The sequence below is a fragment of the Pandoraea iniqua genome (genome assembly GCF_902459685.1).
Lineage (GTDB): Bacteria > Pseudomonadota > Gammaproteobacteria > Burkholderiales > Burkholderiaceae > Pandoraea > Pandoraea iniqua.
Genome location: NZ_CABPSF010000001.1, coordinates 914,588 through 970,567, shown reverse-complemented (window position 1 = coordinate 970,567; position 55,980 = coordinate 914,588). Strand labels below are relative to the sequence as shown.

At 63.6% G+C, this 55,980-nt stretch carries 54 protein-coding genes (2 of these 54 only partly in view); 30 read left to right on the top strand and 24 right to left on the bottom strand.

Features of this window, described 5'->3' with window-relative positions; translation table 11 throughout:
* On the top strand, positions 1-210 hold the 3' portion of the coding sequence (locus PIN31009_RS27835) for a patatin-like phospholipase family protein (protein WP_174996943.1). The gene continues 822 nt to the left of window position 1, outside the view; the window shows 210 of its 1,032 coding nt (coding positions 823-1,032); the start codon falls outside the window, past its left edge; the stop codon is at positions 208-210.
* Positions 211-1,659, top strand: a complete 1,449-nt coding sequence (locus tag PIN31009_RS27830) for a GntP family permease (protein ID WP_174995974.1) — start codon at positions 211-213, stop codon at positions 1,657-1,659. It begins immediately after the preceding gene.
* A 114-nt stretch (positions 1,660-1,773) separates the two neighbouring features.
* Here the strand turns inward: PIN31009_RS27830 and PIN31009_RS04325 are convergent, their stop codons facing one another.
* The 3 genes from PIN31009_RS04325 to PIN31009_RS04315 all read right to left on the bottom strand — a co-directional run bounded on the left by PIN31009_RS04325 (position 1,774) and on the right by PIN31009_RS04315 (position 6,472).
* Complete coding sequence (locus tag PIN31009_RS04325; protein ID WP_150789416.1) at positions 1,774-2,757, bottom strand: M14 family metallopeptidase; 984 nt, start codon at positions 2,755-2,757, stop codon at positions 1,774-1,776.
* Between the two features lie 124 nt (positions 2,758-2,881).
* Positions 2,882-4,219 (bottom strand): MFS transporter, encoded by a 1,338-nt coding sequence (locus PIN31009_RS04320; RefSeq protein ID WP_150683153.1) that lies wholly within the window; start codon positions 4,217-4,219, stop codon positions 2,882-2,884.
* A 267-nt stretch (positions 4,220-4,486) separates the two neighbouring features.
* Positions 4,487-6,472, bottom strand: coding sequence for an alkyl/aryl-sulfatase (locus PIN31009_RS04315; protein ID WP_150789415.1), 1,986 nt, complete (start codon positions 6,470-6,472; stop codon positions 4,487-4,489).
* A gap of 460 nt (positions 6,473-6,932) precedes the next feature.
* On the opposite strand from PIN31009_RS04315, the gene PIN31009_RS04310 reads away from it, so the two are divergent.
* Positions 6,933-7,556, top strand: coding sequence for a response regulator transcription factor (locus PIN31009_RS04310; RefSeq protein ID WP_150789414.1), 624 nt, complete (start codon positions 6,933-6,935; stop codon positions 7,554-7,556).
* Positions 7,557-7,629: 73 nt separating this feature from the next.
* Here PIN31009_RS04310 and PIN31009_RS04305 read toward each other — a convergent pair whose 3' ends face one another.
* A complete protein-coding gene (locus PIN31009_RS04305) occupies positions 7,630-8,148 on the bottom strand; it encodes a hypothetical protein (RefSeq protein ID WP_150789413.1) in 519 nt (172 codons plus the stop codon).
* A gap of 4 nt (positions 8,149-8,152) precedes the next feature.
* Positions 8,153-8,902: a DUF2092 domain-containing protein gene (locus PIN31009_RS04300; protein WP_246185494.1), complete on the bottom strand. Its 750-nt coding sequence runs from the start codon at positions 8,900-8,902 to the stop codon at positions 8,153-8,155.
* A 257-nt stretch (positions 8,903-9,159) separates the two neighbouring features.
* On the opposite strand from PIN31009_RS04300, the gene PIN31009_RS04295 reads away from it, so the two are divergent.
* Positions 9,160-9,531 carry a response regulator gene (locus PIN31009_RS04295; RefSeq protein ID WP_150789411.1) on the top strand — a complete coding sequence of 124 codons (372 nt, stop codon included), beginning with the start codon at positions 9,160-9,162 and terminating at the stop codon, positions 9,529-9,531.
* A gap of 40 nt (positions 9,532-9,571) precedes the next feature.
* On the opposite strand, the gene PIN31009_RS04290 is transcribed toward PIN31009_RS04295, so the two are convergent.
* Both PIN31009_RS04290 and PIN31009_RS04285 read right to left on the bottom strand, forming a co-directional pair.
* Complete coding sequence (locus PIN31009_RS04290; RefSeq protein ID WP_150789410.1) at positions 9,572-10,984, bottom strand: DUF2252 domain-containing protein; 1,413 nt, start codon at positions 10,982-10,984, stop codon at positions 9,572-9,574.
* Entirely contained in the window at positions 10,969-12,468 is a 1,500-nt protein-coding gene (locus PIN31009_RS04285) for a sensor domain-containing diguanylate cyclase (RefSeq protein ID WP_150789409.1), read from the bottom strand. Before PIN31009_RS04285 ends, PIN31009_RS04290 begins: the two co-directional genes overlap by 16 nt.
* 156 nt (positions 12,469-12,624) lie before the next feature.
* Between PIN31009_RS04285 and PIN31009_RS04280 the strand changes: the two genes are divergently transcribed.
* Entirely contained in the window at positions 12,625-13,671 is a 1,047-nt protein-coding gene (locus PIN31009_RS04280) for a hypothetical protein (RefSeq protein ID WP_425495457.1), read from the top strand.
* 21 nt (positions 13,672-13,692) lie between these two features.
* Here the strand turns inward: PIN31009_RS04280 and PIN31009_RS04275 are convergent, their stop codons facing one another.
* The gene (locus PIN31009_RS04275) at positions 13,693-14,907 is read right to left on the bottom strand and encodes a hypothetical protein (protein WP_150789408.1); all 1,215 of its coding nucleotides are present in this window, start codon (positions 14,905-14,907) and stop codon (positions 13,693-13,695) included.
* Between the two features lie 376 nt (positions 14,908-15,283).
* On the opposite strand from PIN31009_RS04275, the gene PIN31009_RS04270 reads away from it, so the two are divergent.
* Together PIN31009_RS04270 and PIN31009_RS04265 are read left to right on the top strand one after the other, a co-directional pair.
* Positions 15,284-16,801 carry a mechanosensitive ion channel family protein gene (locus PIN31009_RS04270; RefSeq protein ID WP_174996941.1) on the top strand — a complete coding sequence of 506 codons (1,518 nt, stop codon included), beginning with the start codon at positions 15,284-15,286 and terminating at the stop codon, positions 16,799-16,801.
* Between the two features lie 199 nt (positions 16,802-17,000).
* Positions 17,001-17,588 carry a BPSL1445 family SYLF domain-containing lipoprotein gene (locus PIN31009_RS04265; RefSeq protein ID WP_150683125.1) on the top strand — a complete coding sequence of 196 codons (588 nt, stop codon included), beginning with the start codon at positions 17,001-17,003 and terminating at the stop codon, positions 17,586-17,588.
* 9 nt (positions 17,589-17,597) lie between these two features.
* Here the strand turns inward: PIN31009_RS04265 and PIN31009_RS04260 are convergent, their stop codons facing one another.
* The 3 genes from PIN31009_RS04260 to PIN31009_RS04250 are packed head-to-tail and all read right to left on the bottom strand — an operon-like array spanning position 17,598 to position 21,026.
* Positions 17,598-18,416 carry an HpcH/HpaI aldolase/citrate lyase family protein gene (locus PIN31009_RS04260; protein ID WP_150789406.1) on the bottom strand — a complete coding sequence of 273 codons (819 nt, stop codon included), beginning with the start codon at positions 18,414-18,416 and terminating at the stop codon, positions 17,598-17,600.
* A gap of 20 nt (positions 18,417-18,436) precedes the next feature.
* Entirely contained in the window at positions 18,437-19,615 is a 1,179-nt protein-coding gene (locus tag PIN31009_RS04255) for a CaiB/BaiF CoA transferase family protein (protein ID WP_150789405.1), read from the bottom strand.
* A 40-nt stretch (positions 19,616-19,655) separates the two neighbouring features.
* Positions 19,656-21,026 (bottom strand): 2-hydroxycarboxylate transporter family protein, encoded by a 1,371-nt coding sequence (locus PIN31009_RS04250; RefSeq protein ID WP_217426755.1) that lies wholly within the window; start codon positions 21,024-21,026, stop codon positions 19,656-19,658.
* 222 nt (positions 21,027-21,248) lie between these two features.
* On the opposite strand from PIN31009_RS04250, the gene PIN31009_RS04245 reads away from it, so the two are divergent.
* Both PIN31009_RS04245 and PIN31009_RS04240 read left to right on the top strand, forming a co-directional pair.
* Complete coding sequence (locus tag PIN31009_RS04245; protein WP_150683120.1) at positions 21,249-22,238, top strand: LysR substrate-binding domain-containing protein; 990 nt, start codon at positions 21,249-21,251, stop codon at positions 22,236-22,238.
* 75 nt (positions 22,239-22,313) lie between these two features.
* Positions 22,314-22,805 (top strand): Spy/CpxP family protein refolding chaperone, encoded by a 492-nt coding sequence (locus tag PIN31009_RS04240; protein WP_246185493.1) that lies wholly within the window; start codon positions 22,314-22,316, stop codon positions 22,803-22,805.
* Between the two features lie 190 nt (positions 22,806-22,995).
* Here the strand turns inward: PIN31009_RS04240 and PIN31009_RS04235 are convergent, their stop codons facing one another.
* Positions 22,996-23,268, bottom strand: a complete 273-nt coding sequence (locus tag PIN31009_RS04235) for a hypothetical protein (RefSeq protein ID WP_150683119.1) — start codon at positions 23,266-23,268, stop codon at positions 22,996-22,998.
* 220 nt (positions 23,269-23,488) lie between these two features.
* On the opposite strand from PIN31009_RS04235, the gene PIN31009_RS04230 reads away from it, so the two are divergent.
* Positions 23,489-25,864 carry a mechanosensitive ion channel domain-containing protein gene (locus tag PIN31009_RS04230; protein ID WP_150789404.1) on the top strand — a complete coding sequence of 792 codons (2,376 nt, stop codon included), beginning with the start codon at positions 23,489-23,491 and terminating at the stop codon, positions 25,862-25,864.
* Positions 25,865-26,123: 259 nt separating this feature from the next.
* Complete coding sequence (locus tag PIN31009_RS04225; RefSeq protein WP_150789403.1) at positions 26,124-26,705, top strand: hypothetical protein; 582 nt, start codon at positions 26,124-26,126, stop codon at positions 26,703-26,705.
* Between the two features lie 37 nt (positions 26,706-26,742).
* Here PIN31009_RS04225 and PIN31009_RS04220 read toward each other — a convergent pair whose 3' ends face one another.
* Complete coding sequence (locus tag PIN31009_RS04220; RefSeq protein WP_150789402.1) at positions 26,743-27,636, bottom strand: LysR family transcriptional regulator; 894 nt, start codon at positions 27,634-27,636, stop codon at positions 26,743-26,745.
* Between the two features lie 100 nt (positions 27,637-27,736).
* On the opposite strand from PIN31009_RS04220, the gene PIN31009_RS04215 reads away from it, so the two are divergent.
* Genes PIN31009_RS04215 through PIN31009_RS04205 form a run of 3 tightly spaced genes read left to right on the top strand, consistent with a single transcriptional unit; the run spans position 27,737 to position 30,747 of the window.
* Positions 27,737-29,041, top strand: a complete 1,305-nt coding sequence (locus PIN31009_RS04215; RefSeq protein WP_087689639.1) for a CitMHS family transporter — start codon at positions 27,737-27,739, stop codon at positions 29,039-29,041.
* 25 nt (positions 29,042-29,066) lie between these two features.
* Positions 29,067-30,425 (top strand): acyclic terpene utilization AtuA family protein, encoded by a 1,359-nt coding sequence (locus PIN31009_RS04210; protein ID WP_150789401.1) that lies wholly within the window; start codon positions 29,067-29,069, stop codon positions 30,423-30,425.
* Position 30,426: 1 nt separating this feature from the next.
* Entirely contained in the window at positions 30,427-30,747 is a 321-nt protein-coding gene (locus PIN31009_RS04205; protein ID WP_150789400.1) for an AtuA-related protein, read from the top strand.
* 5 nt (positions 30,748-30,752) lie between these two features.
* Here PIN31009_RS04205 and PIN31009_RS04200 read toward each other — a convergent pair whose 3' ends face one another.
* The 6 genes from PIN31009_RS04200 to PIN31009_RS04175 are packed head-to-tail and all read right to left on the bottom strand — an operon-like array spanning position 30,753 to position 35,132.
* Positions 30,753-31,160, bottom strand: a complete 408-nt coding sequence (locus PIN31009_RS04200; RefSeq protein ID WP_150789399.1) for a RidA family protein — start codon at positions 31,158-31,160, stop codon at positions 30,753-30,755.
* A gap of 6 nt (positions 31,161-31,166) precedes the next feature.
* Positions 31,167-31,925, bottom strand: a complete 759-nt coding sequence (locus PIN31009_RS04195) for an amino acid ABC transporter ATP-binding protein (RefSeq protein ID WP_150789398.1) — start codon at positions 31,923-31,925, stop codon at positions 31,167-31,169.
* On the bottom strand, positions 31,922-32,893 hold the full coding sequence (locus PIN31009_RS04190; protein WP_058377273.1) for an agmatinase: 972 nt from the start codon (positions 32,891-32,893) through the stop codon (positions 31,922-31,924). The genes PIN31009_RS04195 and PIN31009_RS04190 overlap by 4 nt, the downstream gene beginning before the upstream one ends.
* Before the next feature lie 43 nt (positions 32,894-32,936).
* Complete coding sequence (locus PIN31009_RS04185; protein ID WP_150683109.1) at positions 32,937-33,599, bottom strand: amino acid ABC transporter permease; 663 nt, start codon at positions 33,597-33,599, stop codon at positions 32,937-32,939.
* Positions 33,589-34,269 carry an amino acid ABC transporter permease gene (locus PIN31009_RS04180; RefSeq protein WP_087689655.1) on the bottom strand — a complete coding sequence of 227 codons (681 nt, stop codon included), beginning with the start codon at positions 34,267-34,269 and terminating at the stop codon, positions 33,589-33,591. The genes PIN31009_RS04185 and PIN31009_RS04180 overlap by 11 nt, the downstream gene beginning before the upstream one ends.
* An 11-nt stretch (positions 34,270-34,280) precedes the next feature.
* Positions 34,281-35,132, bottom strand: a complete 852-nt coding sequence (locus PIN31009_RS04175; RefSeq protein ID WP_058377270.1) for a transporter substrate-binding domain-containing protein — start codon at positions 35,130-35,132, stop codon at positions 34,281-34,283.
* Between the two features lie 166 nt (positions 35,133-35,298).
* On the opposite strand from PIN31009_RS04175, the gene PIN31009_RS04170 reads away from it, so the two are divergent.
* Positions 35,299-36,171, top strand: coding sequence for a LysR family transcriptional regulator (locus PIN31009_RS04170; RefSeq protein ID WP_150789397.1), 873 nt, complete (start codon positions 35,299-35,301; stop codon positions 36,169-36,171).
* 9 nt (positions 36,172-36,180) lie between these two features.
* On the opposite strand, the gene PIN31009_RS04165 is transcribed toward PIN31009_RS04170, so the two are convergent.
* Positions 36,181-37,089: a LysR substrate-binding domain-containing protein gene (locus tag PIN31009_RS04165; RefSeq protein WP_150789639.1), complete on the bottom strand. Its 909-nt coding sequence runs from the start codon at positions 37,087-37,089 to the stop codon at positions 36,181-36,183.
* A 220-nt stretch (positions 37,090-37,309) separates the two neighbouring features.
* On the opposite strand from PIN31009_RS04165, the gene PIN31009_RS04160 reads away from it, so the two are divergent.
* Together PIN31009_RS04160 and PIN31009_RS04155 are read left to right on the top strand one after the other, a co-directional pair.
* On the top strand, positions 37,310-37,864 hold the full coding sequence (locus PIN31009_RS04160; protein ID WP_150789396.1) for a GlcG/HbpS family heme-binding protein: 555 nt from the start codon (positions 37,310-37,312) through the stop codon (positions 37,862-37,864).
* Entirely contained in the window at positions 37,842-39,476 is a 1,635-nt protein-coding gene (locus tag PIN31009_RS04155; protein WP_150789395.1) for an MFS transporter, read from the top strand. The genes PIN31009_RS04160 and PIN31009_RS04155 overlap by 23 nt, the downstream gene beginning before the upstream one ends.
* A 5-nt stretch (positions 39,477-39,481) precedes the next feature.
* Here PIN31009_RS04155 and PIN31009_RS04150 read toward each other — a convergent pair whose 3' ends face one another.
* Entirely contained in the window at positions 39,482-40,330 is an 849-nt protein-coding gene (locus PIN31009_RS04150; RefSeq protein WP_150789394.1) for a LysR family transcriptional regulator, read from the bottom strand.
* Between the two features lie 119 nt (positions 40,331-40,449).
* Between PIN31009_RS04150 and PIN31009_RS04145 the strand changes: the two genes are divergently transcribed.
* Both PIN31009_RS04145 and PIN31009_RS04140 read left to right on the top strand, forming a co-directional pair.
* Complete coding sequence (locus PIN31009_RS04145; RefSeq protein ID WP_150789393.1) at positions 40,450-41,160, top strand: haloacid dehalogenase type II; 711 nt, start codon at positions 40,450-40,452, stop codon at positions 41,158-41,160.
* A 40-nt stretch (positions 41,161-41,200) separates the two neighbouring features.
* Positions 41,201-42,007 (top strand): aldolase, encoded by an 807-nt coding sequence (locus PIN31009_RS04140; RefSeq protein WP_150789392.1) that lies wholly within the window; start codon positions 41,201-41,203, stop codon positions 42,005-42,007.
* Between the two features lie 12 nt (positions 42,008-42,019).
* On the opposite strand, the gene PIN31009_RS04135 is transcribed toward PIN31009_RS04140, so the two are convergent.
* On the bottom strand, positions 42,020-42,463 hold the full coding sequence (locus PIN31009_RS04135) for a cupin domain-containing protein (protein WP_150789391.1): 444 nt from the start codon (positions 42,461-42,463) through the stop codon (positions 42,020-42,022).
* 124 nt (positions 42,464-42,587) lie between these two features.
* On the opposite strand from PIN31009_RS04135, the gene PIN31009_RS04130 reads away from it, so the two are divergent.
* The 11 genes from PIN31009_RS04130 (at position 42,588) to PIN31009_RS04080 (ending at position 55,181) form a co-directional block, all read left to right on the top strand.
* A complete protein-coding gene (locus tag PIN31009_RS04130) occupies positions 42,588-43,535 on the top strand; it encodes a LysR family transcriptional regulator (protein ID WP_174996939.1) in 948 nt (315 codons plus the stop codon).
* 197 nt (positions 43,536-43,732) lie between these two features.
* Positions 43,733-44,593: a VOC family protein gene (locus PIN31009_RS04125; protein ID WP_150789389.1), complete on the top strand. Its 861-nt coding sequence runs from the start codon at positions 43,733-43,735 to the stop codon at positions 44,591-44,593.
* Entirely contained in the window at positions 44,590-45,705 is a 1,116-nt protein-coding gene (locus PIN31009_RS04120) for a M14 family metallopeptidase (RefSeq protein WP_150789388.1), read from the top strand. The genes PIN31009_RS04125 and PIN31009_RS04120 overlap by 4 nt, the downstream gene beginning before the upstream one ends.
* A gap of 178 nt (positions 45,706-45,883) precedes the next feature.
* Entirely contained in the window at positions 45,884-46,900 is a 1,017-nt protein-coding gene (locus tag PIN31009_RS04115; protein WP_150789387.1) for a quinone oxidoreductase family protein, read from the top strand.
* Positions 46,897-47,334, top strand: coding sequence for a PaaI family thioesterase (locus tag PIN31009_RS04110; protein WP_150789386.1), 438 nt, complete (start codon positions 46,897-46,899; stop codon positions 47,332-47,334). Before PIN31009_RS04115 ends, PIN31009_RS04110 begins: the two co-directional genes overlap by 4 nt.
* A gap of 98 nt (positions 47,335-47,432) precedes the next feature.
* On the top strand, positions 47,433-49,094 hold the full coding sequence (locus tag PIN31009_RS04105; RefSeq protein ID WP_150789385.1) for an ABC transporter substrate-binding protein: 1,662 nt from the start codon (positions 47,433-47,435) through the stop codon (positions 49,092-49,094).
* 24 nt (positions 49,095-49,118) lie between these two features.
* Complete coding sequence (locus tag PIN31009_RS04100) at positions 49,119-50,111, top strand: ABC transporter permease (protein ID WP_150789384.1); 993 nt, start codon at positions 49,119-49,121, stop codon at positions 50,109-50,111.
* Positions 50,112-50,165: 54 nt separating this feature from the next.
* Entirely contained in the window at positions 50,166-51,077 is a 912-nt protein-coding gene (locus tag PIN31009_RS04095; RefSeq protein ID WP_150789383.1) for an ABC transporter permease, read from the top strand.
* 49 nt (positions 51,078-51,126) lie between these two features.
* Positions 51,127-52,689 carry a class I adenylate-forming enzyme family protein gene (locus PIN31009_RS04090; protein ID WP_150789382.1) on the top strand — a complete coding sequence of 521 codons (1,563 nt, stop codon included), beginning with the start codon at positions 51,127-51,129 and terminating at the stop codon, positions 52,687-52,689.
* Positions 52,686-53,471 (top strand): SDR family oxidoreductase, encoded by a 786-nt coding sequence (locus PIN31009_RS04085; RefSeq protein WP_150789381.1) that lies wholly within the window; start codon positions 52,686-52,688, stop codon positions 53,469-53,471. The genes PIN31009_RS04090 and PIN31009_RS04085 overlap by 4 nt, the downstream gene beginning before the upstream one ends.
* 51 nt (positions 53,472-53,522) lie before the next feature.
* A complete protein-coding gene (locus tag PIN31009_RS04080; protein WP_150789380.1) occupies positions 53,523-55,181 on the top strand; it encodes an ABC transporter ATP-binding protein in 1,659 nt (552 codons plus the stop codon).
* A gap of 13 nt (positions 55,182-55,194) precedes the next feature.
* On the opposite strand, the gene PIN31009_RS04075 is transcribed toward PIN31009_RS04080, so the two are convergent.
* The gene (locus PIN31009_RS04075; RefSeq protein ID WP_150683090.1) at positions 55,195-55,953 is read right to left on the bottom strand and encodes a GntR family transcriptional regulator; all 759 of its coding nucleotides are present in this window, start codon (positions 55,951-55,953) and stop codon (positions 55,195-55,197) included.
* A 5-nt stretch (positions 55,954-55,958) separates the two neighbouring features.
* Positions 55,959-55,980, bottom strand: partial view of a 2-hydroxyacid dehydrogenase gene (locus PIN31009_RS04070; protein ID WP_150789379.1) — the 3' end only. 926 nt of this gene lie beyond the right edge of the window; only the last 22 of its 948 coding nucleotides appear in the window; its start codon lies off the right edge, out of view; the stop codon is at positions 55,959-55,961.

The following is a 55,980-nucleotide window of genomic DNA, read 5'->3' as shown; positions in this document are numbered from 1 at the left end:
CGCCGCTGGGCGCAGATGCGCATGCACCGTATCTCGAGCGACATGATGACCTCGCTCGGCTACTCGTCGAAACTCTCCGCCGAGTGGGACTTTCTGGTGATGCTGCGCGACGAGGGACGCCGTTGTGCAGAGACCTTCCTCCAACAACACGGCACGGATCTGGGCGAACGCTCGTCGCTGGATCTGGACGCGCTCATGGAGTCGATCTGAATGGAGCTCGCCGGCATTCTCATTGGCCTGTTGCTGCTGGTCTGGCTGGCCTATCGCGGCTGGAGCGTGTTGCTGCTGGCGCCCGCTGCCGCCATGCTCGCCGCGGCGCTCTCGGGCGAACCGGTGCTCGCGCACTGGACCCAGACGTTCATGCAGAACGCGGCGCGCTTTGTCGCGCAGTTCTTCCCACTGTTCCTGCTGGGCGCGCTCTTCGGCAAGCTGATGGAAGACAGCGGCGCGGTACGCGCGATCGCCGCCTTTCTCACCGACAAGCTCGGCGCGCGGCGGGCCATGCTGGCGGTCGTGCTGGGTGGCGCACTGGTGACCTACGGCGGCGTGAGTCTCTTCGTGGCGTTCTTCGTGCTGGCGCCGATGGCACACGCGCTCTTTCGTGAGGCGAACATCCCCGTGCGTCTGATGCCGGCCGCCATTGCGCTGGGCACCTCCACGTTCACGATGTCGGCCATGCCGGGCACGCCCGCCATTCAGAATGCGATCCCGATGCCGTTCTTCGGTACCACCCCGTTTGCGGCGCCGGGGCTCGGGCTGATGGCGTCCGCGATCATGCTGGGCGCCGGTCTGTGGTGGCTGATGTGGCGCGAGGCACAAGCCCGGCGCGCGGGCCATGGCTATGCCGATAACGAAGTGTGGGACAAACGGGCCGACCCCACCGTCGTGCGCGAGCGCGCCAGCGTGGCCCGCGAGTTCGATCCGGCGGAAATCGAGCAGGGCCATCGCAACGAAGCGCTACCGGGCATTCTCACTGCCGCGCTGCCGCTCGTCGTGGTGATCGCCGGCAACTTCGTGATGAACGTGCTGGTGTTTCCGCGCCTCGATGCGAGCTATCTCGCGGAACCCCGCTGGGGCGGCATTACGCTACAGAGCGTAGCGGGTGTGTGGGGGGTTTGCGTCGCGCTGGCGAGTGCGATTCTCGTGCTGATCGCGTTGCAGTGGCGACGCCTTCCCGCGTTGCGTAAAACCATGGATGCGGGCGCCAACGCGTCGGTGCTGCCGATCATGTGTACGGCGAGCCTCGTCGGTTACGGTGGCGTGATTGCGGCACTGCCCGGCTTCGAACTCGTGCGCGACTGGGTACTGTCGATTGACGGCGGTCCACTCGTTTCGCTCGCACTCTCTGCCAATCTGCTGGCGGCCATCACTGGCTCGGCATCCGGTGGTTTGACGATTGCCCTCGATGCCCTCGGCCCCGCGTATGTGAGCCTTGCCGCACAGCACGGCATCGATCCGGCGCTGATGCACCGTGTGGCGGTCATGGCGTCGGGCACGCTCGACAGCCTGCCGCACAACGGCGCCGTGGTCACGCTGCTCGCCGTGTGCGGCAGTACGCACCGCGATAGCTATCTCGACATCGTCATGACCAGCATCGTGAGCGCGCTGATCGCATTGGTCGCCGTGATCGTCGTCGGTTCGCTCGTCGGGTCTTTCTGACGGGTTCTGCTTTCACCTCGTCTGCCACCCAATGACAAAGGGGCCGGCAAATTGCCGGCCCCTCTTCACATCCGATCGTCATTCAATCGGAAGTGCATTACACGGCATGCACGCTCAGCGATCCAGCAAGCGGCCGAGTCGCATCATCGTGACGTTCACGCCAAGGTGGCGCATCGACGGCTGCACGATCACGCAGTTGTCGTAAGGCGTGACGATGACCTCGTCGCCATCGCGGGCGATTTCGGTACCGGCCTTCTCGATCACTTCCAGCCCCGTGAACGGCTGCGAGAAACGGAATTCCATCGAACGTGCCACCACCGGCTGCGTGATCTCGACAAACTTCTGCTTGGCCGGCTTGGTCTGCGTCAGAAATTCGGCAACGTCGGCTTCTGCCACGACACCGGCGTGCAGCAGGAAACGCACCGCCGAATCCAGCGCCACATCGCGAGCGCTCTTGGCGAAGTGCTGGCCCGTCTCGATGAGCAGTGCGTTCTTCGGGCTGGCCGTGTCGCCAAAGCCGCCGTAGTCACGCATGCGCGTGCCGTTGGCGTGCCCCTTGTCGATGATCACGTGCTCCGGCGTTCCCAGTTCTGCTGCCAGCGCAATCGCCTTCTCCAGCGGGCCGGTCATCATCAGCGGTGCCGAGGCTTCGTGCATCGAGTGGATGTCGAGCAGCAGGTCGACCGTGTCGATAAACGGACGCATGGCGCGCGCACGCGTGAGTTCGCGGCTCTGACGCTCACCGTCGAGTGCCGACGGCGTCCAGACACGGTTCATGTCTTCATCGAGAAAACGCGTCGCGTCGGCGTTCTCTGCGCTGAACTGTTCATACGCATCGATGTTGCCGAAGCCCAGCGACAGGCGGCCCGTGACCGGACGCAATCCCGATGCGAGCAACGTATCGACGGCGATCGCGCCGCTCACTTCGTTGCCGTGCGTGAGCGCGAGAATCATCACGTGCTTGCCGGGCTTGCCGCTATCGAACGTATGCAGATAGTCGATACCGGTGTTGCCTTCGCGCCAGCGGGTGATGTCGGGGAACGAGACTTCGATGGGGTACGCCGGCAGGGCGGCGCGGATTGCTTCGAGCGTGGTCATGAAAAGACTCCACAGGGGATGCCGAAAAAAGCCGACGACGCTGCCACAGGGGAGGCGGCACGCGTCGTCGTTGCGGCGAAAATCAGTACAAGAAACTCAGTACGAAAAACTCAGTGCAGATCACTTAGGCTGCCTTCGACGCACGTGAGGCGCGATGCGGAATACCGGCAATCTTGCCAGCACGCACGCGGCGGCCCAGCGCGATCACGGCGCTGATACTGAGCACAGCGGTGGCCATCACATAGAAGCTCGGTGCGAGCTTGCTGTGGGTGGCGTCGATCAGCCACGTGACGATCAGCGGGGCGAAACCGCCGAACAACGTCACCGAGAAGTTGTACGACAAGGCCAGACCGGTGCCCCGCGTGCTCGTCGGGAAAATATCCGCCAGCAGTGCCGGCAACGGCGCGAGACTAACCGCGATGAGCAGGCCCACCAGCGCCTGCACCATGAGCAGCGTCTGGAACGTCGGGTACAGGTTGAGCAGCACGAACAGCGGGTAAGTCGTCACGCCCACGAGAATCAGCGCGATCAACATCACACGGATGCGGCCGAAGCGGTCCGACAAATGGCCGACCACCGGTGCGGCGAGCATTAGCATCAGGCCCGTCACCACCGCACCGACAAACGACGACGTCGCCGGAATGTGCAGTTGCTTGACCGCATACGTCGGCATGTAGAGCTTGTGGACGTAGTTGAACGCCGTCGCAGCGGCCACCACACCGGCGCCGAGCAGCATGTTGGCGCGGTCACGCCCGAACACTTCACGCAGCGGCGACTTCTCGCGTTGCTGTTGGCCCAGCTTCTTGAAGTCGGCCGTCTCGTCGATATTGCGGCGAATGTACAGACCGACCGGGCCGATGAGCAGACCCACGGCGAAGGCGACACGCCAGCCCCATGCGCTCAGTTGATCGGCGGTGAGCAGCATGCTGAGCAGTGCGGAAACACCGGCAGCAAGCACCGTGGCCAGACCTTGCGTCGACATTTGCCAGCTAGCGAAGAAGCCGCGACGCTTGGCGTCGGCGTGTTCGACCATGAAGGCGGTGGCGGCACCGAATTCACCGCCCGTCGAGAAGCCTTGCAGCATGCGGGCGACGATGATGATCAGCGGCGAAGCGATACCGATCTGCGCATACGTCGGCGCAAACGCGATCATGGCGGTGCCGAGCATCATCAGGCCGATCGACACGGTGAGCGAGGCTTTTCGGCCGGCGCGGTCGGCGTAGCTGCCGAGCACGATCGAGCCGAGCGGACGCGTGACGAACGAGATACCGAACGTGCCGACGGAGAGCAGCAGCGAGGTCGTCGCGTCGTGCGAGGGGAAGAACAACTGACCGATGACGATGGCGAAATAGCCATAGATCAGCAGGTCATAGAACTCGAGTGCGTTGCCGATACTCGCGGCGCAGATTTCACGCCACGGGTTGTGGGGCGCCGGGGTGGCGGCGCGGGAATTGCTGGTCATGCCCTGCTCCTCTGGATCCGCTGGCGTTGGGGGTAGTGTAGGTGCCGTGCGCGCGTCGCACGCGGACACCGAGCCAGTCTCAGGAAGCGGAGTGTAGGCGGCATAAAAACGGGCTTCGTGCCGTTTCGGCACGCAAACGTGCTGATTGGGTGGCGGGGCCTCCCCCACGAGGCGAATCAATGAACTTTGTCACGGAATTGAAAAAAAACCCGTACGCACATCGCATACGGGCTCAGGAGACTCAATAGCAGCCTTGCACCGGGTTGATCACGGCTCCGCAATCGTGAACCAGAAGTCGAACTTGTCGTACAGCCCGAGCATTTCCTTGAACTTCGCCCGGTCGCCGTCGAACTGCACCTGCCCGCTTTCCGCGAGATTCCCCAGTTTCAGCTTGCCCAGCGCAATGTCGTCCAGCGTCGTGCGATTCAGCGAGATGTTGGCATCGGCCTTCTGCAACACGGTGTCCTTGCTGTAGTTCATCACACCGTTCTTGACCGTCAACGCGTACTTTTCCTTCGTGTCCGGGAAGGTCACATTGAAGGCATACGCCTTGTCAGCCGCTTTGGGCCCATTCAAGTGAATGGCGAGGAAGTCCAGGAACATCTCAGTCGTCATGCCCCGAATAATGTCGGGTGAGGACGTATTCGGCGTGGCGACCTTATGCACACCGCCGCGAAGTTCCTGCGCGCCGCTCAGATAAAAGTTGCGCGCCGGCCCCGATTCCGCCTGATACCCCAACTGCTCCAGCGCAGCGGCTTCGAGATTGCGGGCGGCCTGATTCGTCGGTTGCGCGAAGACCACCTTGTTCGTCAGCTCGGCAGCCCAGCGATAGTCACCCTTGTCGAACGCCGACTTGGCGCCCTTGAGCATCTTGTCCGCACCAATCAGGTCTACGTACCGCTTCGCTTCATCAGCCGGCGCATACGGGTCGAAATTCGCGGGATTACCGTCCCACCATCCGAGGTAGAGCTGGTACGTAGCGCGCACGTTGTGCTTCAGGTTGCCGTAGTACCCGCGGCTATAGAACTCTTTTGCCAGCGAATCGGGCAACTGAAACTTGTCCGCAATCTCGTGCATCGTCATGCCCTGATTGGCCATGCGAAGCGTCTGGTCGTTGATGTAGCGATAGAGGTCGCGTTGTTTCTCAAGATGCTGCACTACGCGATCGTTACCCCATTGCGGCCAGTGGTGGCTGCTGAAAGACACGACCGCGTCGTTGCCCCAGAGGCGAATCGTCTCGTCAAGATAATGAGACCACTTCTGCGCGCTCCGGACCTTCGCACCACGCAACGTGAGAATGTTGTGCAGCGTGTGCGTCGCGTCCTCGGCCAAGTCGATCGCCTTGAACTGCGGGAAGTAGAACAGCATTTCCGCAGGCGCCTCCGTACCCGGCGCCATCTGGAAGACGATGTCGACGCCGTCGATGTTCAGCGTCTCGCCGGTTTTCTTGATGAGCTTGCTCGGCTCGAACAGCGTGATCGTGCCGGCTGCCGTCGTGAGACCGAGGCCACCGCCGACGTTGCCCTTCGGATCCTTCGGCAGCAGATTGCCGTACATATACGACGCACGGCGGCTCATGACGGTGCCGGCGAACACGTTTTCACTGACGGCCTCTTCCATGAAGCCCTCGGGCGCCACGAGCGGCACCTTGCCCGAGCGAACGTCCTTCTCGTCGACAACACCGCGCACACCACCGAAGTGATCGACGTGACTATGCGTGAATATCACGCCCGTGACCGGGAGCTTCTCCACCTTGCTGTTGACGAGATCCAGCGACGCCTTGGCCGTCTCGACAGACGTCAACGGATCGATCACGATCCAGCCGGTCTTGCCGCGCACGAACGTGATGTTGGCCAGATCGACGTTGCGCACCTGATAGATACCGTCGACCACCTTGAACAAACCTTGCGCCGACAGCAACTGCGATTGCCGCCACAAACTCGGGTTGACCGTGGGGGGCGCCTCCCCCGCCATGTTCTTCTTCAAGAAGTCGTACTGAGAGAGATCGATCACCGTGTTGCCTGCGGCGCCCTTGACGACAGGATTCGGAAGTTCCGCAATGAATCCTCGTTGAATGTCTTCGAAGTCCTGCTTGTTCGCGAACGGCAGGAAATTCAGCAACTTCTGATTCGCGTCGCGCGTGGCAGCCGTTGCATCGGCGGGCTGTGGCGGCGACGATTGCGCTTGCGCCACGGTCCCGGCAAGGGTCGCGGCCACAAGCGCTATCACGGCAACTACGGTCTGGCGTTTCATGAGGTCCTCCGCAAAGACATTGGGTGAGCGTTATGACATCCGGCCAAATAACCACGGAAGTCATTCTCAACATCTGCCTGCGCCAAGGACATAGGTGTATGGGGCAAAAATCGCATCCCTTTTGGGCAATGGAAAATTAAACGGCCTGCTAAATTTCCACTCAGCGGGAATCACAACACGTGAAATCGCGAATCGCCGAAGGAATCTCCCGCCACAGCAATCTTCACGGCAACACTTGGCCGAACTTTCTTTACGAATTTATTCAGAGGTGCTATCAATTGAACTATCTTGAAATTCGAGATATTGCTCATCTGTCTCGCCAACGTAATTTGAATCGTTATTTATTTTGCAAGACGCAGTAATTTAAATTATCCGCGTCGGAATAATTCCTACATGCCGACGAAAATCCTTTCAACTCCGGGGGAGATTCTTTTCAGCGCGCGAGCTAATGGGAGATGCTATGAATGCCAGTCGTGAATCGGTCGTGCATGTTGTCGATGACGACGCCTCCATGCGATCGGCACTGACGCGTCTGCTGTGCATATCGGGTTATGACACAAAGGAATATGCGTCTGCGGGAGAGTTCCTCGTCAGCGAACCCGACGGTCGCCCCGGCTGCGTTCTCCTCGATCTTGAGTTGGGTGGCCCGAGTGGTCTCGACTTGCAACGCGCGCTTCGGCGTCAGGCGCCGGACCTGCCTGTCGTGTTCATGAGCGGCTACGGAGACGTGTCGCGCTCCGTCGAAGCCATGAAGGCCGGCGCCGTCGATTTCCTTATCAAGCCGTTTGAGCGCGATGCACTGATGCATGCGGTGGAAACCGCCATCAGCCTCGTGCAACGTAAGCCGCCATCCTCTTGTGCCGACGACGTCCAATCAGCGCTGAGCGGACGTGAACAGGTCGTGCTGCAAGGCATCGCCAAGGGTCTGCGCAACAAACAAATTGCTGCGGAACTGGGCCTATGCGAGCGGACCGTCAAAACGTGCCGCGCGGAGATCATGCGTAAATTCCGCGCCACGTCATTGGCAGAGTTGCTCAGGCACACCGAGAGGCAAACCTCCGGCGTGACAGCGCAGATGTCGTGACCGGCTTCAGGCGCACGGCACCGAAATCGAAACAGCGAGCGCCTGATCCGCCAGTGCGCTCGCCTTCGTCTTTTCAATACGGTGCGGTGACCACGACAAACTGCGTGCCCTGAGGCTGATACCAGGTGCTGCCGCATTGCTGATAAATCATGCCGCGATAGTTGACGGGCACACAATTGGCCGGCACTGAACGCACCACCGATCCGATCACTGCGGCCGTCACGCCTACCGCCGCCGTTACCGCTGCGGCAGTCGCCACCGGATGATAGTCATCGTCCCATCCACCGTGATAGCCGCCGTGGCTGTCGACGTTGACGTTCACGTTTCGGTCGACATTGACGTTGTTCACGCTGGTGTTTCGCACGTTGCGCGTTCGCGCATCGGCCTGACGATTGCCGGCATTCGGCCGCTGTGCGGTGCGCTGCCCGGCTTGACGGTCACCGGCGCCCTGGGCGCGCGCGTGGGCGCCACCACCACCGCCGCCATGACCGCCACGGCCCGCCGCCATCGATGACGAAGTCGTGATCGTTGAAAGGGCCAACAGCGTCGCAGCGACGCACACAGACAGAGAGGAGAAACGATTTTTTTTCATCTTTTCACCCCTTGCTGGCAGGCAGCTTGAGCGCTTCGATCTTCTTCGCGCCGGGCGGCGGGCGGAATTGGAACGTCGACGGTGTGATGGAAGCGCTGGGTTTCCATGACAGAACAGACACCGACTGCGGGCGCGCATCGTCGTCCGTGCGGGTCACGACGATCTTGCGCGGCAACGGCTTGTCCCCGCTCGTGATCCAGATCTGCCAGTCGATACCCGCTTGCCGATAGGCGTAGTGATCGCAGAGATCGTTGCCGACATAGTCCTGTCCCGCGAACATGGCGGAGTCGAACTGCCGGTTCTGCGCTTCAGGCGTTCCCCATGTAAACAGATCGGCCAGCGGAAGCTCTACGCCGTAGCGAGCGCGCAGCTCCTTGATGAGATCGGCCAGCGTTCCCTTGAAGGGCACCGATGCGTAGTACTTCTGCTCTGGGGCATACAACGTTGCGGTCTTTCCGTCGTAGATGATCTCGCGCTCGCTGCGGGCACTTCTCATGATCGCGCGAAGATGCTCCGGCCGGTCGACTTCGAGCGTGGCTTGCGCGCCATGTTGAAGCTTCTGTCCATCGGCCAGCACGCGCTCGCCCGTCAGATCCGTCGACACGCGAAAGCGCTTGAGCGATTGCAGGTAGCTCCCCATGGTGTGCAACGCCTGCACCGCCTCCGGGTCAACGGCATTGGCCTGCGCCGAAGCCGCACTTGCGGGTGTGCCTTGTGCCCACACGGCCGGTGCCGCGCCTGTGGTGAGCAACATCAAGATTGCCAATGCCTGTCGTCTCATCGTCGCGCCTCAAGTCAAGGAGATATCAGTGGCTTCAGAGTGTCGAGCACGGTGGAATGCGGACGCGAAACTCGACCGCCAACGCCGTAAAACCAATGTAGCGGTCAAGGTCCGCCATGCATAGGTGATTGCCCCAAATTGCCCGACAGGGTATCGGCGTTGCCCCAAGTCCCGATGGCGGTTACGTTGCATTCCAAAGAAAAATGCGGTCATAGGGACACGACCGCCTCATGACCACACCAAGGAAACTCATCGCGATTCTGGAGGACGACACAGGCATGCGTCGCGCTGTCGAGCGCCTGTTGAAGCTTTACGGATTTCGCACGCGATCGTTCGCAGGGGCAGACGACGTGGGGTTGGTCCAGTGTGTCGGCAGCGCCTATTGTCTGGTCGCCGACGTGCAACTGCCGGGCACGTCCGGACCGGCGTTCTTTGCGACGCTGCCGCACCCGCGCCCGCCCGTCGTATTCGTCACCGCATACGACAACGACAAGACCCGTGCCGACATCGGACGTATCGGCGTCGCCGAGCTATTGACCAAACCATTTCTCGGCGGCGATTTGCTCGCGGCCATCGAGCGGGCGGCACGAACCTCGTCGTGACTCGCCCGCGCTGCCACTTCAGATCCGCTTCAGATCCACTTCAGATACGAAAATCGGCGGCCATGTCTTCGTCGCTGCGCGCGACGAGCTTCCCCGAGCGGATAGCGCGCATGAACGCGTCGTAGTCTTTTTGGTTTTGCACGGCATAGTCCAGCGCGTACGTGGTCATGGATTCCGCCAGGCGCTTGGCGTCGCCGATGTATGACGAAATCTCTACGGCGAGCCCGCCCGACTTCGCATGCGCACGGGCGAGCGCCCATCCGCAAATGCGGGCGTATCCCTGCAAGATCGTATCGTTCATCCGTTCGACCTCCGCCGAGACCTTCATGTCGCGCAGTTGCCGAAAGTAGAAGTTTCTTCCATTCGGGCCGGTCGTCCAGCCGAGAAAGGCGTCGCTCGCCGCCTGTAGCAATCGTTGTCCGGCCACCACCCGCAAGCCTTGGTGATGCACCTTTCCGACGGGGAAGTACCGGGAGATCACTGATTCGCGAGCTTCCTTGACCTGAAGGAACAGCGGCTTGCCGTGGGCGTCGACGAACAGCATCACCAGACAGAACGTGCCGACGCTGCCCACGCCCACGACCTTGAAAGCGATGTCCTGAAGCTGGAACTGATCGATGAGCGCTCGCCGGTCCACCGGCAGCGTGCCGACGTATTCGTTAAAAGCCTTCGCGAGTTTTCCCTTCCACGCTTGCGTGTCCGACCACGTTTGCGCATTGCCCAACAGCGAGTTCGGCCCCGACGGATGAAACAACGCCGGAGGCGCGTCCTGAATCACCCATCGCCCGTCCTGTCGGACCGCCATTTTGTCGAGCACCGCCTCGTGCGAGCGCCCGGCGGCCTTCTCGGCCGTTTTGCGTATCAGTCGTCTCCCCTCCCCTGTCACGGCGGCTTCGGCCATGCGATCGAACGTCACGATTTCGTGCCAAAGATCGAGGGCACTGTAGCCCGCGTACGCTTGCATGCGCTCGCCATATTCACGCACCGCCGATGTCACGACGTCACGGATCGTGCCCCGGTCGATGCCCATGTGGTCGCCCGCAATCGCAAAGCTGGCCGCAAGCCGCTTGAGATCCCACTCCCAAGGCCCCGGCGCGACCTCGTCGAAGTCGTTGAGGTCGAAAACGAGTTGCCTCTCCGGCGTGGCGAAACCACCGAAATTCATGAGGTGAGCGTCACCGCAAATGGGGAACGTGAACCCCGTGGTCGGCGTTTTTGCCAAATCGTGCGCTTGCAGCACTGCGCTGCCACGATAGAACGTGAAGGGCGACACTGACATGCGTCCGTACCGCAGCGGGACCAGCGCGTCGACACGGCCTGCGCTGTTCTGACGCAGCAGTGCCACAGGATCGCGGTCCACATTGCCGATTTCGGCCTGCTTCGAGCGAGGCGTCCGCTCACGCGCGAGCTTGCCTGCCGCTCTCCTTTGTTCCAGTGTCAAATCGCCGGGCATGGGTCACCTCCAGAGCTTACGTGGATGTATACGCGATCGCGCCCCTCGCGCTTCGCTGAGTAAAGCGCTTCGTCCGCCGCTTGCAGGAGCGAATCCGGAGTCCCCGTGGGCATCGCGCCCGTCCCTGCAATACCGATGCTGATGGTCACGCGTCCGTGCTCGCTGCCTTCGTGCGCAATCGCAGTGGCACGCACGGCAGTTCTTACACGCTCGGCGACATCGCGCGCGCCGCCGGCATCCGTCTTCGGCAAGATCACCATGAACTCTTCGCCACCGTACCGCCCGGCAAAGTCGCCGGGCCGCCGGATCGACTTCGAGATCGCATGTGCGACGGCCACGAGCGCGTCGTCGCCCGCCGGGTGGCCGTACCGGTCGTTGAACGTCTTGAAGTGATCCACATCGATGAACAGCAGCGACAGCGGTGCGCGCTCGCGTACCGCACGCCGCCATTCCCTGTCATACGCTTCATCGAGGGTGCGCCGATTGGCGAGTCCCGTGAGCGGGTCTGTGCTCGCCATTTGTTGCAGCGCGGCTTCGGCCTGCTTTCGGCGCCTGCCTTGACGCCTCAGCAAGATGCTGAGCACCGCGCAGGCGGCACCGAGGGCGGCCGTCAGACCGGCGACCCAGAACGCCCGCTTCCGCCATTCGGCATAGATCTCGCTCCGGGGTGCGCGAATGTCGATCTGCATCGGCACGCCCGGGAGGGGCTGTCGAATGTACAAGAAGTCGCCGTCAGCCCCCGACGATGGCTGGGCCTCACCGTCATCGCTCCCGCTCCCGGGCTTCCAGCCGCTAAGCACGACGCCGTCGTTGCGAAGGAGCGAGACGATCCCTCGCTCCCCGGGGGCGAGTCCGGCGAACAGACGTGCGAAGTATTCGGCGTCGACGGTCACGATACCGACGCCAGCAAATCCGCCATCGGCACGACGAACCCCGTGCGTCAGCAGCAGCCCCTTGCCACTGCCGCCCGGGCATAACGGGGTGGCCATGGATACGGTCAACTTACCGGCCGCTTCGCGCCGCTCAGCGTCGACGATCTGCTGCACGTCTGCGCGATCGAAACACGTCGCCGAGGGCAACGCTTCGAATACCGCCTCGCCAGCTTCATTGACGATGACCGCTTGCGCGTAAGTCGACGCCTGCACGCCAGTCGACGGATCCGCGATGGCGGGATGACCGAAACGTCCGAGGCAATTCACCAATTGCGCGTTGGGATCCGCGCGCCCTGCAACAGCGAGCGCCTCAAGCGCCTGCGTGCACGCCGAGATGTCGTCACCGATCACGCGTGCGGCGAGGCGTGCCACGCGCGCATTCGCTTCGCGGGCGTCGTCGCGCACGGCCACGCGCCCCTCATAGAGCAAGGTTGCACGTACGCCGACAACGATCACCACCGCGATCCCGACTGCCATGAGCGTCAGGCCGAGCGGTCCGAACCGTTGGCCGAACTTTCGTGGCGAAGCGGGTGACGTGTTGGGGGAAGTCATGTGCCTGCGAACTCTGTAATCGACGCGCCCTCATTCTTTTCGCTATCGGGGCTCGGGGCTATCGGGACTGAGGGCAAGCCGCCTGCCCGTCGGGGCAATGCCGTTGCCCTCGCCACCAATGGCCCAAGCGCTGCGCGAACGCGACAATGACGCACGATGGCGAATGCAACGCGATTTCCACGGCGCGAGTCGGCTATGTCAATGAAGGGACTGACGAGAACGAAAAGCAGCGGGTACGCGGTGCGGGCTTCCAACGGCCGCCGACACATCGCCTCACTGGCCACGCTCGCTTGCCTGACATTGACCACACCAGCGGTGCTCGCGCAATCGCCCCCACTTCGCGTCGGAACCGACGTAAAGAGTCATGCGAACAGCGTGCTTGCCATCATGAGTTACACGACGGTGCCGGACGTGACAACGAGTTCGCTCTCCATCAACAACGGCTCCACCGGGAACCCCGGGTTCTGGCAAACGCAGTTGGGCGGCGGCTTCACGCTCAGCCGCTCGTTTCCGCTATATCTGGAAGGCACGCTGGCTTACAGCCGATACGACCCCACGTTCGTGGCTTCGGACGGCACGGAACATCGCTCACTCCCCGTACGCTGGAACACCCTAAGCACGACCATCGGCGTCGGTTGGGATTTCCGGCTCTCCGACGAACTGGTGCTCCGCCCGATCTTCAACAGCAGTCTCGGGCGCGTGGTCAGCGATCTTCGTGTGGGTGAAACGTTGCTCAATCGCGCAACGGATCTGAATGCGCAGTTTCTCGACAACGGTGCGTTGAATGCCTACGGACTCGGCGGCTCGCTGATGCTCGATTTCGAGCACTATCGCGAGGCGTACGAAATCGACGTCGAATTGCGTCTGACCAACATCCACCTGCGCAGCTTCGGGAGTTCGGCGGTGGGCGTTCAGGGAAGCGCCAATGCGCAGCAGATCAGCTTGTGGTCGCGCTGGCGGGCGCCAACGGGTTTGCGCGCGCTCGACCGCCCGGTCCGCTACGTGCTGGAAGCCGCCTACTCGCAATACTTCGGCGATAGTGCCGGCGTGCTGGGGTTTAACAATCTGACGTCGCTCGGCGTGGGGCTGGAGCTCGACAGCAGCAAGTATCCGGTCGTCGTGACCCGCACGCGGCTGATGGCGCGCTACGTCTTTGGACATAACGTTCAGGGCGTCTCGTTCGGATTCGCCATGAGCTTCTAACCACGTTCCACGCCCGGCCTATCAGATCAATGCCTTGAATACCTTGCCCAACACCGCAGACAACGGCAACTGCATCGCCGCGACATAGAGCATCGGCAACGTGGCCGGGACCACGATCGCGACGATGGACAATTTGCTCAGCGGGATCGAGCGCATGTGGACCACGGCGTCGTAGATGGCATGGACGTCGGCCACGGGCCCCAACTCCGGAGCATCGAGTATTTCGGGCCGTCCGACATCGCGATGCAAAATCCAGCGCTGATGCACGAGCCGGTCGTGATGCGCCACCAGACTGCCGTATTCGAAGGCCGCCCGGCGCTTGAGCCGGCCGAGCGGGATACCCAGCGGCAGCAACGGAATCAGAAAGACGACCGAAATCAGCACGGCGCTGGATATCAGTAGCACCTTCATCTGCAAGGGATTGGCACCGTGATACACGACCTCGTGGGCAAACGACGAGGCGACGACAGCGGAAATGGCAAACGCCACCGGGCTGAACATGAATGCCATGTGCTCCACGAAACTGAGGCCGCCCACGCGATCCGGGTGTGACGGCACGAGTGCCAGCGGGAGCTTGCCGATCTTGAGCAGCAGCACGAACAGCAGACATACGCGCCATAGCCACGCGAGCAGCAACACCGTGAATAGCGGACGAATGACCAGCACGAACCACCAACCGCCGAAGGTGATGTCGCGCACGCTCTCACCTTGATTCATCCACGCCAGATCCTCCGCGCGACCGTACAACGCACCTATCGTCGAGCCAGCGATCGCCACCGCGAAAATGGCGACCCAAGGCAGCCAGCGATCGCGAAGCTGCGCCACGCGCGACAACTGCCGCCGAAATTCCGGGACGGTCTGCTCGGTGACGACGCCGCTGTCGATGAAGTATTTGAGCAGCGGCGGCATCATCTTCTGCGCCACACCTTCCGCAGCCACCATCAACGGAATAGCGACGAGGCACCGCACGTGAATGCCGAAATGCGCGGCGAGGGTGTCGTCGCCGGTGCCTTGCAGCGCACGGCCTGTGAGTACCGCCCACACGGCCAGCGGCAACCAGCTTACGGCGGCGAAGATCAGCGCCCTGCGCCATGCCCCCATACCGACGGCGGGAATGAGCCGCACACGCCGTTGCAGATGAAAACCCAGATCGCCCTGCACGAGCGACATATCCGCGTCCGGTGTTTGGCCGGGCTGCGAGGGTTTCGCGTCGGCAGGCCGAATGCCATTCCCCATGAATGCCTCCTTGCGGGATGTCGCGTGAGGGGGTGCAGGCCCGTAGTCTTGCGCCGGATGCGCGAGCGCGCCATCGGGGTTTAGGGCAAGTATTTTGCCCCCCGGGGCATGTGGGTTCGCGCGAGAATCGCCACAGGTCCGCTGTGACAATTCAGGAGCGTCCATGATGACCCGCACTGTCGCACCTGCGACCTTTTATGACATTTCGCGAGACGCGACGATACGGCCGTCTTGCCGGGAATTTGCGTCGCGCTTGACGTCTTTCCTGATGTCGCTGGCCATCTGTCTGGCGATAGTCGCGGCGCCGCCAGCGGCCCACGCACAAGCGTCACGGCCTGCCGCAGCAACGGACGCATCTGCCGCCGACCTCCGATACATGGATCGCCCCATCGCCACGTTTCGCGCGTCGCTCAGTGGCGCCACACCGCAGCAGCGGGCCGATCGCTCCTACGCCGTGCTCGACGGGTTGCCGGAGAGCGTTCTGAGTCTTCCCACGCAAGCGGTTCAGGCATCGATGGGACAAAACCACGGTGTCGTATTCCGTCGCGGCGACCGCATTCTTTTCGCGCTGCTGGCGGGCGATGTTGACGAAGCCGACGACCGCCCGTTCGAGGTCATCGCGCAGGAGACGCAGGGGCGGCTCGATACCGCGTTAGCCGCCAGACGGGCGCAATTGCACTGGCCGAACATCATTCGCGGCATCCTGCTTTCCCTGCTGGCAACGGTCGTTCTGGGCGTCGTGGTCTGGATCGCCGGCCGGCTGCAAACCCGGTTCCAGACGCGCATCCAATATGCCGTCGAGGCCCATCTGCTCCGGCGCACGTCGCAAACTTTCGACTGGACCGGATCGGCGTTCCAGTTGGCACGGCAGATCGTGCAACTGCTTTTTCTCTTCTTTGTGGCCGCGCTGGTCTATCTCTATCTCATCTATGTGCTGGAGCGCTTCCCCGTCTCCGAGCCCATGGGCGAGCGCTTGAGCAGCTTTCTCTGGGACTTGTTGAACACTTTCGCGCTGGGCATCGTCAATGCCATTCCGGGACTGATCGCCATTGCCGTGATATTTCTTCTCACACGGGCGCTGCACAATCTCATCAACAACGTCTTTTCAGCGATTCAGCAACGTCATCTCAATATCCCGGGCCTGCATCCCGACACTGCGGGTGCTTCCCGCCGCATCGTAGCGATTGTGGTCTGGGCGCTTGCGCTGACCTTTGCTTATCCTTATTTTCCGGGCGCGCAAAGTGATGTTTTCAAGGGCTTGAGTGTGCTGTTGGGTCTTATGATTTCGCTCGGCTCGGCAGGCATCGTCAATCAACTGATGAGTGGCATCGTCGTGACCTACAGCCGTGCATTTCAGGCGGGCGATATGGTGCAGATCGGCGACACGGCCGGGGTCGTGGTGAGCGTGGATACCCTGTCGGTCAAGCTGACCAACGTGCGCCGGGAAGAAGTCACCATTCCGAACGCCGTTGTCGTTGGTGCCATCGTGCACAACTTCTCGAGCCGCGACGGCAAAGCGCCGGCACTCGTCGTCACCTCGGTGACCATCGGCTACGACACGCCATGGCGGCAGGTGCAGGCAATGCTGAGTCTGGCAGCGGCACGAACGAAAAGCGTTGCCCAGTCGCCGGCGCCATTCGTTCTGCAACGTTCGCTCTCGGACTTCTATATCGAGTACGACTTGCATGTCGCGCCGGTGAATCCTGCGCAGCGCCTCGTCATGTTGAGCGAACTGCATAGTCAGATCGTCGACGTGTTCAACGAATATGGCGTGCAGATCATGTCGCCTCATTTCGAAGAACAACCGGAGATACCGGTTGTCATTGCGCGCGAAGGTTGGGCGCCTTCCCCCGCACAGGAGAGCGCCGGACCCCGTGGCGCAAACGAGACCTGATGTCGATATCTTTCGCTGCCCCGACGGGCAATCGGTGCTGCCCCAAATACCAATGGCAACTTGCCGTCACAAATCTGACACTCTCAGACAATTGCCCCTGAGATGCGTGTGCGGGGACATTTCCGCCGTTTCCGTGGGCGCTGGCGCGCGGAGCTCGGCTCAATCGGTGGGTGCCTCAAAAAAATATTCGGAGATCACCATGCAAACTCGTCGCCAATTCTTCCGGGCTTCCGTTGTCGCAGCGGCTTTGGTTGCCGTCCTCTCGGGATGCTCGACGACAGGCAACTCACCGGCGACACCCGAGGCCAATAATTCACGCAAGCAGTCCATTGACGCCGCCGCTGACGGCACGCTTTCGCGGCTGTTTTCGACGGTTCCCGGTTCGCGCGAACTGGTGGGCAAGGCACAAGGCGTGCTGGTGTTTCCCTCCGTCATTCAGGCCGGTGTGATCGTGGGGGGACAGCACGGTGACGGCGTACTGCGCGTCGGAACGCGCACGAGCGGGTATTACAGCGTCTCGTCGGCTTCGGTGGGCGCCCAGTTGGGGATGCAATCGAAGTCGATGGTGTATCTGTTCATGACGCAGGAAGCGCTGGACAAATTCGTCAAATCGAACGGATGGTCGGCCGGTGCCGACGCCTCTGTCGCGATCGTGAAAGTCGGCGCAAACGGTCAGATCGATACGACGACGACCAGTCACCCGGTCGAAGCCTTTGTCATGACCAACAGCGGACTGATGGGTGACATCTCGCTTTCCGGGACCAAGATCTCGCGATTGGATCTGTGAGTTGATACTTCACCCCGGCAAGCTCGCCAGAATCTCCTGCGCCTTCATCAGGACCGGCGTATCCACCATCTTTCCGTCGAGTGCGACGGCCGCGCCGCCGCTCGCCTCGGCGGCCGCGACCACGCGTCGGGCCCATGCGATCTCATCGTCGCGCCACGCAAACGCGGCATGCACGGCAGCGATCTGTTTCGGATGAATGCACAGCTTGCCGCGAAAGCCGAGACGTCTCGCGCGGCGAGCTTCCTGCTCGATCACGTCAGCGTCGTCGAATACCGTGGTCACGCCGTCCACCGGCGCGCCGATGCCTGCCAGCCGCGACGCGAGCGTCAGTTGCGAGCGGAAGTAAAGCAGCTCGTCGCCGTCACCTTCGACGCCGATATCGAGTTGAAAATCGATCGTGCCGAACATTAGCCGCTCGACACGCGGGGACGCCGCAATGGCATCGAGCCCGCCAAACGCACGAGCGGTCTCGATCAACGGCACGACGCGCAACGCGTCGTGAGCCCCCGTCGCCGCTGCGATCAACGTGGTGGCATCCTCCGCCTTCGGCACCACCAGACCGGCAACACGCGGCAACGCCGCGAGCGCGCGCACGTCGTCGGCAAACCAGTCGGTCGTCACCGCATTGATGCGCACATAGAGGGGAGCTTCCGCTTCAGACGCATCACCCGCCAGCCATTCACGCACCTGCGCACGCGCAGTGATTTTGTCGGCAAGCGGCACGGCATCTTCGAGATCGACGATGACAGCGTCGGCACCCGCAGCAAGCGCCTTTTCGAATCGCTCGGGACGATTGCCCGGCACGAACAACCACGAACGGGATGGCATGATCGGTATCTCCTTGCGCATCAGACCGCGTGCCCGGCGTGCATCTCGGCGATCTGCGCCGCCGTGAGGCCCAGCTCGGCGAGAATCGCGTCGGTGTGTTGCCCCAGCGCGGGAATCGGGTCCATGCGCGGCGCGAACGACGCCGGTACGCCCGGCGGCAGCGGTGCCGTCACCGGACCGTTCGGCGTCTGCACTTGGGTCCAGCGACCGCGCGCCGCCAGTTGCGGGTGGTTCCACACGTCGTGCATCGAATTCAGATTGGCGTTGGCAATGCCGACCGCATCGAGGCGCGCGACCAGTTGCGCCGCGCTCAACTGCATGAACACCTCATTGATGATGGCGCGCAAGACCTCGCGATTCTCAAGCCGCAGCGGGTTCGAGCGAAAACGGTCATCGTCGGTCAGTTCAGGCTTTTCGAGCACCTTCTCGCAGAACACCTTCCACTCGCGCTCGTTCTGCAATCCGAGCATCACCGTCTTGCCATCGCCAGCGGCGAACGGCCCGTACGGGAAAATCGTGGCGTGCGCAGCACCGGCACGCGGGGGCGGGTTCTGGTCGTCGATCGCGTAATACAGCGGAAAACCCATCCACTCGACCATGCACTCCAGCATCGACACGTCGATGCGGCAGCCGCGTCCCGTCTTCTGCCGCTGCAACAGCGCCGACAGAATGTTGGTGTACGCGTACATCCCCGCCGCGATATCGGCAATCGAACAACCGGCTTTGGCCGACGCTTCGGGCGAGCCCGTCACCGACAGGAACCCCGATTCGCTCTGAATCAACAGGTCGTAAGCCTTCTTGTCGCGATACGGGCCGTCCGGGCCGTAGCCCGAAATGCCGCACACGATGATCTGCGGATACTTCTCGGCGAGCGCTTCATAAGACAGGCCGAGCCGGTCAGCGGCCCCCGGCGCCAAGTTCTGCACCAGCACGTCGGCGTCGGCCAGCAGGCGGTGCAGCACGTCCTGCGCGGCGGGCTGCTTGAGGTCGAGCGACAGACTCTCTTTCGAGCGGTTGGTCCACACGAAGTGCGACGACATGCCTTCGACGCGTGCGTCATAGGCGCGGGCGAAATCGCCGACGCCGGGGCGCTCGATCTTAATGACGCGGGCGCCGAGATCGGCCAGTTGACGGGTGCAGAACGGCGCCGCAATGGCGTGTTCGAGCGCGATGACCTTGATGCCGTCGAGGGGCCTCATGACAACGTTCTCCGGAGGAAAGTAAAAGACTGGCGGTGCATCAGACGATCTTGGCGAGCACAATCAGGCTCAGCGTGATCGTGATCGCGCCGCCGATACGGGTGGCAATCTGGGCAAACGGCATCAGACGCATGCGATTCGCGGCGGTGAGAATCGCGACGTCGCCGGTGCCGCCGAGGCCGCTGTGCGTGCCCACGACAATGGCCGCATCGATCGGGTGCATATTCATGCGGCGTGCCACGACGAACGCGGTCACCATCAGCGTGGCCACGGTCGCGACGATGGTCACGAGCGTCGGCACGTTGAACGAATCGATGATCTTCTGCCACGGCGTAATGACGACGCCGATGGCAAACAGCAGCGGATAAGTGACGGCCGTCGCGAAGAATTTGTAGACCACGCCTGCGCCCCGTTCCAGCCGCGGCGAGAACACGAAGAACACCTTGGCCGCCACGGCGAGCACCAGCATCATCACCGGGCCCGGCAGCCCCAGCGTGTTCTGCGCGAGCATGCCGACGAAGTACAGGCACACGGCGATCATGCCGGCCGCAGCAATGTCGGTGGCATCGATTGGCGCGGTGGACTTGGCGGTTTCCGGCAGGTCGTCGTCACCCGAGCGCATCAGTTGGCCATTGCCGGTCAGCGACGGATAGCGCTTGCCGATGGCATTGAGCACACCCGAGAAGACAATCGCCGTCACGTTGCCGAGCATCACGGCCGGCAGCGCTTGCGCGAGTAATTCACCCGCCGGTTGATGCAGCACTTCCGAATAGCCGAGCGTGAGCGGAATGACGCCCTCGCCCAGACCACCCGACATGACCGGGATCACGACGAAGAACACCGTATGGAACACGCCCATGCCGAGCAACGTGCCCACGGCCGTCCCGACAGCGCCTGCGAGCAGCGAACCGGCAACCAGCGGCACGAAGATGCGCAGGAAGCCGCCGATCAGCACCTTGCGGTCCATGCTCAGAATGCTGCCGACGATGATCGCGGGAATGAACAGATACAGGAAGTTGCCGGCCTTCCAGAAGTCGACGATCGGCTTGACCACGGCCGGCGGCAGCGCATGTGTGAAGACCAGATACGACGGCAGGAACGTGACCAGAATCACCGGGCCCCCGATGCTGCGGAAGATCGGAATGCGCTGGCCGATTTCCATGCACGTGAAGCTGCAAACGGCGAGCAACGCGATGATCGGCGAGAGTTCGGCAGAGAGTTTGCCGGTGGCGGCCGTCGCGATCAGCGCGAGGGCCAGCACGATATGCACGGGCAGCGGCACGATGCCGATGCGCATATCCATGAGGCGCCACCAGGCGTCGCGAAACCGATGTGTCGTACCGGTCGGGGAAAGCCCGCCCGAAGGCGCATGCTCGGCCGTACCAAGGGAAGTGCGTTCACGCATCTGCATTTGTTCTGTCTCCGATTTATGCGTTTTCCTGCCGCACTATAGGCGCGCGAAAAGCCGGAGAGGAAATACTGAATTCAGATATGGGCATAGGTGCAACCTATGGCTTACCCCTCGAAATGGTTCTCGCCGGTTAGGAATCGCTGTCGCGGCCCCCATTTCAAAGCGATGCATATAGGGGTACGCTATGACCCAATCCCCTATTCCTGTTTCCATCTCTCGCTCATGGATGTCCGGCAACTGCGCAACTTCGTCGCCATCGTCGACAGCGGCAGCCTCTCGAAGGCGGCCGAACGGCTGCTGATCGCTCAACCGTCGCTGAGTCAGCAGTTGCGCACGCTCGAAGAGGAATTGCAGACGCAGTTGCTGATTCGCAGTGCGCAAGGGGTCGTGCCGACCGACGCGGGCAAGACGCTCTATCGCCATGCGCGCGTCGTGCTGCGGCAGATGGAGCAGATTCGCGAAGAGGTCCGCGAGGGAGGTGGCAGCGAGGCAGGGCCGGTGGCCGTGGGCTTTCCGACGACGATTGCCGCGATCCTTGCCGTGCCGCTTTTTCAGCGCGTACGCACGCAATATCCCGGCATTCGTTTGCAGATCTTCGAGAGCATGAGCGGCTACATCGGCGAATTGCTCGCGAACGGGCGGCTCGATCTGGCGATGTTGTTCCGCGATTCGGAAACGCGCGGTATCTCGGTCATGCCGCTGTTCGACGAAGAGCTGTATGTGATGGGCGGACATCTGGTCTGCCCCGAGATTTACGCTGATGCAGACATCGCCCCCGGCGCCCGCGAAAACGGCAACGACGTCGCGAGCGGCACCTGTGAACTGGCACGGCTGGCGAATGTGCCGCTGGTCGTGCCGAGCGCATCGAATGGCCTGCGCCTGTTGATCGAGCGCAGCTTCTCGCAGGCCAATGTCGAGTTGAATATCGTTGCCGATATCGACTCGCTGCCCACGCTGATCGATATCGCTCGCGCCGGCGACGCGTGCGCGATTTTGCCGGCCTCAGCACTGGCGCCGCGGGATCCGGCGCTACGCCCCAAAGCGGTGCGTATCGTGTCGCCACAGATGGTACGCCCGGCCAGCGTGTGCTGGTCGAACTCGTTACCGGTGGGTTCCGCCACGCTGGCCGTGCGGCAGTGCATCGCCGATCTGATCCGTGAGTTGCAGGCCGACGGCCACTGGACAGGGATTACCCTGCGTGCGCCGGTGTAACTTCGTCGGTTACCGAACGGACCGGCAGCGATATTGCGGGCATGGTGAATCCGTGAAGTCATACGGAGACCCGCCATGGAACAGTCGTTATCCCCCGATTCACCGAATACCACCCGGTGGATTGCCACCACAACGTGTCTCACACTCGCGATGGCCTCCCCCTTCGCGCAATCGGCCCCCATGCCAGCAGGCGCAGGCACGCCGGGGCAGCCGCACCTCGTGAACACGGCCGCGCGCTCGCGTATCGAAACCCGTATTACCGATCTCCACGCAAAACTGCATATCACGCGCTCGCAAGAGGGCTTGTGGAAAGACTTCACGGACGTCATGCGCGCCAACGGCGATGCCATGACGACGCTGGCGCAATCGAGAAAAGACAACCAGAACCGCATGTCCGCTCTCGACGACATGAAGTCGTACAGCGAACTTGCGCAGGCGCACGCCGATGGGGTCACCAAACTCGGGCCGCCGTTCGAGACCCTTTACAACAGCATGTCCGACGCGCAGAAAGCGAACGCCGACGCCGTCTTCAGATCCGCAGAACATCACACGCCGCCAGCGAAATGATGCGCCAACGCACGGGCGTGACATCCCGTGCGGGTGGACAACTTGTTTGAGTCGATGAACGCCGTATGAGATGTCAGACGGTCAGATGAATTGCGCCGACACGGCGATCAACATGAGGGTGATGAACAACAGCATTTCGTAAGACATGACGACCTCGCCGAACGATACCTGCAAAGGCAACCGTTCGTTGTCAATGCTTACGGTTTTGCTTGTGATGATCCTGTGGGCTCGCCTTGCCGTCGTCGACATGTGCCGCCTGATCGCCAGTGGCGTCCAGCGGCTGTGCGTCGTGGGTATGCACGGGCGGTGTCGCGGGTGACTTTCCGGCAAGTTTCGAATGGGTGATTTCGGGGGGACGTTGATTCGACCACATCTTTTCGGGGAACTTGTTCTTTTGCCCGGGAGGCGCAAGCATTCGCTTGTCCCTTTTCTGCCCGGTGCGTTGTTTGCCTGATTTATCCACGGCGCTCTCCAGCGTGACGGCGGCCGGAAGCGACCGCCGTTGATGCCATCGATAGTGACGGGCGTCGCTGGCGGCGTCTGTACGCCACCGCGCGCTACTCCCCGAACTACTTCCAGAACTACTCGCCGAACTATTTAGCAGAAGTCGTGGTCATGTTAAGTTGTGCCCATCGCCCCTTCTGACGGGCTCGCGCTTCGGCGTGCCCCGTTCTGTCAAACCAATGCGACACGTCTTTTTCGGCTGGCTGCTTACTTTCTTCGTCATGGCTGCACACGCGGCCACACCTGCCACACCTGCCACACTTGCCTCACTTGCCGCGCCGGCAAGCGCGCCCACGAGCCTTCAGCCGGCGTCGGCCGCGCAGGCCAATGCGGCACCGGCGCTCACACCACAGCAGGCCCAGCAGGCGCTCTCCGTGCTGGAGAACCCGCAAGATCGCGCGCGAGTGGAAACGACGCTGCGGGCCATTGCCGCCGTCGGTGCCTTGAGCGCGCCCCCGGCGGTGGCAAGCGCACCCGCCGCTGCATCGTCGGCCTCTGCGGCATCTGCCGCATCTACTTCAACTGCCAGCGCCGCACCGATTGCCTTGCAGTCGAACGGACTCGCCTCGATGCTGGTGCATCAAGGGTCGCGTTGGGCGACACAAATCGGCGCCGGGCTGCGCCAGTCGCTGCACTCGCTGCTCGATGTCGGGTCGGTCAACGGCTGGTGGCGCGACACCGTGCGTCATGCCGATGCACGTGCCGACCTGCTGCATGCGGTGCTGATCATTCTCGCCGTGCTGATCCCCGCGTTTGCGATCGAATGGATCGCGAAGCGGCTGTTGCGTCGCCTGCTGACCGAGCTGGCCGCCCGCCGCGACGCCGCGACACCATCGGACGCCGCATCCTCGGCCGAGAGCCCGGAATCGCGCGGACATGGCCACGCGCAGCAGCATAAGAACCTGCTCGGACGCATGCCGCGCGCGTTCGTCACGCTGCTGCTGCGCCTGTTGCCGCTGCTCGTCTTCGCGGGGGTGGCCAGCCTGATGATGTCGCTGCTCGTCGACGACGATACGCCGGTGGCGACGGCACTCGGTTCGCTGATCGATATCTATGTGATCTGCCGTCTGATCACGCTCGTCAGCCGGTTGTTCTTTCAGCCCGACGCGCCGCAACTCCGGCTGCTGCATATCGGCGACACCGGGGCAGCCTTCGCGCAACGCTGGATCATGCGTATCGCGCTGGTCGTCGGCGTCTGCACGGCCTTGGTAGAAATCGCCGCAAACTTCGGTCTCAGTGACGCAGGTCACATGGCGTTGCTCAAGAGCGTCGCCCTCATCGGCCACCTGCTCGTGTCGGTGCTCATCCTTCAATGCGCCCGCCCCGTCGCGACACGTATTCGCACGTATTGCGCGAAGCATCCGTCACTCGCCATGGTGGGTGGCACGCTGGCGAGCGCGTGGGCACCGGCGTCGATCTTTGTGGTGATGGCGCTCTGGTTTATCTGGGCGCTCGACGTGCACAACGGCTATCGCGTGCTGATCACGCTGGGCGGGCGCACGCTCGCCGTCATCATCGGCATGCGGCTGGTGTCCATCGTCCTGTTCGGCGCACTCTCACGCGCGTTCGAGCGGCGCGACGAGGACCGCACGCTCGTCCACCGACATGCCTACCGTTATTACCCGCTGGTACGGGGTGTTGTTTCGACCATTGTCGGCATCATCAGTGTGGCGCTGTTGTTGCAGGTCTGGGGCGTGCCGGTCTGGCAGACTTTTGAATCGAGCACCATCGGCCATCGTCTGGCCTCGGCTCTGATCACGATCGCGGTTGCCGCTGCCATCGCACTCGTCGTGTGGGAAGCCGCGAACATCGCCATCGAGCGGCGTCTTCAGCAATGGACGCATCAGGGCGACGTCATGCGCGCGGCCCGCCTGCGCACGTTGTTGCCGATGCTGCGCGCGTTGCTTTTCTCGTGCATTGCGCTCGTGGTCATCCTCACGGGCATGAGCGAGATCGGTGTGAACATCGGCCCCCTGCTGGCCGGGGCGAGCATCTTCGGTGTCGCCCTCGGCTTCGGCTCGCAGAAGCTGGTGCAGGACTTCATCACCGGCATCTTCCTGCTGATGGAAAACGCGTTGCAGGTGGGTGACTGGGTCACGCTCGCGGGCGTCTCGGGCACGGTGGAATATCTGTCGATCCGCACGGTCCGGCTGCGCGCGAGCGACGGTTCGCTGTACACCGTACCGTTTAGCTCGGTGACCACCGTCAACAATACCAATCGCGGGCTGGGCAACGCGGCGGTGAAAGTTAGCATTGCCTACGGAGAAGACATCGATCGCGCGGTCGCCACGCTCAAGGAAATCGGTGCTGCACTGCGAGAAGACCCCGCCTACCGCGACGGCATCAAGTCGGACTTCAGCTACTGGGGCGTCGATCAGGTCGACGGTGCCGCCATCGCGCTCAGCGGACAAATGCAGTGCACCGACACAACGCGTTGGGGTGTGCAACGCGAATTCAACCGTCGCATTGCCGATCGTTTTCGCGAACAGGGCATCCGTATTGCCAACCCGCAGCGCAGCACGGTCGCGTTCGAGGACGGTGTGCCGCATCAGTAAATTCCCGCACGCCTGAATCCGCGCCACACGCCGAAGGCATACGCCACGGGCCTGTCGGCCCGACGCCCGAATTGAGCGCCCGCGCATCAGCACAAATTGGGGTGGCGAAGCGCAATTGGCTGACTACAATTTGTACGTGCAGTCCATAAGATCAGCACTGACACAAAGCAAAACATCCTGACGCTCGCCCGCGAGGGCGGTCAGTCAGGAAGCAGGGGCCCTCACGTGACGTTTCAACCGCTCCAGGGGAGGCATGTCCATGACGTGCCTGAACGAAACGATTGTCGGCGCAATGCTCTTTTCGCTCGGCGGATTCGCGTTCGCGGGCGGACCCGGCACAGACTCATCCGAAGGGATGATGGTGGCAAACATTGCCCCGCTCCCGCCGGAAACGGCTGCGCTGGCACCCGAGCCTCGCCACTTCCTCCACCGCTTCGAGACGACGCCACAACCACCGGCGCCCACTGCCTCGAACGAGGGTCCTGCACTATTCCCCTTCACGCCGTCAGTCGCGCGCATCGACGAGACTGTCGACAGTGCGTATGCCGTGCAGCCCGGCTACGACGTACGCCGCATCGCGGTCAGTCCGGCGACGTCACCGGGACAAGCCCCCGGGCAGACGGCAGGCGCGGCCGGGACCGGCGCGCTTCGCGGGCTTCCGTCATCGGTGGCGCAGGTCTCCATCGTGCAGTGGAACAACGAAGATTCGAAGCTCGGCTCGCAACCGCAGCGCGGTTTGCAGGTCCGCACAGATGACTGGGTCGTCTCGGCCAGCGCGCGCGTTGCGCTGTTCCGCTCGCACGAGACGGGGGCGACCGTCTACGTCCGACGACGCTTCTGAACACTGGTGAGCGCGTCGCCTCGACAGCGCTCGCCACTCAGTCCGACGAGAGCCGGTCGATCATCATCGCGACGAAGGTGTCCGCCACCGGCGGCAGTGTGCGTCCACGTTTCTTGATCAAGGCAATGGGACGCAGGAACGCGGGATCGTCAATCGCCTTCACGCGCAATTCAGGCTCGGCCCTCACCTCGCGCGCCGACGCGGGCAGAATCGTCACACCGAGTCCGGCACGCACCATCGCGACGGCCGTCATCATGTAAGTCGCTTCGCAGGCAATCTCCGGTGTATGACCGGCGTTGGCGAAAGCGCTGTCGACCACCGCCCGCACGCTCGTGCCTTGCGACGTCAACACGAGCGGTTCGCCGGCCAGATCGGCCAACGTGATGCGCCGGCGACGCGCCAGCGGATGCTGCTGCGGCAACACCGCCACAAGACGATCGCCGCCCGCGTGCAACACTTCAAACGCGGGGTCGTTCAACTCACCGCCCGTCAGGCCAATATCGACGTCTTCATTGCGCACCAGCGTGTTCACCACACCGGCGACCGCGTCGCGGACATGAAACCCGGCACGCGGCACGACGGCCTTCACCTCCTGTATCAGCTCCGGCAACACACTCGCCGCGAATGTGGGCAAGCACGCGATGCGCACCGTGCCCGTCGACCCATCGCCCAGCGAGCGCGCGTCGACCAACACCTGCTCCATGTCTTGCAGCGACTTCTGCAACAGCGGCAGCAGATCACGCCCCGTCGGTGTGAGCGCCACATTGCGGCTATTGCGATCGAAGAGCCGCACGCCCACCGTTTCTTCCAGCCGGCGGATCTGCACGGTCAGCGCCGGTTGCGACAAGTGCAGCCGTGTGGCCGCCCGCGTGAAGCTGCCGGTCTGTGCAACGGCGATAAAAGCGCGAATGTCCCGAAGGTTCATATCCATTATGGTTTGTAATGACTGCAATCAAATCATTTCAATTGATTTATCACAGCCCCGAACTTACGCTCCATCGCATTAAAAGACAATATTTGGAGACAAGCACATGCTGCCATTACTGGGGCTGGCGACCATCGTCGTGCTGCTCGGCGCGATTCTCTCGAAACGGATGTCGCCGCTCGTAGCCCTCATCATCGTGCCGATCGTGGCGTCGCTCATCGGCGGGTTCGGCTTTCAGACCAGCAAGTTCGTGATCGACGGGCTCAAGAGTCTGGCACCGGTCGTGGGCATGTTCGTCTTCGCCATTCTTTACTTCGGCACGATCACCGACGCGGGCACGCTCGACCCGATCATCGACCGCATTCTGCGCGCCGTGGGCACACGCCCCAGCCGCATCGTGGTGGGCACGACGCTGCTCGCGCTGCTGATTCACCTCGACGGTTCGGGGGCAGTCTGCTTCCTCGTCACCATTCCCGCGATGTTGCCGCTCTACGATCGCCTCGGCATGGACCGGCGCGTGCTGGCCGCTGCCGTATCGATGGCCGCAGGCATCAACTTCCTGCCATGGACCGGGCCGATGATTCGCGCATCGGCGTCGTTGCATCTGCCTGTGTCGAGTCTGTTCAATCCGTTGATTCCCGTGCAGGCGGTTGGACTGGTGTTCGTGTTCGGCATGGCGTACTGGCTGGGCCGTCGCGAGGAGAAGCGTCTGGGTCTGACTGGCGGTAGTGCTTCGGTGCCGGTACCCAAGCGCGAACTCACACCGGAAGAACAGGCACTGCGCAGACCCAAGAACTTCTGGTTCAACATCGTGCTCACGCTGATCGTGCTCGGCACCATGGTCGTCATGGGCGAGAAGATTCCGCCAGCGATCATGTTCATGGTCGGCTTGTGTATCGCGCTGATGGTGAACTATCCGAACGTCGACATGCAGCGCAAGCGCATCGACGCCCATGCGCGCGCCGCCCTGATGATGGCGGGCGTGTTGCTCGCCGCGGGTGTCTTTACCGGTGTGATGCAGGGCAGCGGCATGCTCAAGGCGATGGCGCAGGCCGCCGTCGGCTTCGTGCCGCCGGAGATGGCCGGCCACATTCCCGTGGCGCTCGGGCTGATGTCGATGCCGCTGAGCATGCTGTTCGACCCCGACTCGTTCTACTTCGGCGTGTTGCCCGTGATTGCCGAAGTGGCCGGTCAACTGGGGGTGCCTGCGGTGCACGTCGGCCAAGCTGCGTTGCTCGGGCAAATGACGACCGGCTTCCCGGTCAGCCCGCTCACACCCGCCACGTTCCTCGTTGTGGGGTTGTGCGGCATCGACCTCGCCGATCATCAGAAATTTACGTTCCCGTTGTTGTTCGGCGCGTCGATCGTCATGACGATCGCGGCCGTCGTCCTCGGTGTTTTTCCTATCTAAGCAGTCATCACCGGACGCCATACGCATGACAGCCCATCAAGACACTCGCCGCATCCGGATCGGCGCGGGCGCGGGATATTCCGGCGACCGCATCGAACCGGCGGTCGAACTCGCGGAGCATGGCGCGCTCGACTACCTCGTGTTCGAATGCCTCGCCGAGCGCACCATTGCCATCGCGCAGCAGGCGCGGCGCCGCGACCCGCAACAAGGCTACGACCCGCTGCTCGAAGCACGCATGCGCGCGGTGCTGCCCGCCGCGATGCGCAACGGCGTGCGGATCATCTCGAACATGGGCGCAGCCAATCCGTTGGCGGCTGCGCAAAAGACGGCGCAAATCGCCCGCTCGCTCGGACTCGACAACGTGAAGATCGCCGCCGTCACCGGCGACGACGTGCTCGATGTTGTCTTGCGCAGCGATCTGAACTTTGAGGAGTCGGGCGAGCCCGTCGCGGCTTACCGCGATCGCATCGTGTCGGCCAACGCCTATCTGGGCGCGGCCGGTATCGTCGACGCACTCGCCGCCGGTGCCGACATCGTACTGACCGGCCGTGTCGCCGACCCCTCGCTGTTCGCTGCGCCGCTGATTCACGCGTTCGGCTGGCGCATGGATGACTGGCATACGCTCGGTCAGGCCACTGTCGTCGGCCATCTGCTGGAATGCGCCGGGCAAGTGACCGGCGGCTACTTTGCCGACCCCGGCGTCAAAGACGTGCCGAACTTGGCGCGACTCGGCTTCCCCATCGGCGAAGTGTCGGCGGATGGCACGGTGGTCATCACCAAGGTGCCGGGATCGGGCGGCCACGTGACGCCCGCGACTTGCAAGGAACAACTGCTGTACGAGATTCACGATCCGCGCCGGTATCTGCAACCCGACGTGGTTGCCGACTTCTCCGAGGTCGTCGTGACGGAAGAAGCCACGGACCGCGTGCGGGTCACCGGCGGGCACGGCACACCGCGCACCGGGACGCTGAAGGTGTCGGTCGGCTATGTCGACGGTTTCATCGGCGAAGGGCAGATTTCGTATGCCGGCCCCGGCGCGGTGGCACGGGCGAGGCTCGCACTCGACATCGTTCGCGAACGATTGGCGTTGACCGGTGTGCAGGCGAGCGAGCTACGCTTCGACCTGATTGGCGTGAACGCCCTGCACGGCGAAACCGCAGGTTCGCACCATGCGGAACCCTACGAAGTGCGGGTGCGCGTGACCGGGCGCACGGCGTCGGCAGAGCAGGCCGTGCGCATCGGCAATGAAGTGGAAACGCTTTACACGAACGGGCCGGCCGGTGGTGGTGGCGTCACCAAATCGACGCGCGAAGTCCTCGCCGTGCAATCGGTGCTGTTGCCGCGCGAACACGCGACACCGGCATTCTCTTTTGTCGAGGCCTGAGATGAAACTACGTGAACTGGCGCACTCGCGCACTGGCGACAAGGGCAACACGCTGAACGTCTCCGTCATCTGCGACGACGCGCAGCACTACGAGCACTTGCGAGCCGCCCTCACCCCGGCCTACGTGAAAGCCTTCCTGAGCGATGTCGTGCACGGCGACGTGGTTCGCTACGAGTTGCCGCGTCTGGCCGCCTTCAACTTCGTGTTGGGCAATGCCTTAGGCGGGGGCGTCACACGCTCGCTCGCGCTGGACGCCCACGGCAAGTCGCTGAGTTCGGCACTGATGGATATTGAAATCCCGGACGTGCCGATCACAAGGTAAGTGAATTAAGGCTTCACCGCCGTCACATCGATCTCGACCAGCCACTCCGGGCGCGCCAGCGCCTGCACCACGATGCCGGTCGACACGGGGAACACGCCTTTGAGCCACCGGCCCATCACGAGATAGACGGCCTCGCGATATCGCGGGTCGATGATGTAGACCGTGACTTTGCAGATGTCCTCAAGCTTGCTGCCGCATTCTTCAAGCAGCATCGCCACGTTGGCCATCGCCTTCTCGGTCTGTGCCGTGACGTCACCGATACCGACAGACTCGCGCGTGTCCAGATCCTGACCGATCTGGCCGCGCAGATAAATGGTGTTGCCCGCGATCACCGCCTGACAGAGATCGTTGTCGAGCTTCTGCTCGGGATACGTTTCGCGGGTGTTGAATTTGCGGATTCGGGTATGCGTCATGAGCGTTCAGTGCGTCAGAATTTTTGAAAGGAAGCGTTTGACGGCCGGATTGGCGGTGTCCTGAAAGAACGCACCGGTCGGGCAGTCTTCGACGATGGCGCCGTCTTCCATGAAGACCACGCGATGGGCCACACGCCGGGCGAAGCCCATCTCGTGCGTGACCACCATCATCGTCATGCCGTCGCGCGCGAGTTCCACCATCACGTCGAGCACTTCGTTGACCATTTCGGGGTCGAGCGCCGACGTCGGTTCGTCGAACAGCATCGCCTTGGGGTCCATCGACAACGCACGCGCGATCGCCACGCGCTGTTGCTGACCGCCCGACAACTGGCCCGGATACTTGTGCGCGTGCGCCGACAAGCCCACACGATCGAGCAACGCCCGCGCCTTGGCGCGTGCCGTATCGGCATCGCGCCCCAGCACGATCTGCTGAGCCAGCGTGAGGTTGCGCGTCAGATCCAGATGCGGGAACAACTCGAAGTGCTGAAACACCATGCCGACCTTGCTGCGCAGGTTCGGCAGGCGTGTCGTCTTCGCCATGAGCGACACGCCATCGACCACGATGTCGCCCTTCTGAATCGGTTCCAGCGCATTGACGGTCTTGATCAAGGTCGACTTGCCCGAGCCCGACGGCCCGCAGACCACGACGATCTCGCCCTTGCTCACCTGCGTCGAACACGCCTTCAACACGTGGTGCGTGCCGTACCACTTGTCGATGCCCCGGATGTCGATGACCGGCTCGGCCGAACTCGCCTGTGAGATCATTTGTCGGCCTGCTTGTCGAAATATCCGGCGCGGATCGAAGCGCCGATCAGGTTGAGAATCAACCGCCCAGCCGTCACACACGAAATCAGATTGGCGTCGTCCTTCTCCGGCTGAATCTCCACAATATCCATGCCCACGACGCGCCCCTTGCGCACCAGCCCATGAATCAGCTTGCGCGCCTGTACGAAGGTCACGCCGCCCGGCGCCGGCCCTGCCACGGCGGGCATCGTCGACGGGTCCAGTCCATCAGCATCGATCGTCAGGTAGTAGTTGCCGCCATCGGGAATCCGGTCGAGCACCGCATCCATCCCGATATCATGCAACTCGTAGGCCGTGACCAATTCGGCACCGTATGCGCGCGCGGCCACCAGTTCGGCTTCGCGCCCGCTGCCCTGTGCGCGCAAGCCGATCTGGATGATGCGATCCACGTGCGCCATTTCCGAAGCGCGGCGAATCGGGCTCGACAGCCCTTCCCGCACGCCATTCACTTCATCGCGCCAGTCCAGATGCGCATCGATGTGCACCAGCGTGATCGGTCCCTTCTGATCGAGCCCGCGCAACACCGGCGTCGTAATGCCGTGGTCGCCGCCGAGCACGATGGGCATGGCACCGCCCGCCGCGATCTTGCGAACGGCCGCTTCGGCACGTGCATAGTGCTCGCCCGGCTTCGTCAGGTCGGGAATGATGTCGCCGCAGTCGACAAACCGCACATCGGTGCGACCCTGCAACAACGGGCCATCGATGTCGAAGTCGTAGTGATCAGGCTTGCGCGCCACGCGATCGGTCGCCTGACGAATCGCGGAGGGTGCATTGGTCTGGTCGTTGCTGAAGTCCGACGCCGCATACGGCGCGCCGTACGGCATGCCGAGCACGGCGATATCGGCCTTCAGGTTGTCGATGTCGAGATCGAGTTCCGAATACAGCAACGTCGGGTGGCCGATTCGCGGCGCAACGGTGTAGGTAGTCATCGTGTTGTCCTTGGTGGTGACGTTCGAGAGGGTCGCAGTGCCGTCAGACGTGGCGGGCGCGTCGTCCGATCACGGTCTCCAGACGCCGCCCCACGCTGGCCAGCACCACACTGCTGACCCAGTAGAGCAACGCCGTGGTGCCGAGCACTTCGACGTAAGCAAAGGTATTGGCGGTGAGCAGATTGCTCTGGTAGGTCATCTCCGGCAGGCTCATCACCGAGAAAATGGCCGAGTCCTTGAACATCATGATCACGAGGCTGGTCGTCGGCGGCACGAGAAAGCCGAACAACTGCGGCGCGATGATGTGGCGCTGCGTCTGCCAGTACGTCATGCCGAGCGAGAGCGCCGCGTGGGTCTGGCCACGCGCCACGCTGCGCAAGGCGGCGCGCAGGATTTCGCAGAAATAGCCGCCGGTGTAGAACGCCGTGCATCCCACCGCGACCGTCATCGCCGACGCACCGACGCCGAGCTTGGGCAGCCCGAAGAACGACAGGTAGACGAGAATCAGGTACGGGATGTTGCGCACCAGTTCCACGTAGGCGAGCGCCACGGGCTTGAGCAACGTGCGGGATTGCGTGGCATACGCGGCGACGATGCCGATCAGAATGCCCAGTGGAATGCCGATCACGCTGACCAGCGCGCTGACGCGCAGCCCTTCCAGCAAGACCGGGACGGCGTCTCTGACGATGGTGAAATCAATGACCATGGGGCAGCATCCTCGACACCCGGCGTTCGCACATGCGCGACGCTGCCGAGATGCAGAACAGAATGACGAAGTACACCGCTGCGGTGACCGCGAACACTTGCAACGGCAGATCGGTTTGCAATGTCGCGTTGCGTGCCACGGTGGCTAACTCGGGCACGGCGATGATCGACATCAGCGACGACGCCTTGAGCAGAATCGTGAACTCGCTCGTCAGCGGCGGAATCGCGCGGTAGATCACCTGCGGCAGCAAGACATGACGCCAGACGTACGGCGCACGCATGCCCAGCGCATACGCGGCGGCACGCTGCCCCGGCGAAATCGTGCCGAGCGCACCGCGCAGAATCTCCACGATGTAGGCGCTCGTGTTGCACGCCAGCGCGGCGATGCCTGCGGTGATCGGCGAGATCGAGATATCGAGCATCGCCGGCACCATGTAGTACGCAATCAGCATGTGAATCAGCGCCGGCGTGCCACGAATCAAACTCACCCACAACACCACGAACGAGCGCACGGGTGCGAAGGGTGCGATGCGGGCAATGAGCAGCACGATGCCCAGCGCCATCCCGATCACGAACGCCACCGCCGATGCGCCGATGGTCACGGCCGTGCCCGAGACCACGCCCTCGAGAAACGGGGCGATGACGCCGCTTTTATCGATCCAGTCCAGCATGGCGGCGGCCGTCAGATCGCGCCAGCGGGCAGATAGTTTTCACGCGGTGTTTCCATCGGCGCGCCAAACCATTTCTTCTGCAAGACGGCCAGCTTGCCGCTCGCCCGGAACTCGTCGAGCGAGTCGTTGATGAACTTGCGGATTTCAAGATCGTTGGGGTTGGCGACCCATGCGAGCAGCTTGGGCTGACCGATTTCACCGGCGATGCGAAACACGTTGGGTTGCTTGCGCATCTGCACGGCGGCGATGTTCGAGGGCATCAGCGCGACGTCGACGGTCTTGTTCGACAGCGCATTCGAGACATCCGGGTACGCCTGAAACAGCTTGGTCCCTGCGTAGCCCTTGCCGGTCTTTTCCTTCAGTTCCTTTTCGAACTCGTCGGCGACCGGCTGGGACGATGAGCCCATCTGCGTGCCCACGGTCTTGCCGCCGATGTCCATGTCGCGTTTGATCGACGTGTCGTCTGCGCGCACCATCAGCACCGAGCGCACGACACCCACCGGCTGGCTGAACGCAAAGCGCTTGGCGCGCTCGGGCGTGATGCCCACGCTCGTCGCGACGAAGTCGAACTTGTGCGACATCAGGCCCGGCAGCAAGCCTTGGAACGGCAGGTTCATCTGTTCGAGCTTTACGCCGAGTTTGGCGGCCATCAACTCGAGCACGTCGTGACCGTAGCCGACGACCTGACCGTTTTCGACATATTCGAACGGCTCATACGCCGCTTCCGTGCCGACGGTGAGCTTGCCGCGCTTCTTGATATCGGCGAGCGTGCCGCCCTCGGCAAACGCCAGCGTCGGCAGCGCGAACACCGCGCCCGAGGCAAGCGTCGCCTTCACAAAGGATCTTCTGGACCAGGTCTTCATAGCGTGCCTCGCGTTGTGGGGTGTTGTTGAATCTGTCCGGCCCTGCGGGTCATGACGACCTCATGTCGGGGGCCTTGCAATTCACTGTATGCGGGCAAAAAGATCATGAAAAATGATTTTTTTATTGGTATGGTTTCAAAAAACGAAACCTTTCAGGAACCGATTCATGGCGGGACGGGACTTCAACGAACGGGATTTGCGCTCGCTTCGCATCTTCTGTGCCGTGGCGCAGGCCAACGGCTTCGCGGCGGCGGAAAAACAGCTGAATATGTCGAAGGCGTCGATCAGCCGTCACATCCGCGACGTGGAAGAGACGCTGGGCGCACGGCTTTGCGAGCGCGGCCCATCGGGGTTCGTGCTGACGCACGCGGGCAAGGTGGCGCTGGAATTGGCACGCGACGCGCTCAAGTCGCTCGAGCGGATTCGTCCCGAAATCGACGCGGTGCGCGGCGTGTTGTCAGGCACGCTGTCGATCGGCATGGTCGAACACATCGTGTCGGATGTGGGATGCCATATCCCCGAGGCGTTGGCCGAGTTCAAGGCGCAGGCGCCGGACGTCAAGGTCGAGCTCACGGTGATGACCTTCAACGAACTCGACCTCGCGTTGCGCGAGCGCCGGGTGCAGATCGCTATTCGAGGGATGTACCGGCGCGAAGCCGGCTTCAACTACCAGCGGCTCTTTATCGAACGCCATCAGCTATTTGTGGCACGCCATCGCCTGCGCGACGCGAACACGTTGCCGCTGGTCTATCGCGCGCAGCCGTTCGTGCACGAGGCACTCAACACGCTGGGCCTCACGCGCGGCCCGGCGGCGTCGGGGCTGGAAGCCGTCGCGATGCTGGTGCTTTCCGGGCACTACGTGGGGCTGCTGCCGCAGTACTACGCATCGTTGTTTTCGAAACGGCATGCGCTCGTTCGGGTGCCGTCAGGGCCGGAGTACGAGAACACCATCAGCGCCATCACCGAAACCTCACGGCCGCACACACGGGCGCTGGACTTGTTTCTGGAACTGCTCGCCCGCTTTCATCCGGACGAATGACCGCCCGGCTCACTCTGCCCGATCGAACAGCGCGTACGACGTAATAGCCGGTGTCTGGGTGATTTGCGCAATCAGACGCGACACCGCGAGCGACGGCTCGAAGCTGCGGAAAACGGCAGAAATCTCAGAGTGAATCGGCGGTCCGGCCAACGGCTTGAAGACCACGCCCGGAATCGCCGTCGCACCGACCAGCACGTCCGGCACGATCGCCACGCCCTCGCCCAGCGCCACTTGCGAGAGCACCGCGACCAGCGAGCCGGGGGTCGTCGTGCCGACCGGCGTAAAGCCACCCCGTCGCGCCACTTCGTAGGTGCCCAGCGGTTGCTCGGGCACGATGAAGCGCTCGTTCTCCAGCGCATCGGCATCGACGGCACCGGCCGGTGTGGCCAGCGCGTGACCGGCAGGCAACGCCACGCAGAAGCTGTCGCGAAACAGCACATGCGCACGGTGGCGGGTATGCAGATTCATCGGCATGCGCAGCAGTGCAATGTCGATACGGTTCTCGATAAGCATCATCGGCAACTCGCCCTGCGGCACTTCGCGCGCGGTGACGATGACACCGGGCCACGCCTGCCGGAAGGTCGCGAGTTGCGACTGCAACACGCCGGAGAAGACGGCCGAGCCCGCATAGCCGATTTCCACCCTTCCGGTCTCGCCACGCCCTGCCCGCTGCCCCGCGAGCACGGCCCGTTCGGCTTGCGCGAGTACCTGACGCGCTTCCAGCAGGAACATCTCTCCGGCCGGCGTCAGCCGCACGTCGCGTCGACTGCGCACAAATAGCTGCACGCCCAAATCGCGCTCGATGTCCTGAATCTGCACGGTCAGCGTGGGTGCGGCAATGTCCAGCGCCTGTGCAGCGCGGCCGAAATGCAGCGTCTGGGCAAGCGTCACGAAGTAGCGAAAGTGCCGAAGTTCCACGAAGTCCTCATCGTTGGCAGGGGTTGCCCGCCATGCTACCGCGCCCGCCATTCACCCGTCACCGTGCATTTCATTAGGTTGAACCTAATAACTTCGCCGCCGCCCGGCAATGACTCACGCGCCCTGGCGTGTTCGAATGACCACATGCGAATCGCCCACAACTAACGTCGCGAGTTCGCGTGCTTTTGTCACCTTTGCAGGGAGTTTCATGATGATGTCGATGTCCCGTTTCAGCACCCTCAACACCTTCAAGACCCGCCGTGCCGCACAGGCCATCGCCGTATCGATTGCCTTGTGTGCGGGCGCAGCCCCCCTCGTCGCGCGTGCCGCCGAACTGCCCACGCGCCCGGTGCTCACGCTCGACGCCGCCCAGAACGTCATTCGCGCCGCGCAGACCAAAGCCGCGGCCGAAGGCTGGCCGTGCGTCATCTCGGTCGTCGATGCGGGCGGCCTGCCCATCGCGCTCGTGCGCATGGACAACGCCGCCGTCCCGGCGGGCGTCGATCTCGCACCGGGCAAGGCGCGTACCGCCGCCCTGTTCCGCCGCCCGAGCGGTGTGCTCGAAGATGCGCTGAACGGCAGCCGTCGCGCAGTGGGCACAGCACCCGGCTATGTGCTGATGCGCGGCGGTCTGCCGCTCGTGGTGAACGGCACGGTCGTGGGCGCCATTGGCGTATCGGCCGACACCCCGCAGCACGACGAAGAAATCGCTAAGGCCGGTGTCGACGGCCTGACACAACCGGATAGCAACCATGGCAACGCCCAAGTCCGTTAATTCCGCTGATTCCGGTAGCGCCGCCCCGTCGCCGGAGGGCTCGGCGACGGGCAGTCTCGCGCTGTTGCTGACGGCCTCGACCGGCTGCGCGATGACGGTGCTCGACACCAACGTCGTCGGCGTGGTGCTGCCCACAATCTCCGCGCAGTTGCATGCGAGCTTCGCCGACGTGCAATGGGTCATCGGTGCCTATGTGCTGTGCTTCGCCGCGCTGTTGCTGCCCGCCGGGTCGATTGCCGACCGCTTTGGCCGCCGACGGGTGTTTTTGTGCGGCATCGCGGGCTTCGCGCTGGCCTCGCTCGCGTGCGGTCTCGCGCCTACCGCGCAATGGCTCTATTTTTCTCGTGCCGCGCAAGGCGTCGGGGCGGCCTTTTTGCTCGCGCCTGCGCTCGCCATCATCGGTCATGGGTTTCATGAAAAGGAAGCCCGCGCCCGGGCATGGGGTTTGTGGGGCGCGGTGATGGGCCTGACGATGGTGCTCTCGCCGCTCATCGGCGGCATCATTGGCGACACGTTGGGCTGGCGCTGGGCATTCCACGTCAATGCGCCGATTTGTGCGGCACTGGCATTTGCCGTCGTGCGCATCGTGCCTGAATCGAAAGCGCAGGTGCAGCGTCCGGTCGACGTGCCCGGCATCGCGTTGTTTGCGTCGGCAATGTTCTGCGTGACATGGGCGTTCATCGTCGGCCCGGCGCAGGGATGGACCAGCCCGGGCATCCTGCTGCGCATCGCGGCAGGTGGTGCGTTGTTCATCGTATTCGCGATGGTGGAACGCGCACGTGAACATCCGATGCTCGACCTGTCGCTGTTCCGCTCGTGGCCCTTCGCCGGTGCCACGCTCGCCATGTTCTCTTACGCCGCCTGTGCGCAAGTGATGGCCTCGTTGTTGCCGCAATTTCTCCAGAATGCGCGGGGGGAGTCGGTGTTAGGCGCAGGTATTGCGATGCTGCCGTTCGCCGTGGCGATGTTGCTGCTGCCGCAAGTGGGCAAACGGCTGGCGGCATGGCTGCCGTCGTACCGGATTCTCGTGATCGGGTTGGGACTCACCGGCGTGGGCAATCTGGCGATGTCGTATGTGTCATCGCAGGGTCTGGCCCATTCGACGCTGTCGCTGATGCTGGCAATGTTCGTCCTCGGCAGCGGCGGCGGTTTGCTCAACGGCGAAACGCAGAAGGCCATCATGGGCACGATTGCCCGCGAGCGCGCCGGCATGGCCTCGGGCATCAGTACGACGTTCCGCTTCTCGGGGATTTTGCTCGGCTATACCGCGCTGGGCGCCGTCCTCACGGCGGGCGTGCATCGCAGCGTCGCGGCGCATTTGCCGCAAGTGCTGAGTGCAGCGCCGGTCGCGGCGGCCCACGACGTGGCCACCCGGCTCGACTTCGCCGATGCGATTTCAGCGGGCGACTTCGCGCAGGCCCTGCATCTGTATCCCACAGCACTCAACACCGCGTTGCTCAACGCCGGTCGTGTGGCATACAGCAGCGGCTTCAGCGGCGCATTTCTTGCCGCCGGCATCTTCGCATTCCTGTGTGCGCTGGCCGTGCAATTGAGCATGGGGCCTGCCGACGCGCGCGAGCGCCGGGGCGAGTCGGCGTCAGGCGCAGCATGATCGCGTTACGCCATCACCGTGTGCCGTAGAAATTCGGCCAGCACACGTTGCGACGCCGATGCCGGACCGCCACCGTCGATCAATGCGATTTCCGACGGCGGTGGCGGGGGCAGCGTGTCGCATACCGTGTGATCGTCCAGCAGCGCACTCTCAGGCAGCACCGATACCCCGAGCCCGGACGACACCGCCGCCTGAATCCCCGTCAGGCTGTGACTGCCGAACGCAATGCGCCACGGCCGGTGCTGCGCATCCAGACTGCGAATGGCGCGCTGCCGATAGATGCATCCCTGTGGAAACAGCGCGAGCGGCACCGGCGCATCGGCAAAGGCCTGCGCCCCTGCATCGGCCGCCATCGCCCAGACCAATCGCTCGGGCCACGCCGCAAGACACTCCCCTTGTCCGGGCTCGCGTTTCACGAGCGCCAGTTCAAGGTCGCCCGATGCGAGCCGCTGGCGCAGATCCGTACTCATCCCCGCCAGCACTTCGAGCCGGATATCCGGCTGCGCCCGCACAAACTGCGACAGGATGTCGGCCATGCGTCGCGCATCGAAGTCTTCAGGCATGCCCACCCGCACCGTCGTCACGCGGTTATCGCTTTCCATGGCATCGAGCGCTTCGGTCGAGATCGCCAGCAACTTGCGCGCGTATTGCGCCAGCAACTCGCCATGCGGCGTGGGCGTGACCAGCACGCCGGAACGATCACGCATCAGCAGTTGGCGGCCTAAGTCGTCTTCGAGACGGCGAATCTGCTGACTCACGGTCGACTGCGTGCGGTGCACCCGCTCGGCCGCGCGCGTGAAGCTGCCCTCGTCCACGACGGCAACGAGTGTTCTGAGCAAGCCAAGATCGAGCATGGCGGCACCATATTTACATTATCGATAAGTGATACATTTTAATTTAATTTCAAAATATGAGGCGAACACCATACGCTGGCGGTGTTCCCATCGATAACGCGCTTCCCGCGCCACCTGCCATGTCCCTCTCGCTCAATCAAAGCTCCCGGCCGCAATGGCTTACCTTCGACTGCTACGGCACCTTGATCCAGTGGGATGAAGGCTTGCGCAATGCCGTCGAGCGCATTCTCGCGAGCAAGCCGGATCACCGGATCGCCACGCGCGACATGCTCGCGCGGTTCGATCATCACGAGCACCGGCTCGAGCAAACGCCGCCGTTCCAGCGTTTTCGCGACGTGGCCGGTGAAGGCTTGCGGCTTGCCCTGCAAGACCTCGGGCTGCAAGCCTCGCCGCAAGACATCGAAGTGCTGACCGGCAATATTTCGGCGATGCCGCCGTTCCCCGAAGTCGTCGCCACGCTGGCCGCCCTCAAGGCGCGCGGCTACCGGTTGTGCATCGTCTCCAACACGGACGACGACATCATCGCGGGCAACGTAGCGCAGCTCGGCGGCCATATCGATCGCGTGATCACCGCGCAGCAGGCCGGGGCGTACAAACCGGACCGGCGTCTGTTCGACCATGCGCATGCGCAGCTCGGCGTAACGAAGGAAGATGTGGTGCATATCTGTGCCAGCCCGCATCTCGATCACGCGGCGGCACGCGACATCGGCTTCCGTTGCGTCTGGATCGATCGCGGCACGGGCCGCCAGCGCCTGCCCGATTACACGCCCGACGCCACACTTCCCACGCTCGACGCGGTGGTGCCATTATTCGACGGGTGCGGCTGGTAAGGCGCGCGACGCCAGCCCCTTCGCTCATGGAGACGACGACATGGCACACACGCTGACCCTGACCAACGATAGTGCGACGACATCGCCGCATGGCCGTCTGACAGACATTGATCTCGATGCCCCTGCCGTACGCATCGCTCGCGAAGAACTCGCGGCGTGCTTTCGTCTGGCGGCCATGCACGGTTTCGAAGAAGGTATCTGCAACCACTTCTCGGCCATGCTGCCCGGCAGCGACCGGTACTTTCTCGTGAACCCGTTCGGGCTCGCGTTCGAGGAAGTCACGGCGTCGAGTCTGCTGGTCTGCGACCTTGACGGCAGTGTCGTCGCAGGCGACGGTGTGCCCGAGGCCACGGCGTTCTACATCCATGCGCGGCTGCATCGTGCCAACCCGCGCGTACGCGTCGCCTTCCACACGCACATGCCGTGGGCCACCGCACTCGCGATGAGCGAAGGCGAACCGCTTGTCTGGGCAGGGCAGACGGCACTGAAGTTCTACGGCCGCGTGGCGCTCGACACCGACTACAACGGGCTCGCGCTGGGCAATGAGGAAGGCGACCGCATCGCCGCAGCGATGGGCGACGCGGATATCGTCTTTATGAAACATCATGGCGTGATGGTCGCAGGGCCGAACATCGCAGAAGCGTGGGACGACCTCTACTACCTCGAGCGTGCCTGCGAAGTGCAATGCAAGGCCATGAGTACCGGGCGCGAACTTCGCCCGGTGCCCGAAGCCATTGCGCGCCGTACCGCTGCCGAGATGCGCGCAGGCGACCCGCACAGTGCGCGGGCCCATCTGGATAGCGCCATGCGGCGGCTGCGCGCAGCGGGTGTGCCGTTCGACCAGTAAGCCGGGGCGAGATTACAACCCCAGAATCACCTGCCGGTAGGTCTCGCACACCTTGCGCACCGCCTCGGGCTCGTGCGGCACCGGCAGCGCCGCCATGGCGCGGAAGAACGCATCGTGACGCGCGGGCGTCGACACCAGCAGCATGCGGGCGGGCGTGTCGGCGTCGTTCGTGAAGCCGTGCACCTCGCCCTTCGCGACGTTGACGGTGTCGCCAGCGGCGACGTCTTGCGTCGTCTCACCCACGGTGAATCGCAAGCGCCCGTGCGTGAGAACGAACGTCTTTTCCTCATCGAGCGAACGATGCATCGGCGCACCGCCCTGCGGATTGACGGTCATGTCCATGATCGTGAGATCGCGTGCGCTGTCGTGGCGGGGCGTGCTCACACCTTCGATCAGGCGAACCGCCATGTTGGCGAACGACACGGTGTCGGCATGCGGATTGAATTCGGATTGCATGAAACGTCTGGCTCCTTGCCGGAAATTGAGGCTCACACACGGTGAGGTTCATCGTCATTCTGCCGACTCGGCATCTGCACGATAAGCCGTCTAAAATTGGCAAGACTTGCCAATGGAATGGACAATGGATCTCAACGCCACCCTCGCCTTCGTGACCGTCGTGGAGTGCGGCGCCGTCTCGGGCGCGGCGCGCCTGCTGGATATTCCCCGCTCGACCGTCAGCGCCCGCGTGGCCGCCCTCGAAGCGCATCTCGGCGCGGTGCTGTTGCGCCGTACGACACGGCGTATCGCGTTGACCGACGATGGGCGCGCTTACTACGAACGTGTCGCCCCGGCGATTGCGGCGTTGCGGGAGGCCGAAGATCAGGGTGTCGCGAGTGTGTCGGGTATGACCGCACTCGCCGGGTCGATCCGCATGAGCGTGCCGTTCGACTTTCCGTTCGATACGTTGAGCGAAGCCGTCGTCTCGTTTCGGGCCGCGCATCCCCAGATTCGCTTCGACATCCTCGTCGACGACAGCGTGAGCGATTTTGTGGACGACAACCTCGATATGGCGATTCGCGGGGGCAACCCGGGCGGCGATCACGTCATCGCGCGGCGCATTGCCTCCTTCAGCTTCGGGAGATTCGTCAATCCGGCCTATGGAGAATCTGAGACGCCCGACGCGCCCCAACTGGCGTTCAAAAGCCGCGCCGCCCCCGCCGCGCTGCCCCGCTCTGCCGCACTGAACGCGCCCGCTCACCCGGTGGTGGCGACCAACAGCTTTGCTTTGCTCAAGCAGTTGGCCCTCAAGGGGGCCGGCGTGGCCGTCCTGCCCGAGCACGCCTGCGAGCCCGAAGTCGCACGCGGCGAACTCGTGCGTTGGGCGCTCGCCACACCGGCGGGCAAGTCGACGCCAACGTCCTCGCAAGCGGGCCTCTATCTCGTGTACCCTTCACGGCGCGAGCTAAGCCCCCGCGTCAAGGCGTTCTCCGACCATCTCGTGAACACCCTTGAAGCCCATGGCGCCCATGAAGCCCCTGCCGAGGCCCCCGGCGTCGTGAGCGCCTCACGATCCCGCCGTCGTCGCTAAGCAAAGCAAAAACGGTCAGTTTGCCCGGCGGACACTTCCTCCTAGAATGGACGCGTCGTCCTATTCCTGCCGGGAGCTGTCGTGTCCAGTCGTATCGATCAAGGCGTTGCCATCGCCGCCACCCTCGTTTCGTCCGTTTCGTTCATTTCATTCCCGCTGATCCAGCGCCGCCAACGCCTCAGCAACGGGGGCCGCGCATGAGCCAGATCCCCGCCCCGGTCCTCGATCACGTTGTCATCAACGTCAAAGGCGAACTCGAAGCCTCCGTCGACACCTACCGCCGTCTGGGCTTCGCCCTGACCGAGCGCGGTCACCATTCGCTGGGCACGAGCAACCATCTGGCCATCTTCGGCGAGAACTATCTCGAACTGCTCGGCTATGAGGCCGGCAAGTCGACCGCACGCCCCGACGTCACGCAGGCTCCGCTCGGCCTCACCGGACTCGTCTTCAAGACGCAAGACTCGCACGCGCTGCATGCCGGTCTCGAAGCGCGCGGCGTCGCCGTGGAAACCCCGGCCGAATTCTTCCGCCCGGTGCGCCTGCCCGCCGGCACCACGCAAGATGCCCGCTTCCGTACCGTGCGCCTCGCGACAGAACTCGTGCGCAACGGCCGCACGTTCTTCTGCCACCACTTCACGCCCGAACACGTGTGGCGCGATGAGTGGCGTGAACACCCGAATGGCGTGACCGACATCGTCGGCTTCGTCATCGCGTCGCCGAACCCTGCCGTGACCGCTGCCCTCTACGACCGCGTCTTTGGCCCGGGCGTGCTCACGGCCTCGGGTCACGACGGCTATGCGCTGCAAGCCGGCCGCGCGCGCGTGCAATTCGTCACGCCCGCCGAGGCCGAACGCCGCTTCGGCAAGGTCGAGACGACGCAAGACGGCAGCGAACGCAACGTCGCACTCATTCTGCGCACGCGCTCGCTCGCCCAAGTACTCGCTACGCTCAAGGAAAACCGCGTGCCGTCGACGACGCTGGCCGACGGCAGCGTGCTGGTGGCCGCCGCCGATGGCTTCCACGTCGCGCTGCAATTCATCGAGGGAGATCTGGCATGAGCCAGCAACCCACTTGGTGGCAGGCGTTCGGTGTGGACTATGCGGACGCGCGTCAACGCTTTCGCACCGCGGCCGATCACGCCGGTGCCGACCTCAGCACTTACGTTCACCCGGACGCGAAAGCGCCCGACGGCAGTGAGCTGAGCATCGATGTCGCCCGGCTTGGGCCCGCACGCGCACCGCATCAACTGCTCGCGATCAGCGGCACGCATGGGCTCGAAGGCGGCGCAGGGTCTGCCGTGCAAACGGCGTGGCTCACGCACGCCGCCCACTCGCTGCCCGCCGATGTGGCCGTGACCTTCGTGCATGCGCTCAATCCCTACGGCTTTGCGCATGCCACGCGTACGACCGAGCACAACGTCGATCTGAATCGCAACTTCGTCGACCATGCCAAGCCGTATCCGCAGAACACCGCCTACGCGACGCTGCACGAGCATCTGATTCCGCTGGAATGGACCACTGACGGTCTCGCGCAAAGCGCACGCACCATCGATGCGTTTCGTGCCGAGCAGGGTGCCGACGCCCTGTTCAACACGCTGGCGAGCGGTCAGTACACGCACCCGGACGGCCTGATTTATGGCGGCCAGTCGCGCGAATGGTCGAACGTCACGCTTCAGACGATTATCGAGCGCGACCTGTCGCAGGCGCAGCGCATCGGCCTGATCGACTGGCACACAGGCATTGGCGAGTACGGCGAGCCGTTCTTCCTTTGCTTCAACGGCGAAGACAGCGCCGAGCAACGCGAAGCCGCCCGCTGGTGGGGTGCGGAACGTGTGCTCGATCAACGCCCTCACGGCCTGCGCCGCCCCGACTATCAGGGCCTCGTGTTCCGTGGTGTGGAGCAATTCGCCAAAGGCCGCCCGGTGATCGGGGCTGTGGTCGAATTCGGCACGCGCGGCTCGAACGCCAGCGTCGCCAACCGGCTCGACCAGTGGCTTCGCTCACGTGCACCGGCCAAACCCGATGCGCTGCGCGACCGTCAATTGCGCGCCGACGTGCTCGACGCGTTCGTGCCGGTGTCGTCGGTGTGGCGCAACAGCGTGCTCACGCATGGCCTGCAAATCACGGCGCAGGCGATTCACGGACTGGCGAGCGCGCCCGAAGCCCCATGACCGCCTGACCTTCCCGATACGGCCCCAACCAATCCCGACTCGATGCTCCGCGGCATAAGCCACATCAGCCGCGTCCTGCATCGATAGGCACCAACAGGGTTCGTTTCCCGCTTTCTTTTTTAAATGATCGGCGACTGCCCGAGGGCGTCGCTCACCCTGAAACTGACGAATCGCCACTATGAAAGCTATTGTCCTGCGTGAACACGGCGGCAACGACGCCCTCCGTCTCGAAACCGATTTCCCCGATCCCGTGGCCGGCGACGGCGAAGTGGTGCTGCGCGTGCGCGCCTCGTCGCTGAACTATCACGACGTGTTCACCCGCCGCGGCATGCCCGGCATCAAGCTGCCGTTCCCCGTCATCATCGGGCTCGATGTCGCCGGCGAAATCGCCAGCATCGGCCCGGGCGTCGAAGGCTGGCAAGTCGGTGAGCGCGTGCTGGTCGACCCGATCAATCGCGTGACCGGCGGCCTCGTCGGCGAGACCACCCACGGCGGTCTGGCCGAACTGTGCCGCGTGCCGGCGCACCAGCTCGTACGCCTGCCGGACGCCGTCTCGTTTGACGACGCCGCAGCATTGCCGGTGGCCTATGGCACTGCACTGCGAATGATGCAGCGCATCGGACAGGTGAAAGCCGGTGAGCGCGTGCTGATTCTCGGCGCCAGCGGCGGCGTCGGCGTGTGCGCCGTGCAACTCGCCAAGCTGGCTGGTGCAGAGGTCATTGCTTGCGCAGGCTCGGTCGAGAAAGGCGAGCGCCTGCGCGAAATCGGCGCGGACGACATCATCCTCTACACCGAAGAAGACTTTGTGGAAGTCGTACGCACGCGTTACGGCAAGGCGGCACGCCGTCGCGGCGCTGGCAACAACGGCGGCGTGGACGTCGTCGTGAACTTCACCGGCGGCGATACGTGGACGCGCTCGCTGCGCTGTCTGCGCCAAGGCGGCCGCATTCTGACTTGTGGCGCCACCGCCGGCTTCGATCCCAAGGAAGACCTGCGCTTCATCTGGACGTTCGAATTGCAAGTGCGCGGCTCGAACGGCTGGGAGCGCGAAGACCTGCACGAACTGCTCGACCTCGTCGCCTCCGGCAAGCTGCGCGTGCTCGTCGACAAGAAGTGGCCGCTGGAACAAGGTGCCGACGCCCTCGCCTCGCTGGAAAACCGCCAGATCGTCGGCAAGGTACTGGTGGCCGCATGAGCACCGCGGCCACCCCCGTCACGCTCTCCGCCGAACAGGTACAGCAGGCGTTCGACAAGTCGACCTTCATCGCGTGGCTCGGCATGCGCGTAACCGGCATCGACCATGACGCGCAGACGCTCGACGTCGAGATTCCGTTTCAGAACGCGTTCGAACGCGGCTCGGGCACCCGTCAGTGGCATGGCGGCCCGCTCGCGGCCGTGATCGATACGGTCGGTGACTTTGCCGTGGGCATGCTCGTCGGCCGCGGTCTGCCGACGGTCAACTTCCGCGTGGATTATCTGCGGCCGGCCATCGATACCGACCTGCGCGCCGTTGCCCACGTGCGCCGCCTTGGCAAGAGCATCGGCGTAGCCGACGTCGATCTCTTTAATTCGCAGGGCGCCCTCGTGGCCATCGGCCGCGCGAGCTACGCCACGCTGCCACCGGCCTGAAGCACTAATTGATGCGGCCAACCCGCCGCAACGACGTACGCCACACGTATCAAGGCGCCAGCGCAAACGCGTGAGCGCCGCGTTTTCCGGAGTTCATCATGCGCAATACCCGGGGCATGTCCCGACGCCACTTCCTCTACCGCACCGCTGGCGGCACGCTCGCCACCGCTGCTGCCACTGTTGCCGGCACCACGGGTTGGCTGATCTCGCCGACGCGTGCCGTCGCCGCCGATGCGCCGGGTGCTGGTGTCCCGCGCCGTGGCGGCACGCTCGTGGCCAGTTGGGGCGGGCTCGAACCGCAGGCGCTGTTTGTGCCGGGTGGTGGTGGCTCCAGCCCGTTCATGACCTCGACCAAGATTCTCGAACGCCTGCTCAAGATCGACGAGAAGCTGGCGTTTCAGCCGGTGCTTGCGACCGACGTGCGCGCCTCTGCCGACTTCAAAACCTACACCGTCGCGCTGCGCCAGAACGTGCGCTGGCACGATGGCACGCCGTTCACTGCCGACGATGTCGTCTACAACGTGCAGGAGCACTGGAAGCCGATCTCTGCGGGCGTCGCGCTCAAGGCGCTCAAGCGTGTGAGCGCCGTCGATGCGCATACCGTGAAGCTCGAATTCACCACCCCAGTGCCGGAGTTCTTCTTCAAATCGATTCTCGCCGGGCAGTATCAGGTCGTCGTGCCCAAGCATCTGTATGCGGGCAAAGACATCATCACGAACCCGCTCAACAACACGCCCGTCGGCACCGGTCCGTGGAAGTACGGGCAGTGGGTGCGCGGCAGCCACGTCGCGTATTCCCGCAACGAGCAGTACTGGAACGCGGCGCAACCGTATCCGGACAAGCTGATCATCCGCTGGTGGGGCGACCCCGCATCGCGCGCGGCCGCGCTGGAAACCGGCGAACTCGGCGTGGCATTCTCGAACCCGGTGCCCGGGCGCGAGATCGACCGTCTGGTCAAGACCGGCAAGATCGTGCTCGACACCAAGGGCTATGAAAACGCCGCGTGGACGGTCACGGTGGAATTCAATCAACGACGCGAACACGTCAAGCGCCGTGAAGTCCGGCAGGCGCTGCTGCTCGCCATCGACCGCAAGTTCATCATCGACACGATCTACTTCGGGCGCGGCAAACCGGCGGTGTCGCCGATCTTCCGCAGCAACCCGCTGTTCTTCACCGACGACGTGCCCAAGTATCCGTTCGACCCGGCCAAGGCCAACGCCCTGCTCGATGCCGCCGGACTGCCGAAAAAGAACGGCTCGCGCTTCACCATCAATCTCGTCGCCGCCGCGTGGTTCGAAGAGAACGCGAAGCTCGGCCAGTATCTGAAGCAGGCGTTTCAGGACGTCGGCATCACCGTGAAGCTCGATTCGGTGGACCGCGCCACGGCACTCAAGCGCATCTACAGCGATTACGACTACGACATCGCCGTGTCGAACTTCACCGCGCCGCTGGAGCTGGTGCCGGTGGTGACGCAGTTCTTCACGACGGACGGCATCGTCAAGGGCGCGGCGTTCCGCAACGCGACCGGCTATTCGAACCCGGCCATGGATGCGCTGGTCGACCGGCTCACGGTCGAGACCGATAACGCCAAGCGCAAGCAGCTCGCGCACGACTTCGCCCGTCTGGCGGCCACCGACGTGCCACTGGTGCCACTCGTCGAGATGGAATCGTTCACGCTCTCGCGTACCAACGTGCGCAGTGCCACGACCAGTGCCAACGTGCAGGGCGATGCGCTCGCCGACGTCTGGCTTGCGTCGTGACGTCCCGATGAGGAGGCGACTGCCATGGTGACGCGTCTGTTGTTTCGCCGTCTGGTGCAGGCCGTGCCGCTGCTGCTTGGCGTCATCGTCATGAACTTCTGCCTGATCCAGTCGGTGCCCGGCACGCTGCTCGACGTGATGACCGCCGAGCAGCAGGTCACCGACCCGGCATTGATCGAGCGCCTGCGCGTGACCTACGGCATGGACAAGCCGCTGTGGGAGCAGTTGCTGCATTACGTCAATGCTGTCGCGCATCTCGATCTCGGCTATTCGTATCGTCACAACCTGCCGGTATTCGACGTGATCATGGCGCACCTGCCGGCCACGCTCGTGCTGATGCTCGCCAGTCTGGTGATCGCCGTGCTGGTCGGTGTGACGGCAGGGGTCGCAGCGGCCGTGAACGTCAACACTTGGCGCGACACGCTCGTCTCGGCCGCTGCCGTGGTGTGCTTCGCCGCGCCGAGTTTCTGGCTCGGCATCATGATGATCATTCTGTTCTCGGTGAAGCTCGGCTGGTTTCCCGTGGGCGGCATGACGACCATCGGCATGGACTACGGCACCGGTGTCATCGGCGCGTGGCATGCGTCGCTCGACGTGCTGCATCACCTCGCACTGCCCGCCCTCACGCTTGGCCTTTTCTACGCGGCCACCTATGCACGCGTCATGCGCGCGTCGATGCTCGAAGTCGCACGGCAGGACTACGTGCGAACGGCACTCGCTAAGGGGCTCACACGCCGCGCAGTGATCGTGCGGCACATGGTGCGCAATGCCATGTTGCCGGTGGTCACGCTGCTCGGCCTGCAACTGGGCACGGTGCTCGGCGGCAGCATCGTCGTCGAAGCGGTATTCAGTTGGCCCGGCATCGGCGGCGTGCTGTTCGACAGCGTGATGAGCCGCAACTATCCGGTCGTGCTTGGTCTGCTCGTACTGAGTTCGGCGCTCGTCATCGTCGCGAATATCGCCGTCGATCTGCTCTACACGCGACTCGATCCCCGCATCCGGACACAAGCGTCCTGACACGGCTCGTTCGCGGCATCTCAAGGTACTTCCAAAGCCCCCGGCTACACGCTTATGACTTCTTCCGCCGATCCGACACTCGATGCGCTTGCCCCGGCCGGTGCCTCCGGTGGCAAAGCCCGAACCAAGCGCGACCATCGCGCGTGGCAACAATTCCTTCGTCATCGCGGCGCCGTGGCGGGCGCGGTGTTGCTCGCGCTCATCGTCATCGTCGCGTTGGGGGCGGGATGGTGGTATCCGGGCGACCCGCTGCGCATCGTGGCAGCGCCCGAACTCTGGCCGTTCGAGCAATGGCAATACCCGCTCGGCACCGACGCCCTCGGCCGCGACATTGCCGCCCTGCTCGCCCACGGCGCGCGTGCCACGCTCGCTATCGGGCTCGTGGCGAGTCTGGCCGCCACGGCCATCGGCGTGAGCATCGGGGCCATGGCGGCATGGTGGGGCGGCTGGCTCGACGAAGTGCTCATGCGTTTCACCGAACTGTTCCAGATCGTGCCCAACGTGGTGTTCGTACTGACCGTCGTAGCGATTCTCGGGCCGCGCATCGAGAACACGGTGATCGCCGTAGCGCTCGTGTCGTGGCCGCCTATTGCACGGCTGACACGTGCCGAATGCCTGTCGTTCAAATCGCGCGAGTTCGTGCAGGCCTGCCGCACGGTCGGGCTGTCGCCGTGGCGCATCGCCCTGCGCGAAGTGCTGCCCAACGCGCTGCCGCCCGTGCTCGTGATGGGCACGCTCGTAGTGGCCGGCGCGATTCTCTACGAGTCGGTCATCGCGTTCCTCGGTCTGGGCGACCCGAACGTCGCGAGCTGGGGTCGCCAGATCGGCGAGGGCCGCACGTTGATTCGCTCGTCCTGGTATCTGTGCGCCGAACCCGGCATCGCGATCATGCTCGCCGTACTCGCGCTGAACCTCGTGGGCGACGGCCTGAACGATGCCCTCAATCCGTCGCTGCGCAAACGCTGATTCCGCGACTTTGCGCTGACCTTGTTACCTCTTTTGTTGCCTGAACGTCATGACTCACCGCTGGCATAACCTCGGCGACCTCGTCGACCGAACCCTTCCTCTGGACACGCCCGCCATCGTCGACCTGCGCGATGCTGCCCGCCCGGTCACGTACACGCATGCCGATATTCACCGGCTGGCCGGCGGTGTCGCCGCCACGTTGCGCGCACGCCGCCTGCCCGCTGGCGCGCACGTCGCCATCGCATCGCTCAACCGCGCGGAGTTCCTGATCGCCTACTTCGGCATCATGCGTGCCGGGTACATTGCCGTGCCGATCAACATCAAGCAGTCGCGCGAAATTCTCGACTACGTGATCGATGACGCCGACATCGCCCTCGCGTTCGTCGACGGTGCCCGCCGCGAGGCGCTCGCTGCGCGCGTGCCCGTGATCGACTTCGACGATGCCGGTCCGGAAGGTTTCGCCGCGCAAGTGCAGCCGGCCGACTTCCCGTCCGTGCAACCGCAAGATGACGACGTCGCGCAGATGCTCTACACGTCCGGTTCGACGGGCAAGCCCAAGGGCGTGCCGCTCACGCATGCGGGGCAACTCTGGGCGCTGGCCGTCAACTACGCCAAACCGAAAGATCCTGCGGCCGAGCGCTATCTGCTGGCCCAACCGCTGTTTCACATGAATGGCTTGTTCATGGCGAAGCGCGCGTTCTCGGTAAACGGCACGATCGTGATTCTGCCGTCGTTCGATGTGCCGTCGTATGTCGATGCACTGGAGCGCTATCGCATCACCGTACTGACCGCCGTGCCGACGATGTTCGCGCGTCTGATCAAAGACCCGCAGACGTTGGCCGGGCGCGATTTCTCGTCGCTCGCACGCGTCATGCTCGGCTCGGCCCCCATGAGCGTGGCGCTGCTCGATCGCATTCAGGCCGCATTCCCCAAGACCCACATCCACCACGGCTACGGCACGACGGAGGCGGGGCCCAGCATTTTCGGCCAGCATCCCGAAGGCATCCCCCTGCCCCCGCTCGCCCTCGGCTATCCGATCTCTCCCGACGCCGTGAAGCTCGTCGACGGCCCCGATGCCAACCAAGGCGTGCTGTGCATGCGCAACCCGGCGGTCATGCATGGGTATCACCGTCTGCCGGAGAAATCGGCACAAGTGCTCGATGACGGCTGGTATTACAGCGGCGACGTGATGCGCCGCGATGCCAATGGCTTCTTCTACTTCGTCGGCCGCGCCGACGACATGTTCGTCTGCGCGGGCGAGAACATCTATCCGGTCGAAGTCGAGAAGCTGCTCGAAGCGCACCCGGAAGTTCGTCAGGCCAGCGTGGTGCCGTTGCCCGATGAAGAGCGCGCGGCCGTGCCCGTCGCGTTCGTCGTGCGCCAGCCGGGCAGCACGCTCACGGTTGAAGCGCTCAAACAACACGCGCTCGCCAACGGCCCCGCCTATCAGCATCCGCGCCGTGTCGCGTTTGTTACCGAACTGCCGTGGGCGGGCACCAATAAGGTCGATCGCCACGCGCTGCTGCAACAGGCGCGTGCGCTGGAATCGCAAGGCGGCTGGAACGACAACCGTCACAACGCCACCCAACCCTCCGGAGCCCTCACGTCATGACCCTCGTTCCCCCGACAGACCCCATTCGCCTTGACGGCAAGGTCGCACTGGTCACCGGCGCGAGCCGTGGCATTGGCCGCGCCATCGCCAAGGCACTGGCAGCACGCGGTGCTATGGTCGCCGTGCATTACAACGCCGCAAAGCAGGACGCCGACGATCTCGTCGCAACGCTTACCGCCGGTGGCGCGAAAGCGTTCGCGGTAAACGCGGATCTCTCCGCCGCGGATGGCGCGAGCACGCTTATCGAGCGCTTCCTTTCGGCACTGACCGAACGCGACCTCGCACCGAAGTTCGACATTCTGGTGAACAACGCTGGTGTGGGCCTACGCGCGCGCATCGACGCCGTGACACCGGAAGACTTCGACCGCGTGTTGCAAGTCAATCTGAAGTCGCCGTTCTTCCTCACGCAGCAGGCACTGGGCGCACTGCGCGACGGGGGACGGATCGTGAATGTGTCGTCCATCGGCACGCGCGCTGCCTATCCCGAGATGAGCGTCTATGCGCCTGCGAAAGCCGGACTGGAAGCGTTCACACTGCTGCTCGCCGCCGAACTGGGCGCACGCGGCATCACGGTCAACGCCGTGTTGCCCGGCGCGACCGCCACCGATCTCAACCGGCGCGCGAGCGACCCGGTCGCGAGTCAGGAGATCGCCCGCACGGTCGCCCTCGGCCGCGTCGGCGAACCCCGCGATATCGCTGACATCGTGGCGTTTCTCGCCAGCGACGCCGGGCGCTGGATCACCGGCCAATGTATCGACGCGAGCGGTGGCCAGCGCCTCTGAGCGCTTCGCCAACGACTCGCGGCGCCTTCGCGAACTTCACGGACCGTCACCATGACCTCTCTGCTCGACGTCGAACATCTCACCCTCGATCTGCCGCCCAATGCGGATCGCCGTCATGCACTGCACGACGTGTCGTTCTCACTCGGGCAAGGGGAAATCCTGTGCATGGTGGGCGAAAGCGGCTCGGGCAAATCGATGACTGCCAGCGCGCTACTGGGTCTACTGCCCTCGGGCGTGCAAGCCAGCGCCGGACGTATTGCGTGGCACGGCGAAGGCAATCTGCTCACGCTGCCCGACGCCGAACGCCGCCGGTGGCGAGGCTCGCGCATCGGCATGATCTTTCAAGAGCCGATGACTGCGCTCAACCCGCTTCGCACCATCGGCGATCAGATCGCCGAGGTCTATCGCACGCACACGCGGCTGCCCGGCAGTACCATCCGGGCGCGCATGCTCGACTGGCTCGACGCGGTGCAGATTCCGTCGCCGTCCGACGCCGCGAAGCGATACCCGCACGAACTCTCCGGCGGGCAGCGGCAACGCGCGATGATTGCGATGGCGCTCGCACTGGAACCCGAGTTGTTGATTGCGGACGAGCCGACTACCGCGCTCGACGTGACCACGCAAGCGCAAATCCTCACGCTCATTCGCGAACTTCAGCAACGCAAGGGCACCGGCGTGCTGTTCATCACGCACGACTTTGGCGTGGTTGCCGAGATTGCCGATCGGGTCGCGGTGATGCGCCACGGCAAGATCGTCGAGCAAGGCACCGTCGACGCAGTACTCACGCGGCCGTCGCACGACTACACGCGGGCATTGATTGCTGCGGTGCCTGAATTGCCATCGTTCGAACCGTCGTCGGCGCGGGTCGGGCATACCCCCCACACGCCAGACGTCACGCCACCGGTGCTACGCATCGAGAAGGTCCAGAAGACCTACGGCAAACATGGCTGGCTCGGCAAGAAGCACCTGCACACGGCCGCCTTGCGGGACGTGAATCTGCAAGTGGGCAGCGGTCAGACGCTCGGGATCGTCGGTGAAAGCGGCTCGGGTAAGTCGACCCTCGCGCGAACCATCCTTCGATTGGTGACGCCGGATGCGGGGCGAATTCTCTATCGCGATGCGGACCTCGCGCCGGAATCTCTCGATGCAGCGTCGCGTGTGAAGGGGCTCGATATCCAGATGGTATTTCAGGACCCGTTCAGTTCGCTCAACCCGCGCCGTCGCGTCGGCGATATCGTTACGCAAGGGCCGATGGCGCGCGGGGAATCGCACCAGCAGGCCCATGACCACGCGCGTGAGTTGTTCGAACTTGTGGGGTTATCTGCCGACGCGCTCGATCGCTTTCCGCACGAATTCTCCGGCGGGCAGCGCCAACGCATCGGGCTCGCTCGCGCACTGGCCATGCGGCCCAAGGTGCTGGTCGCCGATGAGCCGGTCTCCGCGCTCGACGTCTCCGTGCAGGCGCAGGTGCTGCGACTGCTCGCACGGCTCCGAGCGGAGCTTGGCTTGTCGATGGTGTTCATCACGCACGATCTGCGCGTGGCAGCACAACTGTGCGATCACATCGCGGTCATGAAGTCGGGCAACGTGGTGGAGTACGGCGATACGTCGGCGATCTTCGGCGCGCCGTCGCATCCTTACACGCGCTCACTGCTCGATGCCATTCCGGGGCGCGGCTGGCGCGACGCACCGTCGCTCTCGGCTGCCTGATCCGGCGATGAAACTATTTGCGCAATTCGGCGATGGAGAAGTACGGCAGCCACGCGCCTGCCGTCGACAGGCTGGCGAACACCTGCTCCTTCGTCTGCGCAAGGAAGGTCTCGATATGGCGGCGGGCGAGCGCTTCGGCGCGCGCCGGGTTGCTCGCCGCGAGTGCCGAGATAATGCTTTCGTGATCGCTCTCGATGCGGGGCCGGATGCCCTGCACGCCGAAGCCCAGCGACACCAGCCGTTCCATGTCGTCCATCAACCCGGCCAGCGTTCGATAAAGCCGGGCGTTGCCGCTGGCCGCCGCAATCGTCAGATGGAATTTTCGATTGGTGTGCAAAAACCAGTCGATCTGATGGCCAATCGGCTTGTGGGCGTTGGGCGCTTCGCAGGCGTCGTTCAAGCGCTGTAACAGGTCGGTGTCGACGTTGCCGCAGGCCAGCCGTGCCGCCATCGGCTCGAGCTGCGCGCGCAGGTTGAAGATCTCTTCGACGTCGGCCAGTGTGATGGGTGCGATGCGATAACCTTGCCGGGGAATTGCACGCGCGAACCCTTCATGCACGAGCCGTACGAGCGCTACCCGGCAACTGGCGCGGCCAATCTCGTAGCGGCGCATCAGTTCCGCCTCGCTGATGATCGTGCCCGGCATGATCGCGCAGGCCAGCACGTCGCGCCGGATGCGTTCATAAGCTTCTTCGCCGCGTGCGATGGCAGCGACGTCGGCGGGCGCCGGGTCTCCCCCCGCGTCGGGGGAAGCATTCGATGAGAATTTCATGGGCGTCAGTACCCTCGCGTAGCGTCG

What these genes read in the sequence shown, in the direction of transcription:
- PIN31009_RS04210 (WP_150789401.1), top strand. Translation starts at nt 29,067, where the DNA reads ATGACAGCCCATCAAGACACTCGCCGCATCCGGATCGGCGCGGGCGCG.
- PIN31009_RS04200 (WP_150789399.1), bottom strand. Translation starts at nt 31,160, where the DNA reads ATGACGCATACCCGAATCCGCAAATTCAACACCCGCGAAACGTATCCC.
- PIN31009_RS04225 (WP_150789403.1), top strand. Translation starts at nt 26,124, where the DNA reads ATGACGTGCCTGAACGAAACGATTGTCGGCGCAATGCTCTTTTCGCTC.
- PIN31009_RS04145 (WP_150789393.1), top strand. Translation starts at nt 40,450, where the DNA reads ATGTCCCTCTCGCTCAATCAAAGCTCCCGGCCGCAATGGCTTACCTTC.
- PIN31009_RS04295 (WP_150789411.1), top strand. Translation starts at nt 9,160, where the DNA reads ATGACCACACCAAGGAAACTCATCGCGATTCTGGAGGACGACACAGGC.
- PIN31009_RS04170 (WP_150789397.1), top strand. Translation starts at nt 35,299, where the DNA reads ATGGCGGGACGGGACTTCAACGAACGGGATTTGCGCTCGCTTCGCATC.
- PIN31009_RS04205 (WP_150789400.1), top strand. Translation starts at nt 30,427, where the DNA reads ATGAAACTACGTGAACTGGCGCACTCGCGCACTGGCGACAAGGGCAAC.
- PIN31009_RS04115 (WP_150789387.1), top strand. Translation starts at nt 45,884, where the DNA reads ATGAAAGCTATTGTCCTGCGTGAACACGGCGGCAACGACGCCCTCCGT.
- PIN31009_RS04135 (WP_150789391.1), bottom strand. Translation starts at nt 42,463, where the DNA reads ATGCAATCCGAATTCAATCCGCATGCCGACACCGTGTCGTTCGCCAAC.
- PIN31009_RS04215 (WP_087689639.1), top strand. Translation starts at nt 27,737, where the DNA reads ATGCTGCCATTACTGGGGCTGGCGACCATCGTCGTGCTGCTCGGCGCG.
- PIN31009_RS04290 (WP_150789410.1), bottom strand. Translation starts at nt 10,984, where the DNA reads ATGCCCGGCGATTTGACACTGGAACAAAGGAGAGCGGCAGGCAAGCTC.
- PIN31009_RS04315 (WP_150789415.1), bottom strand. Translation starts at nt 6,472, where the DNA reads ATGAAACGCCAGACCGTAGTTGCCGTGATAGCGCTTGTGGCCGCGACC.
- PIN31009_RS04095 (WP_150789383.1), top strand. Translation starts at nt 50,166, where the DNA reads ATGACTTCTTCCGCCGATCCGACACTCGATGCGCTTGCCCCGGCCGGT.
- PIN31009_RS04240 (WP_246185493.1), top strand. Translation starts at nt 22,314, where the DNA reads ATGGAACAGTCGTTATCCCCCGATTCACCGAATACCACCCGGTGGATT.
- PIN31009_RS04075 (WP_150683090.1), bottom strand. Translation starts at nt 55,953, where the DNA reads ATGAAATTCTCATCGAATGCTTCCCCCGACGCGGGGGGAGACCCGGCG.
- PIN31009_RS04325 (WP_150789416.1), bottom strand. Translation starts at nt 2,757, where the DNA reads ATGACCACGCTCGAAGCAATCCGCGCCGCCCTGCCGGCGTACCCCATC.
- PIN31009_RS04245 (WP_150683120.1), top strand. Translation starts at nt 21,249, where the DNA reads ATGGATGTCCGGCAACTGCGCAACTTCGTCGCCATCGTCGACAGCGGC.
- PIN31009_RS04160 (WP_150789396.1), top strand. Translation starts at nt 37,310, where the DNA reads ATGTCCCGTTTCAGCACCCTCAACACCTTCAAGACCCGCCGTGCCGCA.
- PIN31009_RS04175 (WP_058377270.1), bottom strand. Translation starts at nt 35,132, where the DNA reads ATGAAGACCTGGTCCAGAAGATCCTTTGTGAAGGCGACGCTTGCCTCG.
- PIN31009_RS04310 (WP_150789414.1), top strand. Translation starts at nt 6,933, where the DNA reads ATGAATGCCAGTCGTGAATCGGTCGTGCATGTTGTCGATGACGACGCC.
- PIN31009_RS04270 (WP_174996941.1), top strand. Translation starts at nt 15,284, where the DNA reads ATGGATCGCCCCATCGCCACGTTTCGCGCGTCGCTCAGTGGCGCCACA.
- PIN31009_RS04320 (WP_150683153.1), bottom strand. Translation starts at nt 4,219, where the DNA reads ATGACCAGCAATTCCCGCGCCGCCACCCCGGCGCCCCACAACCCGTGG.
- PIN31009_RS04275 (WP_150789408.1), bottom strand. Translation starts at nt 14,907, where the DNA reads ATGGGGAATGGCATTCGGCCTGCCGACGCGAAACCCTCGCAGCCCGGC.
- PIN31009_RS04305 (WP_150789413.1), bottom strand. Translation starts at nt 8,148, where the DNA reads ATGAAAAAAAATCGTTTCTCCTCTCTGTCTGTGTGCGTCGCTGCGACG.
- PIN31009_RS04255 (WP_150789405.1), bottom strand. Translation starts at nt 19,615, where the DNA reads ATGAGGCCCCTCGACGGCATCAAGGTCATCGCGCTCGAACACGCCATT.
- PIN31009_RS04230 (WP_150789404.1), top strand. Translation starts at nt 23,489, where the DNA reads ATGCGACACGTCTTTTTCGGCTGGCTGCTTACTTTCTTCGTCATGGCT.
- PIN31009_RS04265 (WP_150683125.1), top strand. Translation starts at nt 17,001, where the DNA reads ATGCAAACTCGTCGCCAATTCTTCCGGGCTTCCGTTGTCGCAGCGGCT.
- PIN31009_RS04085 (WP_150789381.1), top strand. Translation starts at nt 52,686, where the DNA reads ATGACCCTCGTTCCCCCGACAGACCCCATTCGCCTTGACGGCAAGGTC.
- PIN31009_RS04090 (WP_150789382.1), top strand. Translation starts at nt 51,127, where the DNA reads ATGACTCACCGCTGGCATAACCTCGGCGACCTCGTCGACCGAACCCTT.
- PIN31009_RS04100 (WP_150789384.1), top strand. Translation starts at nt 49,119, where the DNA reads ATGGTGACGCGTCTGTTGTTTCGCCGTCTGGTGCAGGCCGTGCCGCTG.
- PIN31009_RS04220 (WP_150789402.1), bottom strand. Translation starts at nt 27,636, where the DNA reads ATGGATATGAACCTTCGGGACATTCGCGCTTTTATCGCCGTTGCACAG.
- PIN31009_RS04185 (WP_150683109.1), bottom strand. Translation starts at nt 33,599, where the DNA reads ATGGTCATTGATTTCACCATCGTCAGAGACGCCGTCCCGGTCTTGCTG.
- PIN31009_RS04120 (WP_150789388.1), top strand. Translation starts at nt 44,590, where the DNA reads ATGAGCCAGCAACCCACTTGGTGGCAGGCGTTCGGTGTGGACTATGCG.
- PIN31009_RS04190 (WP_058377273.1), bottom strand. Translation starts at nt 32,893, where the DNA reads ATGACTACCTACACCGTTGCGCCGCGAATCGGCCACCCGACGTTGCTG.
- PIN31009_RS04195 (WP_150789398.1), bottom strand. Translation starts at nt 31,925, where the DNA reads ATGATCTCACAGGCGAGTTCGGCCGAGCCGGTCATCGACATCCGGGGC.
- PIN31009_RS04260 (WP_150789406.1), bottom strand. Translation starts at nt 18,416, where the DNA reads ATGCCATCCCGTTCGTGGTTGTTCGTGCCGGGCAATCGTCCCGAGCGA.
- PIN31009_RS04110 (WP_150789386.1), top strand. Translation starts at nt 46,897, where the DNA reads ATGAGCACCGCGGCCACCCCCGTCACGCTCTCCGCCGAACAGGTACAG.
- PIN31009_RS04250 (WP_217426755.1), bottom strand. Translation starts at nt 21,026, where the DNA reads ATGCAGATGCGTGAACGCACTTCCCTTGGTACGGCCGAGCATGCGCCT.
- PIN31009_RS04105 (WP_150789385.1), top strand. Translation starts at nt 47,433, where the DNA reads ATGCGCAATACCCGGGGCATGTCCCGACGCCACTTCCTCTACCGCACC.
- PIN31009_RS04140 (WP_150789392.1), top strand. Translation starts at nt 41,201, where the DNA reads ATGGCACACACGCTGACCCTGACCAACGATAGTGCGACGACATCGCCG.
- PIN31009_RS04150 (WP_150789394.1), bottom strand. Translation starts at nt 40,330, where the DNA reads ATGCTCGATCTTGGCTTGCTCAGAACACTCGTTGCCGTCGTGGACGAG.
- PIN31009_RS04155 (WP_150789395.1), top strand. Translation starts at nt 37,842, where the DNA reads ATGGCAACGCCCAAGTCCGTTAATTCCGCTGATTCCGGTAGCGCCGCC.
- PIN31009_RS04285 (WP_150789409.1), bottom strand. Translation starts at nt 12,468, where the DNA reads ATGACTTCCCCCAACACGTCACCCGCTTCGCCACGAAAGTTCGGCCAA.
- PIN31009_RS04300 (WP_246185494.1), bottom strand. Translation starts at nt 8,902, where the DNA reads ATGTTGCTCACCACAGGCGCGGCACCGGCCGTGTGGGCACAAGGCACA.
- PIN31009_RS04280 (WP_425495457.1), top strand. Translation starts at nt 12,625, where the DNA reads ATGGCGAATGCAACGCGATTTCCACGGCGCGAGTCGGCTATGTCAATG.
- PIN31009_RS04180 (WP_087689655.1), bottom strand. Translation starts at nt 34,269, where the DNA reads ATGCTGGACTGGATCGATAAAAGCGGCGTCATCGCCCCGTTTCTCGAG.
- PIN31009_RS04080 (WP_150789380.1), top strand. Translation starts at nt 53,523, where the DNA reads ATGACCTCTCTGCTCGACGTCGAACATCTCACCCTCGATCTGCCGCCC.
- PIN31009_RS04125 (WP_150789389.1), top strand. Translation starts at nt 43,733, where the DNA reads ATGAGCCAGATCCCCGCCCCGGTCCTCGATCACGTTGTCATCAACGTC.
- PIN31009_RS27830 (WP_174995974.1), top strand. Translation starts at nt 211, where the DNA reads ATGGAGCTCGCCGGCATTCTCATTGGCCTGTTGCTGCTGGTCTGGCTG.
- PIN31009_RS04130 (WP_174996939.1), top strand. Translation starts at nt 42,588, where the DNA reads ATGGATCTCAACGCCACCCTCGCCTTCGTGACCGTCGTGGAGTGCGGC.